Here is a 57,259-nt window from a genome sequence, read left to right as displayed (position 1 = left end):
TCCGGCCTCTACTCGACCGGCCGCATCCTGCGCTCGATGTCGATGGCCGGCTCGGCGCCGAAGTTCGCCGCCCTGATGAACCGCAACCAGGTGCCGTACGGCGGCATCATGCTCACCTCCGCGGTGTGCGTCCTGGGCGTCGGCCTCAACTACCTGGTGCCGGGCAAGGCGTTCGAGATCGTGCTGAACATCGCGGCGCTCGGCATCATCAGCACCTGGTGCACCATCATGCTCTGCCACATGGTCTTCGTCCGGCGCTCCCGCGCGGGCCTGGTCGACCGGCCCCGCTTCCAGCTGCCGGGCACCCCGGTCACCGACATCGCGACCATCGTCTTCCTGCTCGGCGTCGTCGTCCTGATGGCCTTCGACAGCGAGGGCGTGGGGCAGCAGACCGTGATGCTGGTGCCGGTCATCGGCGCCGCGCTGTTCGGCGGCTGGTTCGTGGTCCGCGGCCGGGTGAGCCGGATCGCGGCCGAACGCGAGGCGGCGGCCGGCCGGGCGACGCTCGACAAGGGCTGACCCCGAGGCCGCGAGGGACGGCCCCGAGGTCGTAGGACACGGCGAAGGGCGGTCGTGCGCGCGCCGCGCGACCGCCCTTCGCCGTGCGGACGGCTCAGCCGTCCGTCACCTTCGTCTCCTTCGCCGCCTTCGCGGCCCGTTCGACTTCCGCCCGCGCCGTACGGTCCGCCGCGCGCCGGATGACCGTCGTCAGCACCGTGACCACACAGGTCAGGGCGACCGACACGACGGTCGTCCACATGGCGGCCCGGGCGTACCCGGAGGCGCTCGGCACGCCGCCGGCCAGGGCGAAGAACGCCGCGCCGATCACCGCCACACCGGCCGCGCCGCCGAACTGCTGCGCGGTGGTGAGCACTCCGGCGCCGATCCCGGCCCGCCGCGCCGGCACCCGTACCAGCGACGCGCCGATCAGCTGCGGGAAGGTGAGCCCGTTGCCCACCCCGGCCACCGCCATCGTGACGACGACCCAGGGCAGCGCCCCGCGGTCCGGCTGGAAGCGGAGCACCAGGACGAGCGCCGTCAGACCGGTCACCGTGACGACGCTGCCCAGTTGCAGGATGCGCAGGCCGAAGCGCTGCACCAGCGGGCGGCTGAGCAGCGAGCTGGCCGCGAAGCACACACCGGTCGGCGCGAAAGCCAGCCCCGCCTCGAACGGGCCCAGCCCGAAACCGCCCTGGAGCAGCAGCGTCAGGGTGAACATCACGCTCGCCCAGTACGCCATGAAGGCCGCCCCCGTCACCACACCGGCGAGGTAGGAACCCTCGCGGAACAGCGTGAGGTCGAGGACGGGATCGCCGCCCCGCGCGGCCAGGCGCCGCTGCCAGAACACCGTGGCCGCGCCCACCGGGACGGTGGCGCCCAGGCAGATCCAGGTCCAGGCGGGCCAGCCGGCGGTACGGCCCATGGCGAGCGGTACGAGCACCAGCCCCAGCGTCAGGGCCACGCCGCCCGCGCCGGCCAGGTCCAGCCGGGCCCGGCGCGCGGAGCGCACCGAGGGCAGGAAGCGCAGGGCCAGCAGGGCCGCGACCGCGCCGATCGGCACATTGATCAGGAACAGCATCCGCCAGCCGAGTCCGAGGATGTCGGCGTCCAGCATCAGCCCGCCGAGCACCTGCCCGGCGACCGAGGCCGTCCCGCCGGCGACGCCGTACCAGGCCATCGCCCGGCCCCGGGCGTGCACCGGGAACGTGGCGGTGATCGTGGCGAGCACCTGCGGCACCATCACGGCCCCGGCGAAACCCTGGAGCAGCCGGGCGCCGACCAGTTGGGCCGGGTTCACCGCGATGCCGCACAGCAGGGAGGTGACGGCGAAGGCGACCAGCCCGGCGACGAACGTCCGCCGGTGCCCGAAGAGGTCACCGAGCCGGCCGCCGGTGATCATGCCGCTGGCGTACGCGAAGGCGTAGCCGCCGACGATCAGTTCGAGGGCGGCGGGCCCGGCGTGCAGGTCCTTCTCGAACGAGGGGGCGGCGACGTTGACGACGAAGAAGTCGAACTGTGCCATGAACCACGCGGACAGCAGGACGGCGAGCAGCGGCCCCGGGCGCGGGGCGGCGGTGGCGGGGGAGGGGCGCGCGGACGTGGCCCGTGGATCGGCTGATAACTCGGTCACTCCTGCATCCTGGACTTACTGTGTCCAGGAAGGCAAGTGGCGCCAAGGTTCTTTGCCCCTTACATAAGGTCCGCACGCCGGCCCGCGAAGGGCCGCCCCGGCCGGGGCCCCGGCCTACCGCAAGCGCTGCCCGGCCACCACGGGGTAGTGGTCCGAGAAGTTGGTGTACGTGTAGTCCTTGCCCCAGCTCGACACCGTCCAAGGGGCGGACCGCTCCGCGACGACGTCGTTGGACCAGCCGGCGGGCCGGGCGTGGCCGCGGCGGTGCAGGACGTGGTCCAGGTCCTCGCGCGGGTCGTCCGGGTAGCGGTAGGCCGCGACGGAGTTCTGCCGGGTGTCGAAGGAGTACGGGTGTCCGGTGCGCGCGTCGGCCGCCACGAGTCCGGCATGGGTGAGCAGGGAGGCGAATTCGGGGCTGCGGGTGTCCACGTTCATGTCTCCGGCGACCATGACCTGTTCGTCCGCCGGAATGTTCTTCGCGTCCAGGAAGGCGTCGATCTCCTCGAACTGCTTCGCCCGGACCGCTGCGGCTTCTCCTGCCTTGCACCCGGGGTCGGTCGACTGGGCATGCGTACCGACCACGTGCACCGTGGTGCCGCGGACATTCAGCGCGGTATAGGCGAAGCCCTTGTTGGACCAGTAGTCGGCACCGCAGGCGTCCTTGAACACGTACTGCTCCTTGCGGAGCACCGGCCATTTGCTCAGGACGGTGACCCCGCCGTCCTCGGGAGTGGCCGCGGAATAGGCGCCGCCCGTGGCGTCCCAGCCGCCCTTTCCGCGGCCGACCACCGGCGTCTGGTACGGATACTGCGCCGCGGCGGCCGACTTGAGCGCGTCGGACGCTTCATTGTCGAATGCTTCCTGAAGTACGACGACGTCCTGGCCCTGGAAGAAGCCCGCCGCGGGAATGGCCTTGGCCCGGTGCTGCTGGCCCCAGTTGGGATACAGGTTCCGGCTCATGAGGAAGACGTTGTACGAGAGCACGTTCACCGCGGGCACGGCGGCGGGCGCCGCAGCGGCCGACGCCGCGGGAGCCGTGGCGAGCAGCGCCGACGCGGCCAGTACGGCGGCGGTCAGCGACGCGCCGGTCACGGCTGCGGAGGAGCGGCGGGGGCTGCGGTGCGGCATGAAATCTCCCGGTCGGGTGGGGCGGGGCTGGAGCCGCCGCACAGTCGAACCCGGCACGGTGGCTCGCGAGTGGCCGCCACGTGATGACGGGATGCACACGCCGTGACACCTGAGGCGCGAGGCGACCGCCGGGAATTTCAGACGTCTTCGGCAGCATTTTCGGACGCTTTGCGCCGGGGCGTTCCGGCCGTCGGAACCCTGCGGAAGCCACCGGGCAGCCGGTTGATTCCGCACGGCCCGGAAGAACCCGGGCCGAAAAAAGCCGCCCGGCGACAGCCGGTACCGACGGAGGCATGGACAGCGCTCCGTGACGGTCGTAAGCAGGAAAGCGTCGGCCGAACCAAGGGAGCTGCCGCGCCCGCCGCGGCAGGGAAAGGGGGCCGCCATGGCGGTCGACATCTCCCCCGAGAGCGGCTACCACTTGATCATCAACGATGGCAGCGGCCGGGGAATCAGCCGGGAACCCTACATGAACTGGGACTACTGCTTGCTGGCGAACGATTACGGCAACAAGGGCTACCCGGTGGTCTTCCACACCAAGGGCTCGGGTTTCAGCATCGAGATGACGTCGAGCAACTGGGGTGGATACCGCTATCTGCAGGCCGTCACGACCGGCGTGAAGCTGGTTCAGGAAGGCGACGCGCACGTCTGGGAGGCGGAATCCCGCGACAAGGGAGCCGTGTTCAAGACCTTCGGTGCCTACATGGTGTACGGCTCGGAGACCGGAAAGTCGTGGATCGCGGTCGCCGCCAGTATTCTCCCCAACCTGGGCAGGGATTTCGCCTTCTGGAAGCTGGAGAAGGCGTGACCGTCGCGTACGGAAAGCGGGGCCCGGTGCAGCCGCACCGGGCCCCGCTTCATGGCACCGCCCTACGGATCAGTGGCCGTGGCCGTGGTCGTGCACGGTGTTCGTGGCCTGGATCGACTTCCAGGACTTCGGCTGTGCCGGTGCCTTGGCCGGGGCGGCCGACCGGGCGCCGAACGCCTTCTTCAGCGCCGGGGCCGACGGCTTGGACGGCTGGAACAGCCAGGTGTCGAACAGTGCCGCGAGCGGCTTGCCGGTCTTGCGCTCGGCGTACGTCACGAAGTCCTGCACCGAGGCGTTGCCGTACTTCTTGTCGGTGGGCCAGGACTTCAGGAGCCCGAAGAACGCCCGGTCGCCGACCTCGTTGCGCAGGGCCTGCAGCGTGAGCGCGCCCCGGTCGTACACGGCGCCGCTGAACTGGTTGTCCGGGCCCGGGTCGCCCGGCTTGACCTTCCAGAACGGGTCGTCGGCCGGGTGCTGGGCGTAGACGTAGTCGGCCAGCTCCTGACCGGTGCCCTCACCCTCCTTCTCGGACCACAGCCACTGGCTGTAGCGGGCGAAGCCCTCGTTGACCCAGATGTCCTTCCAGTCCTTGACCGAGACGCTGTCGCCGTACCACTGGTGCGCGATCTCGTGGACCACCACGGAGACGTTGGTGCCGTTGGCGAACGCCTCCTTGCCGTAGAACGGGCGGGTCTGCGTCTCCAGCGCGTACCCGGCCTTCACGTTGGGGACGTAGCCGCCGACCGAGTTGAACGGGTACGGGCCGAAGACCGACTCCAGCCACTCCGTGACCTCGGTGGTGCGCTCGATGCTCGCGCGCGCCGAGCCCTCGTAGGAGCCGAGGTCCTTGCTGACGGCGTTGATCACCGGCAGGCCGCTGGCCGTGGTGTCCTTGGTGACGTCGAACTTGCCGACCGCGAGTGTGGTCAGGTACGGCGCCTGCGGCTTGTCCGAACGCCAGTTGAAGCGCGTCCAGCCGAGCTTGGAGGTCTGGGACAGCAGGACGCCGTTGCTGAGCGCCTGGTTGCCGTCCGGCACCGAGACCGAGATGTCGTACGTCGCCTTGTCGGTCGGGTGGTCGTTGCTCGGGAACCACCACACGGCGGAGTCCGGCTCCTGCGCGATCACCCCGCCGTCGGGCGTGCGGTGCCAGGCGGAGTAGCCGTCGATCTTCAGCTCGGACGGCTTGCCCGCGTAGCGCACGACGACGCTGATGTCCTTGCCCTTGGGCAGCGGCGTGGCCGGCGTGATCTCCAGCTCGTGCTTGCCGGAGGTGGCGAAGGTCGCCTTCTTGCCGTTGACGCGTATCTCGCTGACCTTCAGGCCGAAGTCGAGGTTGAAGCGGTTCAGGTCCTGCGTGGTCTTGGCGAGCAGTGTCGCCGTGCCCTCCAGCAGGTCCGTCTTCGGCTGGTACTTCAGCCGCAGGTCGTAATGGGAGACGTCATACCCGCCGTTGCCGCTCTCGGGGTAGTAGGAGTCGCCCGCGCCCGGAGCGCCGGGTGCGTAACTGGCCGCGGAAGCCGGGATCGCCAGCAGCAGGCTGAGGGCGGCCGCACCCGGAACGATGAGTCTGTGACGCACGAAATCCTCCAGCATGTAGGGGAGGTGAGCCCGGTAGGCCCATCAGATCCTCAGTTGTTCAGACCTTATGTACCCGGGGCCCTCCCGTCATGTCCATGGCCGCATCTGACACATGACCGACATCAGGACGTCACAGGTCACCCCCGCACCCCGTGCGTCACGGCACCCCGCGGGCCCGCTCCGCTCGCGTCCGCCACCCCGCGCACTCTTACGCACAGGAGTTCCCCCGCGCTACCGTCCGCCCGTGACTCCTAGCGCGCGGTTGCCCCGCATCCCCTGGAAAGCGCTCGTGGCGGCGGTGGCCGTCGCCCTGTTGACCACGCTCACCGGACCGGCGTCCGCCGCCCAGGCATCCTCCGGCGAGTCCAGACCCGTGTACTCCTACGACCGCGCGATACGCGAATCGGTCTGGGTGGACACCAGGATCGACGGTGACTCGGACGGACGCACCGACCGGGTCGCCGTCGACATCGTGCGGCCGCGCGAACCCGCGCAGCAGGGCCGACGGGTACCCGTGATCATGGACGCCAGTCCCTACTACTCCTGCTGCGGACGCGGCAACGAGAGCCAGAAGAAGACCTACGACAGCGCCGGACGGCCCGTGCAGTTCCCGCTGTTCTACGACAACTTCTTCGTGCCACGCGGCTACGCGACGGTCCTGGTCGACCTGGCGGGCACCAACCGCTCGGACGGCTGCGTGGACGTCGGCGGACGCTCCGACATCCAGTCCGCGCGGGCCGTCGTCGACTGGCTCAACGGCCGCGGCCGCGCCTACGACTCCCGTACGGGCGGCAAACGCGTCACCGCCGGCTGGTCGAACGGCAACACCGGCATGATCGGCAAGAGCTGGGACGGCACCATCGCCAACGGCGTCGCCGCCACCGGCGTCGAGGGCCTGAAGACCATCGTGCCCATCGCCGCCATCTCCTCCTGGTACGACTACTACTTCGCCAAGGGCGCCCCGCTGTACGGCTCCGGCCCGGACCGGCTGGCCGACTACGTCGACAGCCCCGAAGCACGCCTGCGCTGCGCCGCCGTGCAGAAGAAGCTCGCCGAGGGCGCCCCGCGCACCGGCGACTGGACCCGGCTGTGGACCGAACGCGACTACGTCAAGGACGCGGAGAACGTCACCGCCAGCGTCTTCGCCATCCACGGGATGCAGGACCTCAACGTCCGTACCAAGCACTTCGGCCAGTGGTGGGACGCGCTCGCCGACAACGGCGTCGAGCGCAAGGTCTGGCTCTCCCAGACCGGCCACGTCGACCCGTTCGACTTCCGCCGGTCCGCCTGGGTGCCCACCCTGCACCGCTGGTTCGACCACTACCTGATGGGCTACGACAACGGCATCGACGACGAGCCGATGGCCGACGTCGAACGCGCCCCCGACCGGTGGACCACCGACCGCGTCTGGCCCGCCGCCGGCACCTCGGCCACCACCGTACGGCCGCGCAACGGCAGCGCCCCCGGCGTCGGCGAACTCGGTACCCGGCGCGCGCCGCACGGCGCCACCGAGTCCTTCACCGACGACCCGCGCCTGAACGAGGAGGACTGGGCCGCGCAGATCGACACGTCCACCCCCGCCAAGGCCGGGTTCACCACCAAGCCCCTCGCCAAGCCGCTGCGCCTGTCCGGCTCCGGCAAGGTGACCGTCACCGCCACCCCCGGCACCGCCACCGCCCACCTCTCCGCCGTCCTGGTGGACCTCGGGCCCGACACCATCCGCAACTACGGCGCGGCGGGGGAGGGCATCACCACCCTCGCCGACCGCACCTGCTGGGGCGCGAGCACCACCGGTGACAGCGCCTGCTACAAGGAGACGAAGGCCGACACGCTGAACGTCGGCCACACCGTCTTCAGCCGCGGCTGGGCCGACCTGGGCAACTGGGCCGACCCGGGCAAGGGCCGCCCGCTGACCCCCGGCAGGCCCTACACGATCACCCTCGACCTGGCCGCGAGCGACCACGTCGTCCCCGCCGGGCACCGGCTCGCGCTCATCATCGCCGGGACGGACGCCGGCCTGATCGACCCGCCGTCCACCACCCCGCGCCTGACCCTCGACCTCGCCCGCACCGCCGCCCGCCTGCCCGTGGTCGGCGGCGGCAAGGCGCTGGCCGCGGCCACGGCGGGGACCGGCGGGGCGCGGATCGCACCGGCGCCGACGACCGGCGTGGAGCCCTCGGTTCCGAGCCGCGTACCGCAAGCGCGCTGACCGTACGGAGGGGCCGGACCGCCGCGGCCCGGCCCCTCCGTACCCGTACCTCCCGTATCCGCGTCCCCCGCGCCCGTACCCGGCAGTCCCCCTCCACCGTTCGCCCCACCGTCCGACACCGGAGGCACCCCCTCGTGACATCCCTCTCCCGCGGCCTCGCCTTCGGGGCGCTGGCCGCCGCGCTCACCGCGACCCTGCTGGCCGCGCCGCCCGCCGGGGCGTCCGGCCCGGACCTGCCCCGTACCGGCTTCGAGACCAGCAACGGCGCCCGCTGGACCAGCCGGCCGGAGGAGCGGGACTTCCTCGCCGCCGTGGACCGGGCGAGCGACCGGGTCCGTACGGACCGGATCGGCACCACCGCACAGGGCCGCCCGCTCCAGCTCGTACGCATCGGCGCGCCGGCCCCGAAGAGCGCGGCCGAGGTACGGCGCGGCAACGCGGTGCTGCTGATCTGCTCGCAGCACGGCGACGAGCCGTCCGGGCGCGAGGCGTGCCTGTCCACCGTCCGGGACCTCGCCTTCGCCGGGGACCGGGCCACCCGGCGCTTCCTGGAACGCACGAGTGTGCTGGTCGTGCCGACCGCCAACCCGGACGGCCGGGCCGCCGGCACCCGGGGCAACTCCGACGGCGTGGACATCAACCGCGACCACCTCGCCCTGAAGACCGCCGAGGCGCGGGCGCTGGCCGCCGTACAGCGCGACTACCGTCCGGACATCGTCTACGACCTGCACGAATACGGGCCCACCGTGCCCTACTACATGAAGGACCTGCTCTCCCTGTGGCCCCGCAACCTCAACACCGCCCGCGCGGTGCACCGGGAGTCCACCGCCCTGTCCGAGAAGTACGTCCGCCCCGCAGCCGCCGACGCCGGTTTCAGCACCGGCATCTACGGTATCTGGACCGACCCGGTGACCGGCGACCCGGTCAAGCAGGTGGCCGGTGACGGGCAGGAGCGCATCCTGCGCAACACCGCCGGGGTGAAGAACTCCGTCGGGCTGCTCGTGGAAACCCGGGTCGACGCGCTGACCGACGCCGAGAAGGCCGACCCGGCGCTGAACAACCGCCGCCGGGTCACCTCCCAACACGCCGCGCTGAACGGACTGTTCGATTTCGTGGGTGAACGACGGGCCCGGATCGAGGCCGCCACGGCCCGCGCCCGGCTGGCCGGTTACGCCGACCTGGGGCCGGTCTATCTCGGCGGCGCGGACAACGAACCGCCGGCTGCCGGGAGAGTCCTGGCCGACCCGCCGTGCGCGTACCGCCTCGACGCGTGGCAGTACGCCCAGGTCAAGGACGAACTCGCCCTGCACGGCGTGTCGTCGCACCGGGCCGGCAAGGGCGGCGCCGTGGTGCCGCTCCGCCAGTCGATGCGCGCCCTCGTCCCGCTGCTGCTGGACGGCCGGGCCGATTATCACCTTACGGCCGCGACTCCGCTCAAGGGCTGCTGAACGGGTTCCACCGCGTGGTAGGGGGTAACGGGTAGGGAAAAACTGGCCAATTGAAAGGTCGACACGTGTCGGAATCAGACAAGGACACGGGCGGCGGGGGAGGTGCGCCGGCCATGGCGGACCTCCCCGGCGAGCCGCAGCGCACCGGCCCTCCGCAGACCGACCGCGTGGTCTTCGGCGTCACGGCGCTGCTCACCCTCGCCTTCATCGTCTGGGGCGCCACCTCCACCGAGTCGCTCAAGAGCGCCTCGTCGACGATGCTGGACTGGGTCATCGCGAACGGCGGCTGGGCCTTCGTGCTCTCCGCCTCCGGCTTCGTGGTCTTCGCGATCTGGCTGGCGGTGAGCAAGTACGGCCGGATCACGCTCGGGAAGGAGGGCGAGGAGCCCGAGTTCCGCACGGTGTCCTGGGTCGCGATGATGTTCAGCGCGGGCATGGGCATCGGCCTGATGTTCTACGGAGTCAGCGAGCCGCTGGGGCACTTCGCCACCCCGCCCCCGGGCACCGACCCGAAGGACGCCGCCCAGGCCATGGACACCGCGCTGGCCACCACGCTCTTCCACTGGACGCTGCACCCCTGGGCCATCTACGCGGTCGTGGGGCTGGCCATCGCGTACAGCTGCTTCCGGCGGGGGAGGCGGCAGACCATGAGCGCGGTGTTCACCCCGCTGATCGGCAAGCGGCGGGCCAACGGCTGGGGCGGGCAGGTCATCGACATCCTGGCCATCTTCGCCACGCTCTTCGGCTCCGCCGCCTCGCTGGGGCTCGGCGCGCTCCAGATCGGCAGCGGCATCAAGGTGCTCGGCTGGATGGACAAGGTCAGCACCACCCTGCTCGTCGCCGTCATCGCCGTACTGACCGTCGCCTTCATCCTGTCGGCGGTCTCCGGCATCGCCCGGGGCGTCCAGATGCTGTCCAACATCAACATGGTGCTGGCACTGATCCTGGCCGTCTTCGTCTTCGTCGTCGGACCGACCGTCCTCATCCTGAACATGCTGCCGACCTCCATCGGCACCTTCATCGGCGAACTGCCGCAGCTGGCCGGCCGGACGGAGGCCAGCAGCGGGGACAAGGTCGGTGACTGGCTGCGCGGCTGGACGGTCTTCTACTGGGCGTGGTGGATCTCCTGGACGCCGTTCGTCGGCATGTTCATCGCCCGGATCAGCCGCGGGCGCACGATCCGGCAGTTCATCGGCGGGGTGATCCTGGTGCCGAGTGTGGTGAGCCTGCTGTGGTTCGCGGTGTTCGGCAGCTCCGCGATGCACCTCCAGGACACGAAGCGGCTCTCCGGCGAGACCACGCCCGAGGGACAGCTCTTCGACGTGCTGCACCAGTACCCGGCGGCCACCCTCACCAGCATCCTGGTCATGATCCTCGTCGGGATCTTCTTCGTCTCCGGCGCGGACGCCGCGTCCATCGTGATGGGCACCCTCTCGCAGAAGGGCTCCTTCGAACCGACCCGGCTCGTGGTCGTCTTCTGGGGCGTGGTCACCGGCGCGGTCGCCGCGATCATGCTGCTGATCGGCGGCGGTTCGGGCGACGCCCTCACCGGACTGCAGAATCTGACGATCCTGGTCGCGGTGCCCTTCACCCTGGTGATGATCGCGATGTGCTGGGCGCTGATGAAGGACCTGCGCCACGACCCGCTGATCGTCCGCGGGCAGAAGGGCGAAGAGGTCGTCGAACTGGCCGTCATCGCGGGCCACGAGCGCTACGACGGCGACTTCGAGATCCGTATCGGACCGGGCAACGGCGCGGGCGACACCGGCGCAGGGACGGCCGGTGCGTCCGCCCCGGCCGCCGAGGAGGGCAAGCCGTAGCACCGGCCCCGCGGAAGTGACCACCAGGGGAGGGCCGGCGGGAGACCGGCCCTCCCCTCACCCCGTCCCGTCGCCCGTCAGCCGCACCACCTCGTCCGCACATCCCCACGCCACCGTCACACCCGCCCCGCCGTGCCCGTAGTTGTGCACGCACAGCGCGCCGTCCGGCAGCCGTTCCGCCTCCAGCCGTACGGCGGTACGCCCCGGGCGCAGACCGACCCGGTGTGCCAGGACACGGGCGTGCGCGAGCTTCGGGTGCACCCGCGCGCAGCGCTCCACGATCGCGCGGGCGGTCGCCGGGTCCGGCTCCCGCGACCAGGCGCCCTCGCGCGCCGTGCCGCCGAGGACCACCCCGTACGGCTGCGGCAGGATGTACGTCGTGCTCTCGGCGTGCGCGTCGGCCGACCCGAACCACTCCTCGACACCGGGGTTCTCCACGATCACCAGCTGTCCCTGCACGGGCTGCACCGCCACGTCCGGCACCAGCTCGCGGGCGCCCAGCCCGGAGCAGTTGACGACCGTGCCGGCCTCCCGCCCCGCCTCCGCGAGCGAGGTGAACGGCCGCCGCTGCACCGTGCCGCCCGCCTGCGCCAACCGCCGCTCCAGGTACCGCAGGTGGGACGGCATGTCCACCAGCGGCATCGCGGCGCGCCAGCCCGCGCCGCAGCCCGGCGGCAGCTCGTCCGGCGTGGCCCGCCGCAGCCCCGGCACCGCCGCGTGCCAGCCGTCCGGCTCCGCGTCCCCGGCGTCGGCCATCGTGCCGGTCACCAGCCGTACGCCGGTCTCCGCCGGCCGCGCCGCCAGTTCGGTGAGCAGGTGGAGGGAGCGCAGCGACCAGGCGACCGCGCGTTCCTCCGGCCGCACCCGGTAGGGCCAGCACAGGCCGCCGGCGACCGCGGAAGTGGTGTCCCGGGCCGGGTCGCGGCTGACGACCCGCACCTCGCGCCCGCGCTCCGCCAGCCTGACGGCGGCCGTCAGGCCGGTCACCCCGCCGCCGATCACGATCACATCGCTCGTCGTCATGCCTGGACGCTATCCGCTGCGCCCGCCGCGGGCGACGGGTGTGACGGGGGCGGCCGCGCGGCGGCACCGGACCGCCGCCCGGCCGCCCGGCGGGACACGGCACGCGGCCGCGGTATCCGGAACGTCCCCCTCCCCGCGAATTGCCCGGCGCCGGGCTCATATCGGCGGTTCCGTGGGGATACTCAGGACATGGCTGCGCACTACGCGACCTTCGGACTGGCGCCCGCGACGCGCGCCGGAGCGGTACTGTCCAACGGCGCGTACGAGGCCCACCGCGACTTCTGGGACTTCATCGTCGACGGCAGACCGCTCCTGCTGCGCCTGGCCGACCTCGACGCGGTCTCCCCGCTCGCCGCGGACCTCGGCCCGTCCCTGTTCACCGCGCACGTGCGGCGGCTGCTCCTGGAGGAGGACGCCCCGCTCGCCGACGGGCGCTACGTCCTCTACGGCTGCCCGGAGTGCGAGGGGCTGGAGTGCGGCGCGGTCACCGCCGTCATCGAGCGGGACGGCCCGGACGTCGTCTGGCGCGACTTCGCCTGGCAGACCGGGCAGGCCGCGGACCTGCGGCGCGACGGTTATCCGGGCATCGGCCCGTTCCGCTTCCACGGCGCGCAGTACCGGGCCGCGCTGGAGAACCTGCTGTCCGAGGCCGGCCCGGAGCGGGGCGCGGCGGCCTCCCGGCGGGTCCTGCTGGTCGGCCAGCGGGTCGCGCTGCCGGCCCGGCTGGCCGCCGCCCTGCGCGGCATCGGCATCGGCGCGGAGATCACCCGGGACGCGGCGGGTGCCTCGCCGGACGAGTTGCGTTCGTACGGAGCGGTGGCCTTCGGCAGCGCGGTGGGGGAGGCGGAGCGGACCGCGGTGCGCGCCGCGTTCGCGGCGGCGGGCTCCTCGGCGGTCTTCGTGGACCTGCCGGTGCCGGTCGTCCCGCTGCTCGTCGCCCGTGTCGAGCAGGCGCTGGACCGGTGCCCGCAGGACCAGCGGCGCCTGCTGCGGCTGGCCGCGGTCCGCGGCGAGGTCACGGTCGAGACCGCGGCGCCGTGCCGGATCGGCATCACCGCGTACCGCGTGGACCGGCTGTCGCGGACGCGGACCGCGGAGCTGTTCGCCGGGCAGATCGAGGCGGGCACGCACCGGCTGGCGGTGGACGCGCGGGCGACGCGGGGGACGGCGTACGTGGTCGCCCGGACGAGCGGGAGCGTGCTGGTCGCGCCGGTGGCGGGGGAGTAGGCGGGGCGGACGGCGGGGCCGGTGCGGACCCGCGTCCGGTACGGCTGAATGTGATCTTGACATTCCGGTAACCCGCACGTCCCGGTGCGTACGAACAGGACCTTAAGCTGGATGTCAGCACCGTCGGCCGATGACGCCCCTCGGACACCCCGCCCACCCCGCACCCGTCCTGGGTACTCCGGGTGCCCTCCCTGTGTCAGGCAGTACGTCCAGCTTGGTACGGGTACGTACCCCTATGTCCGTCGCTTCCATCCTCGTCATCCGCCGTACAAGGAGGCCCATGCCCCGCGCCCCGCGCGCCGTGCCCACCTGGCTCGCCCACCCTCTGCGCTGGCAGCGGCTGCCCGTGCCCTGGGCCGCCGTGGTCCGCGGAGCCCTGTGCGCGGGCCCGCTGCTCGCGGCGGGCGTGGCCACCGGCCACCCGGCCGCCGGAGTGCTGGCCGGCCTCGGCTCCATGCTCGCGGGCGTCAACGACCGCCCCGGCACCCGCCGCCGCGGCGTCGTGCACATCGGCCTGCCCGCCCTCGCGTCGTCCCTCGGCATGCTGATGGGCGCCACGCTCCAGACCGTCGGCGCGGGCTGGTGGGTGGTCCCCGCACTGTTCGCCGTGGGCTTCGTCTCGGGCGCGGGCAGCGTCGCCGGACCGGTCCGCTCCAACGCGGGCATGCAGATGCTGGCCAGCACCATCCTCGGCGCGGGCATGCCGCTGTCCGGCGCGCCGTGGCTCAAGGCCCTCTACCTCCTCGCCGGCTGCCTGTGGCTGCTCCTGCTGCGCCTGGTCTTCCACCCGCCCCGCCCGGTCGGCGGGCCGCTCAGCGGTGAGCGGGCGGCCGTCGCCACCGTCTTCGACGCGCTCGCGGACGCGCTGGAAGCCGTCGGCAGGCCGGGCGCCGAGGCGGCCCGCCGCCGTCTCACCGCCGCCCTCGACCGGGCCGACGAGGCGCTGCGGCTGCGCCGCCTGCTGCGCCGCCGCCCCCGCGCGGACGAACGGCTGCTCGCCGAGCGGCTGGCCGCCGGTACCGCGCTGTGCGAGGCCAGCGTCGCGCTGCTGTGGGAGGCCCAGCCGCTGCCGGACCGGGTCGCCGAGGGCCCGCGCCGCTTCGCCGAAGCGCTGCGCACCGGCCGGCCGCCGGGCCGGCTCGCCGCGCCGGAGACCAGCTCCCCGGCGCGCGGCGCCTTCGACCGCGCCCTCCTGGACGCCGCGGTGGTCTTCGCCCGTACGGAACCGCTGGACGCCGCCGGGGCCGACGGCGGGCCCGCGGCGATCTCCGGGGCCGTACCCGTGCGTACGGAGACGTCGGCGGAGACGGCGACGGTAACGGGGACGGCGACGGATGGGCAGCAGGCCGGGACGCGGCCGGGGGACGGGGAGCGCGGGACGCCCGCCGCGGAACGGTCCGCGCCCGGCCGCCGCCCCACCCTGCGCAACCGGGCGATCGCGCTGGTCGCCCCCCGCACCCGGCGCGGCCGGAGTCTCCTCGGGCCGGCCGGCCGCGACTACGGCCTGCGGGTCGGCCTGTGCATCGCCGTGAGCGCCGCGGTGGCCCTCGCGCTGCGCGCCGAGCACTGGTACTGGCTGCCCGCCACCGTCACCTTCCTGGTCAAGCCCGACCTGGGCCCGCTCTTCTCCCGTACGGTCAACCGTTTCGCCGGAACCGTCGCCGGCGTGCTGGTCTTCGCGGCGGCCGGGGCGCTGCTGGACGGCTGGTGGTGGCCCGCGCTCATCGCCGGAGCGGGCGGCGCGCTGCTGCCGTTCGCCACCCGCCACTTCGCGCTGCAGACCGTCGCGATCACCTTGATGGTGCTGTCGTTCGTGCACGTCAGCGGCGACCCGCAGGCCGCGCTGGAGCGGATCGTGGACACCTCGGCCGCCTGCGGCATCGTGCTCGTCGTCGGCCACCTGCCACGGCTCGCCGACCCGCGCCGCCGCGTCGGCCACCGGGTCACCGCCGCGCTGCGTGCCACCGGCGCGTACCTGGGCGAGGTGCTCAGGACCGAACCGGGGCACGACCGGGGCGAGCGGCTGGTCCTGCGCCGGGAGGCCTACCGGGCGCTGGGCGAGGCCCGCGCGGCGGCCGAGACCGCGGCCGCCGAACTGGTCGCGGCGCGCGGCCGCAACCCCGACTGGCTCACGGTCGTCACCGCCGCCGAACGCATCGTCGACGCGGCGACCGCCTGCGCCGTACGCCTCGACCACGGCGCCCGCCGCCCGACCCGGCAGGAGGCCCACCGGCTGTCCGAGGCGCTCACCGCGATGGCGGACGCGCTGGAGGACCCGGGCCGCCCCGGCCCGCCCGCGCTCGCGGCGCAGATCCCGCCCGTACCGGGCTGCGCGACGCTCACGGACGTGGCCGCCGAGCTGGAGCGGATGCGCGGCTTCGCGGGCGCGGCCTGAAGCGGTTCGCAGGTTCGCGCGCGTCCGGTCTGAACCCACCTGCATCGGGTAGGCGTGCCGCCGACGGGCGCCGGTACGGCTTCCGCCACCCGCTTGGCACGCCGGGCATGCCGACGCCGCCGGGCCGGTGCGCTACTGGAGGAGCCGGTCGGCACCGTCGCGGCGCCACCGAACCGTCGATTCCAGCGTGAAGCCGGGAGCCAGCATGGGTGACATGTCGAAGAACCGCCCCGAACGGGAACGCAGGGCACAGCGCGCGGCACAGGAGAACGCCCCCGCCGCCCCGGACCGCAGCGCCGGGGAGGCCGCCGGCGTCGGGGAGAGCTACGTGTCGCAGGAGGACGGCCGCTGGGTCAGTCACGTGGGGAAGCCGGAGGCCGGGAAGCACCGCAAGGGTCCCGGTCCGGTACCGCGTACGGACACGCCCGAGTGATCTGAACGGGCGGCCGGGACCGGCTCGAACCGGTCCCGGCCGCACCGTGCTCAGCGTCCGCCGCGCTCCTTGCCCAGGAGGCCCGCCCGGCGCAGGGCGTCGGCCATGGCACCGTTCGCCGGGGCCGCGTCCCGCGAGCCGCCGCGGCGCTCGTTGTTGCCCTGGCGCTGTCGCGGGGTGCTGCCGCGCCGCTGCTGGCCCTCCCGGTCACCGCGCCGGCCCTCGCGCGGGGCGCCCTGGCGCTGCCCGCCACCGTCCGCGCCGCCGCCCTTGCCGGGCTCGTCGTCCAGGCGCAGCGTCAGCGAGATCCGCTTGCGCGGGATGTCCACGTCCAGCACCTTGACGCGCACGATGTCACCCGGCTTGACCACGTCGCGCGGGTCCTTGACGAACGTCTTGGACATCGCGGAGACGTGCACCAGACCGTCCTGGTGGACACCGATGTCCACGAACGCCCCGAAGGCGGCGACATTGGTCACCACACCCTCCAGGAGCATCCCGGCCGCCAGGTCGCCGATCTTCTCCACGCCCTCCTTGAAGGTGGCCGTCTTGAAGACCGGGCGCGGGTCGCGACCCGGCTTCTCCAGCTCCTGGAGGATGTCGGTGACGGTCGGCAGCCCGAAGGAGTCGTCCACGAAGTCGGCGGGCTTCAGCGAGCGCAGCACCGCCGTGTTGCCGATCAGCGAGGACACCTCGCCGCCCGCCGTCTTCACCATCCGGCGCACCACCGGGTACGCCTCCGGGTGCACGCTGGACGCGTCGAGCGGGTCCTCGCCGTCGCGGATGCGCAGGAAGCCCGCGCACTGCTCGTACGCCTTCGGGCCGAGCCGCGCCACGTCCTTGAGGGTCTTGCGGGCGCGGAACGGGCCGTTGGCGTCGCGGTGCGCGACGATGTTCTCGGCCAGCCCGGAGCTGATGCCGGACACCCGCGACAGCAGCGGCGCCGACGCGGTGTTGACGTCCACACCGACACCGTTCACACAGTCCTCGACCACCGCGTCCAGCGAACGCGACAGCTTCACCTCGGACAGGTCGTGCTGGTACTGACCTACACCGATCGACTTCGGGTCGATCTTGACCAGTTCGGCCAGCGGGTCCTGGAGGCGGCGCGCGATCGAGACGGCGCCGCGCAGCGACACGTCCAGCTCCGGCAGCTCCTGCGAGGCGAAGGCGGAGGCGGAGTACACCGAGGCGCCCGCCTCGGAGACCATCACCTTGGTCAGCTTCAGCTCGGGCTGCGCCGCGATCAGGTCGGCGGCCAGCTTGTCCGTCTCGCGGGACGCGGTGCCGTTGCCGATGGCGATCAGCTCGACGTCGTGCTCCCGGGCCAGCCGCGCCAGCGTGGCCAGCGACTGGTCCCACTTCTGCTGCGGGACGTGCGGGTAGACCGTCTCCGTCGCCGCCACCTTGCCGGTCGCGTCCACGACGGCGACCTTCACGCCCGTACGGAAGCCGGGGTCCAGGCCCATCGTGGCGCGGGTCCCGGCGGGCGCCGCCAGCAGCAGGTCGCGCAGGTTGGACGCGAAGACCCGTACCGCCTCGTCCTCGGCGGCCTGCCGCAGCCGCAGCCGCAGGTCGATGCCGAGGTGGACCAGGACGCGGGTGCGCCAGGCCCAGCGCACGGTGTCCTTGAGCCACTTGTCGGCCGGGCGGCCGCGGTCGGTGATGCCGAACTTGTGGGCGATGGCCTGCTCGTACGACGTGATGCCCTCGACCGGCTCGGTCTCCGGCTCCAGCGCCAGGTCGAGGATCTCCTCCTTCTCGCCGCGCAGCATCGCCAGCACGCGGTGCGACGGCAGCGCGGTGAACGGCTCGGCGAAGTCGAAGTAGTCGGCGAACTTCGCGCCCGCCTCCTCCTTGCCCTCGCGGACCTTCGCGGCCACCTGACCCCGCGACCACATGCGTTCCCGCAGCTCGCCGATCAGGTCGGCGTCCTCGCTGAACCGCTCGGTGAGGATGGCCCGCGCGCCCTCCAGGGCCGCGCCCGGGTCGGCGACGCCCTTGTCCGCGTCCACGAACGCGGCAGCGGCGGCCGTGGGTTCCACCGACGGGTCGCTCAGCAGGCCGTCCGCCAGCGGCTCCAGGCCCGCCTCGCGCGCGATCTGCGCCTTGGTGCGCCGCTTGGGCTTGTACGGCAGGTAGATGTCCTCCAGCCGGGCCTTGGACTCCGCGCCACGGATCCGCGCCTCCAGCGCGGCGTCCAGCTTGCCCTGCGACCGGACGGACTCCAGGACCGCGGTACGCCGCTCCTCCAGCTCCCGCAGGTAGCGCAGCCGTTCCTCCAACGCGCGCAGCTGCGCGTCGTCGAGCATCTCGGTCGCTTCCTTGCGGTACCGGGCGATGAAGGGCACGGTCGAGCCGCCGTCGAGCAGTTCGACCGCGGCCTTCACCTGCCGCTCCCTGACGCCGAGCTCGTCGGCGATCCTCGCTTCGATGGATCCGATGGTCCCGGACGCCCCGTTGGCCTCGGTGGATGCCGTCACGTTGTTTCCTGCCCCGCCTTCCAGCGTTTGCTTGAGCCTGCATTGTGCAGGTTGGCGGGCTTCACTGTCGCGCGACCCGGGCCGCCGCGGCGAGGTGTGAGAAGCCGCACGCACGGGGGAGCGGTCCGTACGGGACGTGGGGATACGCACGGGTCGGGAGGGGCGGGACATACCGCGCACCGGGGGCCGGCGGGCGGCCGGGACGGGCTCGGTGTCCGGGCGTGTCAGCGCGTGCGCCGGCGGCCCCCGGCCGTCGGTCAGCCGGCGGTGCGGCGCAGCACCGGACCGACGAAGCGTCGTCGTCGAGCGGCGCCGCGATCGGATGGCCGGTGTGGGCGATCCGGGAGATCCGCTGACGGCCCATCGGCGCAGCCTGGCAGCGGCCGCCCGTCCCGCGCACCTGAATTTGCGTGCGCGGGACGCCGTACGGGCCCATGGCCGGGCGGGCCGGCTGCCGTACGGTTCCCGCGCGTCGGGCCGGGCGGCTCCGGACAGGGCTCGGGCTCTCAGCGCTTGCCGAGGAGCTCCTTCGGGAACGCGCCCGCCGCCACCGCGGCCTGCGTGAAGCCGCCGGCCAGCTCGGTGAGCCGGGCCACGTCCGCCGCGCCCAGGTGCTCGTACGGTGCCAGGTCCAGCCGGTCCGTGGTGTCCTCCAGGTCCGCGCGCAGCTTGGTGCCCGCCTCGGTCAGCGCGCCCGCCGCGTCCAGGATGCCGCGCTCGCGCAGCCCTTCCTCGGCGGCCTGCCACTGCTCCAGTGACCAGCCGCGGGTCGCCAGGAGCCACGAGCGGTCCGCGCCGCGGTCGGTGGCGGTGTGGGTGACCAGTGCCTCCAGGCCGTTCAGCCCGGCGTCCAGCAGCGCCACCAGGTGGCCGTCGCCGCGGTGCTCGCGCAGCAGCGTCGCCGCGTGCCAGTAGGCGAGGTGCGGGGCCTCGGGGACCGGAAGGTCGGCGTGCGCGGCGTACAGCGGCCGGGCGTGCCGGGTGCAGGCCTCGGTGGCACGCAGCGCCAGCCGGGCCGCCTCGGCCATCTCCGGCGACTCCACCACGGCGTCGCCGAGCAGCCGCCGCAGCGTGCTGTCGACCGCCCGCAGCCGCGCGGCCAGCACCTCGGCGGGCGGCACGACCGCCCACACCTGCGGTATGTGCCGGGCGACCAGGTCGTACGCGAAGTTGTAGAAGGTCGCGGTGACGGTGCCGGGGCCCACCGCGCCCATGGCCGCGGCCCGGCTCGCGAAGTAGGCGGTGGCGCGGTCCTCGACGCCGACGGCCGCGAGTTCGGCCGGCAGGTCCGGCGAGAAGTAGACGGTCGAGTGCAGCGGGTTGACGACGTGGTGACAGCGCCGGCCGGCGCGCTCGGGGAGCGAGGTCGTGGAGGTCATGCCCGCAGGTTACCGACCCGTTGGTATGGAGGGGAGGGCAGGCCCGAGGCACGCCGGTCCGGGGCCGCGCCCGGTGGCCGCCGACGGCTGTGCGGCGGGCCGGGCGTGATGGCCGTAAAGGTGGGTTGTTCGTCATTGCCGCCACCACCGCATCCGCCCAGGATGGACGCCATGGAGCAGCGCGACGTGCTGGTCGTCCTCTTCGAGGGCGTACAGAGCCTCGATGTCACCGGCCCCCTGGAGGTCTTCACGGGAGCCGCTTCGCGGGCGCCCGGCGCGTACCCGGTCCGTACCGCCTCGCTCGACGGCAGCCCGGTCCGTACGTCCAGCGGACTGACCGTGACCTCCGACCTCCGGCTGTCCGACGCCGCACCGCCGCACACCCTCCTCGTGCCCGGCGGCCGGGGCACCCGGGCGCCCGACCCCCGGCTCGTCGACTGGCTGCGCGCGAACGCCCCGCAGGCGCGGCGCAAGGTGGCGGTGTGCACCGGGGCGTTCCTGCTCGCCGCGGCCGGGCTGCTCGACGGGCGCCGGGCGACCACCCACTGGACCCGCTGCGACGCGCTCGCCGCGGGCTTCCCGGCCGTACGGGTCGACCCGGAGCCGATCTACGTACGGGACGGCGACGTGGCCACCTCGGCGGGCGTCACGGCCGGCATCGACCTCGCGCTGGCGCTGGTGGAGGAGGACCACGGCCGCGACCTCGCCCTGGATGTGGCCCGCCACCTGGTCGTCTTCCTGCGCAGGCCCGGCAACCAGACCCAGTTCAGCGCCCAGCTCGCCGCCCAGACGGCGGACCGGCGCCCGCTGCGCGACGTGCAGCAGTGGATCACCGAGAACCCGGCGGCCGACCTGTCCGTCGACACGCTCGCCGACCGCGCGGGCCTGTCGCCCCGGCACTTCGCCCGCGCCTTCCGCGCCGAGGTCGGCATGACGCCCGGCCGCTACGTCGACCGGGTACGGCTGGAGGCCGCCCGGCGCCTCCTGGAGGACACCGCCGACGGCGTCGAGGGCATCTCCCGCCGCTGCGGCTACGGCACTCCGGAGGCGATGCGCCGCGCGTTCACCCGCACGCTGGGCGCCGCTCCCGCCGAATACCGCCGCCGCTTCCGGCCCGCCTCGCCGCCGCCGTTCGGCTGACCGGCCCGGTCGCTGCCCGCCGCGGCCCGCGCCCCGCACCGGAGGGCTCTCCTCCCCGCACCGAAAGGCCCCTCCCGCACCGAAAGGCCCCGCATGCAGATCGCCATCCTCCTCTACGACCGCTTCACCGCCCTGGACGCCGTCGGCCCGTACGACACCCTCAGCCGCATCCCGGGCGCCGAGACCGTCCTCGTCGCCGAGCGCACCGGAGAGCACCGCAACGACACCGGCACCCTCGCCCTGACCGCCGACGCGGCCCTGTCCGACGTCACCGCCCCGGACGTGCTCGTCGTGCCCGGCGGCCCCGGCCAGGCAGCGCTGATGGACGACGGTCCGCTGCACGACTGGATCCGCGCCGTGGACACCCGCACCACCTGGACCACCTCCGTCTGCACCGGATCGCTGATCCTCGCCGCCACCGGGCTCCTCAAGGGCCGCCGCGCCACCTCCCACTGGCTCGCGCTGGACCGACTGCCGTCCCACGGCGCCGAACCGACCGGCGAGCGCGTCGTCTTCGACGGCAAGTACGTGACCGCCGCCGGTGTGTCCTCGGGCATCGACATGGGCCTCGCACTGGCGGGCCGGATCGCCGGCGACACCCTCGCCCAGACCGTCCAGCTCGGCATCGAGTACGACCCGCGGCCGCCGTACGACGCGGGCTCGCCGGAGAAGGCCCCGGCCGGGATCACGGCGGCGATGCGGGCCCGGAGCCGGTTCGTCCTGGAGGGCTGACGGCCGGGCCGTACCCCTCAGGGAGTCTCCGGCCCGCCGCCCTCCAGCTCCTCCTGCCACAGCAGTTCCGTCAGCCGGCCGATCCCCGCCGCCAGATGACGCCGGTACGTCGTCATCGGCAGCCGCAGCAGCTCCGCGGCGCGCGCCTGGGTACCGGCCGGGCGCAGATACGTGTGGTGCAGCGCCCGGAACGCCCGGCGGTCCGGGGGCGACTCCTCCAGCGCTGCCGCCGCCGCGCGGATCGCTTCCCGCAGGGCCGCCACCCGCTCCCGCGCGCCCGTCCCGTCCACCGTGTCCGCCGCGCACCGCCCGGCCACCAGCCGTGTCTCCAGCAGCGGTGAGTCCCGCAGCCCGTCCGCCCGCGCGAACTCACGCAGCGCGTCCCGTACGGCCGCCGCGAACACCTCCCGGTCCAGCACCCGCAAGGGGCCGGACGGTACGGGCGGGGCCACCGCGAACGGGTCCTCGGCCCGCTCCCGCTCGGTCAGCATCGCCAGCCACGCCAGCCCCGGCACCCGCCGCCAGTCGTGCACGAACATCCCGAACCGGTGCCCGCCGGACGTGAAGTCCGCCGCGGGCAGCCGGGCGAAGTCCACGTACGCGCAGCCCGGCTCCCAGAACTCCGGGTCGGCGAACGGCAGCAGCGTCACGGCGGGCTGGCGGCCGGTGAGGTAGTGGTGGGTCAGCCGCAGCGTGATCAGGGTCTGCACGGGGGAGACGGCCTGGTACTCGTCGCGGCTCATCCAGAACCGGACCAGCAACGCCGTCTCGTCGCCACGCAGTTCACCGTACGCGTCCAGCCAGCCGCAGGCGGCCCGTACCGCCGGGTCGTCCGGCCCGCCCGGAGGGGGCGCGCCGCCCAGCTCGATCAGCGTGTAGAAACCCGCCGCGACCCCGTCCGGACCGCGCACGGTGTACGTCTCGGCCTCCGGACGCCGCGACCACTCGTGCACCAGCCGCGCCGCCTCGATCCCCTCGTGGATCGCCGCGACCGTGCACGCCTCCACCAGCTCACCCCCGGTGACCGGCCCCGGCGAGACGGTCAGCCGGTCCAGCCGGGCCGCGCCCGCCGCCCCGCGCGCCACCGGCTCCAGCAGCGGCCCGACGACCGGGCTGTCCCGGTGCAGGTACGCGAAGTCCGCGAGCACCGCCCGCTGCCGCCCCCGGTCGTCCTCCCGCGTGAACAGCCGCTGGTAGTACGCGCTGGCCCGGCGGTGCAGCGTCGCCCTGCGCTCCGGGTCGCGCCAGCGCAGCTCCGCGTCCAGCGCGTCCCGCACGAGGTCGTGCGGATGCACCCCGCGGGCCCCGCTCTCCACGGCGGACAGCCCGCACAGCCAGTCGAAGTACGGCCGGGCGTCGGGCACGTCCAGCAGCGCGGCCAGCAACGGCTCGGTCGTCGAGAGCACCTGCGAGGACGCCTCCAGCGCCGTCCGGTGCAGCGGCGTGGGCACCGCTTCCAGCAGGCTGGCCAGCAGCGCCCGGACGACCTGCGGCGACGGCTCGGGCCCGGCCGCCTCGCCGCCGAGCGCGGCGACGTCCGCCACCAGCGCGAGCGCCAGCGGGTGCCCGCGGGTGAAGGCCAGCCCCTGCTCCTGCACGGCGGGCGGCACGCCGCGCCGGGTGAGCAGCTCCCGGCTGTCCGCCTCGTCCAGCGGACCGAGCGGCAGCAGCCGCAGCAGCCCCTGCCAGGCCGGGTCCAGACGCCACGACAGCGGCGGCGCCGTCCGGCAGGCCAGCGCGACCAGCGCGTCGGCGGGCAGCCGGGGCAGCAGCTCACGGTGCACGGTCTCGCCCGCGGCCCGCGCGTCGTCCAGGCCGTCGATCAGCAGCACCAGGTCAGGCCGGTCCGGGATGCGCTCCGCCAGCTCCTCCTCGTAGGAGCGCACCCCGGACGCCTCCAGTTGGACGACGGCCCGCCCGGCGCGCCGGGCGGTCTGCGCGAAGTGGTGCAGCAGCGTGGTCTTCCCGATGCCGCCGGGGCCGTGCACGTACACCACCGCGCCGCGTCCGGCGGCCAGCAGCTCGCGGAAGGCCGTGGTCTCACCACGGCGGCCGACGAAGCCCTCTTCGCGCGCCGTCGCGAGCCGGTCGCCCAACCGGTCGGTCACCCGACAAGTATGTCGCCGAGGTGGCCGGAACGGACCCGTATCGGACAGGAAACGGACAGCCGCCGGGCTGCCATCCGGTCGGTTCCCGCCCGTAGCTTCCTGGTGTCGGTCCATCCGGCGACTCAGGGGGGCGAAGGCAGATGAACCGCAGGATCACCGCTGTCATCGGAACGGTGTTCGCCGGCGGCGCGGCCGCGGGGCTGGCCCTGTCGGCCGCCGGTCCGGCCGTCGCCGCGCAGTTCTACGGCGGCACGCTGCACCCGGGGGAGCAGCGTTGCGTCCAGCAGTCCGCCCAGCACACGGTACGGGCGGACGGCAAGGCCACCGGCCAGGGCGCGAAGTTCAAGCTCCAGTACCAGGGCGCGACCGTACCGGGCACCGGCTCGCCCGGCCTGGTCACCGCCTACGGCGCGGAACTGCGCGACACCTGGGCCGGCTGGCCGGGCGCGGGCGACTACACCGCCTGCGTCACCAACCACGGCACGGCCGACACGAACGTGCGTCTGACGCTCACGACGGACGGCGAGGTGGGATGACCCGTCTCCCCGTGGCCCGTATCACCGCGCCGTCCAGGTGAAACGCGGCGTCCGGCGTTCGAGGAAAGCGGCGACACCCTCCGCGGTGTCGCCGCTTTCACCTGCCTGCGCCTCCCAGTGGGCCACCCGCTCCGCGTCGGCGGGGCCGTCCGCGAACTCCTTCGCCGCGGCCTGCGTCAGCTGCGACCGGCTCGCCAGTACGGCGGTGAAGTCCGCCACCCGCTTGTCCAGCTCGCCCTCGGGCAGCACCTCGTCCAGCAGCCCGGTCCGCAGCGCCCGCGCACAGTCGATCAACTCGCCCGAGAACAGCAGGTACTTGGCGGCCGACGGGCCCACCAGGCGCACCAGCCGCCGGGTCGCGGACGCCGGGTAGACGATCCCCAGCTTCGCGGGCGTCACCCCGAACAGGGCGCCCTCCTCCGCGAACCGCAGGTCGCACGCGGCCGCCAGCTGACAGCCGCCGCCCACGCAGTACCCGCGTATCGCCGCCAGTGTCGGCTTCGGGAACGCCGCGAGCGCCTCCTCGGCGGCCGTCGCCAGTCCCTTCTCCGCCCCCGCCGACCCGCGCAGCGACCCGATGTCCGCACCGGCGCAGAACGTGCCGCCCGCCCCGGTCAGCACCAGCACCCGTACGGCACGGTCCGCCGCCAGCCGCTCCAGCAGCGGCGGCAGCTCCCGCCACATCGCCGTCGTCATGGCATTGCGCTTGGCGGGATGGCTGAGGGTGACGGTCGCTGTGCCACCGCTGACGTTCGTGACGATGCCCGGTTCCATGCCCCGGATATTAGAGCGACGGCCTGCTGACGGGCCCGATACGATCAGCGGTCTGATGTCTGCCACCGCCGCCACCCTCATCGCCAAGTCCCTCGCCGCCGGCCACGGCGAGCGCGTCCTGTTCTCCGGTCTCGACCTGGTGGTCGCGCCCGGGGACGTGATCGGCCTGGTCGGCGCCAACGGCGCCGGCAAGTCCACCCTGCTGCGCCTGCTGGCCGGGCTGGACACCCCGGAGGAGGGCGGGCTGAGCCTCAGCCCGCCCAGCGCCACCGTCGGCCACCTCCCGCAGGAGCCGGACCGCCGCCCGGGGGAGTCCGTGCGCGCCTTCCTCGGCCGCCGCACCGGCGTCACGGCCGCCCAGGCCGCCCTGGACGCCGCCACCGAGGCACTGGTCGAGGAACGGCCGGGCGCCGACGACGCGTACGCCACCGCCCTGGAGCGCTGGCTCTCGCTCGGCGCCGCCGACCTCGACGAACGCGCCGCCGAGACGGCCGGACAGCTCGGTCTCGCCGTCGGCCTCGACCAGCCGATGACCTCCCTGTCCGGCGGCCAGGCCGCCCGCGCCTCCCTCGCCTCGCTGCTGCTCTCCCGCTACGACGTCTTCCTGCTGGACGAGCCCACCAACGATCTCGACCTGGACGGCCTGGCCCGGCTGGAGGAGTTCGTCACCGGCCTGCGCGCGGGCACGGTCCTGGTCAGCCACGACCGCGAGTTCCTGACCCGCACGGTCAGCCGCGTCGTCGAACTGGACCTCGCACAGCAGCAGGTCAACACCTACGGCGGTGGCTACGCCGCGTACCTGGAGGAGCGCGAACGGGCCCGGCGCCACGCCCGCGAGGAGTACGAGGAGTACGCGGACACCAGGGCGTCCCTCGAAGCGCGCGCCCACACCCAGCGCAGCTGGATGGAGAAGGGCGTCAAGAACGCCCGGCGCAAGGCCACCGACAACGACAAGATCGGCCGCAAGTTCCGCACCGAGTCCACCGAGAAGCAGGCCGCCAAGGCCAAGCAGACCCAGCGCATGATCGAGCGCCTGGAGGTGGTCGAGGAGCCGCGCAAGGAGTGGGAACTGCGCATGGAGATCGCCGCCGCGCCCCGCGCGGGCGCGGTCGTGGCCACCCTGCGCGGCGCCGAGGTGCGGCGCGGGGACTTCCGCTTCGGCCCGGTCGACCTCCAGATCGACTGGGCCGACCGGGTCGCCGTCACCGGCCCCAACGGCTCCGGCAAGTCCACCCTGCTCGCCGCCCTGCTGGGCCGGCTGCCGCTGGACGCCGGGCACGCCGCCCTCGGCCCCGGCGTCGTCGTCGGCGAGGTCGACCAGGCCCGCGGCGCCTTCCTCGGCGACGAGCCGCTGGCGGAGGCGTTCCGTACGGCCGTACCGGACCTGTCCCCGGCCGACGTACGGACCCTGCTCGCCAAGTTCGGGCTCAAGGCGGCCCACGTACTGCGCCCCGCCTCGACGCTCTCCCCGGGCGAGCGGACCCGCGCCGCCCTCGCCCTCCTCCAGGGCCGCGGCGTCAACCTGCTGGTCCTGGACGAGCCGACCAACCACCTCGACCTGCCGGCGATCGAACAGCTGGAGTCCGCGCTCGCCTCCTACCGGGGCACGCTGCTGCTGGTCACCCACGACCGCCGGATGCTGGAGGCGGTGGACACCGGCCGGCGCATCGAGGTCGCGGCCGGGCGGATCACGGAGCGCGTACGCTGAGCGGCCTCGCCGGGCAGGGCCGCCCCGCCCGGCGATTTGGCGTACGGCCCCGGGGCCCCGTAGGGTGGTGTTCACCGACGCGGGGTGGAGCAGCTCGGTAGCTCGCTGGGCTCATAACCCAGAGGTCGCAGGTTCAAATCCTGTCCCCGCTACTTCCGCAGCAGGCCCGGTGCTTTCCGTAAGCACCGGGCCTGCTGTCGTGCGTGCGCTGTGCCCGGGCCTGCTGTCGCGTGTGCGCTGTGCCCGGGCCTCGTGTCGCGTGTGCGCTGCCATCCGGTCCCGAAAGAGGTATACCGGGACAAAGGTGTCCGTGAGGAGGGCCGTGATGCTCGGCAGAAGCAGATCCTCGAAGACCTCGAAGACCTCGAAGACCTCGGCGGCCACGGCGCCGCCGGGGACGCAGGCGGCGGGCGAGCTGAAGCGCAGCTTCGGCCTGCTGGCGGTGCTCGGGGCGATCCTGGTGGTCGCCGGCCTGGTGGGCCTCGCGTACGTCGGTTTCGCGACGCTCACCTCGATGCTGCTCTTCGGGTGGCTGCTGCTGATCGGCGGCGTGGTCGGGCTGCTGCACGCGATCCAGTCGCGCGGCACCAGCTTCTTCTGGCTCGCGGTGATCGTGGCGGCCCTGAACATCGCCGCGGGGGTGGTCGTCGTCCGGCAGCCGGAGGTGGCCGCGGCGGGGCTGACGATGTTCGCGGCGCTGCTGTTCCTCACCGGTGGCGTCTTCCGGCTGGCCGGCGGCGTGGTCGTACGGGGGCCGCAGTTCGGCTGGACGCTGGTGCAGGGGGCCTTCGGCATCCTGCTGGGCGTGCTGGTGCTCGGCGACTGGCCGCACAGCAGCCGGTACGTGATCGGCTGTTTCTTCTCCCTCGCGCTGCTCTTCGACGGGCTGGGGCTGATCGCGATGGGCGTCGGGGGGCGGCGGATCGTCGGTATGGTGGCGGGCGGCCGCGGCCCGCGGACGGGGTCACCGGACGCCACCGGGCGCCCACCGGCCTCGTCCGGCAATCCTTGAACAGGAAACAAAGAGGGCAGGATCAGTCACAGGTCTGATCACCGAGCACGGATTCGGTCAGAAGGCGTCGATAGAAGCTGACTTGTGTTCAGCGGGCCGGTCCTGACCTGCTCACAACCAACACTCGGAGGGTGAGGACGCCTTCCGGCCCCCCGGCCGAACCCCCCGAGGAGCTGACCGCCGCGCGCGCGTACGAAGGAGTCTGGCGCTTCACCGCACCGGCACTGGAGCCGTCGGTGCCCCAGGCGCGCCACGCGGTCCGGGACCTGCTCGCCCGGCAGTGCGTGCCCGCGGCCGGGGAGATCATGGACGCCCTGCTGCTGATCGTCTCCGAACTGGTCACCAACGCCGTGCAGCACGCCGCGCTGCTCTCTCCCGAGATCACCGTCGAGATCACGGTCGGCGCCGACTGGATCCGGGCCGCCGTGGAGGACGACCACCCGTACCGCCCCAAGGCCCTGGAGGCGGACGAGGGCGACGTCGGCGGGCGCGGCCTGTGGCTCGTCAAGATGCTCACCGCCGAGGCGGGCGGCAAGTGCGACGTCGAGCACACGGCGAGCGGCGGCAAGGCGGTCTGGGCCGAACTGCCGCTCGCCCCGCAGGCAGGCGGGCCTACCAGCCCGCCGCCGGCCCGGTGAGCTCCCGCACGGCGGGCCTGGCCGCGTCCAGCACGGTCATGAACCACGCCGAGAACGGCGCCTGCCGGTGCCGCTCGGCCAGCTCCTGAGCCGTCACGAACGCGATCTCGCCGACCTCCTCGGGGTCCGGCTCCGGCGCGGCCTGCACCAGTCCCACGAACAGGTGGTTGTACTCCTGCTCCACCAGCCCGGACTCCGGGTCCGGATGGTTGTAGCGGACCGTACCGGCCTCGCCGAGCAGCGCCGGGGCGACCCCCAGCTCCTCGGCGGTGCGCCGGGCCGCCGCGGCGAACGGCGTCTCACCGGGATACGGGTGGCCGCAGCAGGTGTTGGACCAGACACCGGGGGAGTGGTACTTGCCCAGGGCCCGGCGCTGGAGCAGCAGCCGCCCCCGGTCGTCGAAGAGGAAGACCGAGAACGCCCGGTGCAGCAGGCCGGGCGGCTGGTGGGCGGCGAGCTTCTCCTCGGTGCCGATCGTCGTGCCGTCCTCGTCGACCAGTTCCAGCAAGATCGGTTCGGCGGTGCCGTCCGGCGGGTTCACCGCCGTGGTCCCGGCGGTCTGTCCGTTGGCAGGTGTGATCGGCATGCCCATCCTTGTCGTCGGTCTCCTCGCCGCTCAAGTCTGCCCTAGCCGCGCCCGCATCATGGGCACAGTTGCGCCTCGTGCGCCGCCAGGCCGCCCGGCTCCAGCTGGAACGTGCAGTGCCCGACGTCGAAGTGCCCGCCCAGGCAGCCGCGCAGTGCGTGCAGCATCTTCTCCTGACCCGCGGTGTCCAGCACGTCCGGGGCGACGACCACGTGCGCCGAGAGCACCGGCATCCCGGACGTGATCGTCCAGGCGTGCAGATCGTGGACGTCCTCGACGCCCGGCAGCGCCAGCAGATGTGCCCGCACCTCGGTCATGTCCACTCCCCTGGGCGCGGACTCCAGCAGCACGTCCAGGGACTCGCGGAAGAGCTTCCAGGTACGCGGCACGATCATCAGCCCGATCACGATGGACGCGATCGGGTCGGCCGCCGCCCAGCCCGTCAGGGTGACCAGCAGGGCCGCCACGACGACCGCCACCGACCCCAGCGCGTCCGCCGCCACCTCCAGGAAGGCGCCGCGCACATTGAGGCTGTCGCGCTGCCCGCGCATCAGCAGGGCCAGCGACACCAGGTTCGCCACCAGGCCGACGGCGCCGAAGACCATGGTCGTACCGCCCTCGATCCCGACCGGCTCGAAGAACCGCGGCACCGCCGTGACCAGCACGTACCCGCCCACGCCGAACAGCAGCAGGGCATTGGCCACCGCCGCGAGGATTTCGGCGCGGGCCAGGCCGAAGGTGCGCTGCGGGGACGGCGGCCGGTTCGCGAAGCGGATCGCGATCAGTGCCATCGTCAGGCCGACCACGTCCGTGGCCATGTGCCCCGCGTCGGCGAGCAGCGCCAGCGAGCCGGTGACCACACTGCCGATGATCTCCGCGACCATGACGGCGGAGGTCAGTGCCAGCGCTCCGCGCAGCCGGCCGCGATACGCCGCGGCCGCCGTACCGGCCCCGGCGCCGCCCGTCGCCGGCCCGCCGAACCCGTGGTCATGTCCTGCGCCCATCCGTACGCCTCCGTCCGAGCTGCCGCCACACCGCCCGGCCCAAGCCGTCGGCTCTAGCAGTGAACTACGGGTGGGGGGTATGTGGCAACGCGACGCTGAACACCGTTGTCATGCGCTGACCTGCGGGTATGCGGGGGAGGCTGGCGGGGAGGCTGGCGGGGGAGGCGGGGCACGGACGCCCCACCCGTCCGGCGCGCGCTTCCCGGCGTCCTCCGCTGGGTAAGCCCCCGGTGGGGGTACGTGGTGCTCCGCCTGTAGGCGCTTCGCCCGGCGCCGAAACCTGTCCCGCCGGGACGCGCCGCGCCTCGCCCAAACCCGTCCCGCCGGAACGCGCCTCGCCTCGCCCGGGCCCGTCCCGCTGCGCCTCGCCCGGGCCCGCCGGGACGCGCCCGGACCCACCCCACCCCACCCGCCCAGCATTCCCCCCACATATGGCCAGACGTGTCATAACCGGCACGATGTCCGGGGCGCGGCCGGGCGTCAGTTGTTCCTGGGTGCGTTGATCCACCATGATGATCGCGGCAGGCGCAGCCTGCGGTCACTCGATCGTGCGGTGAATGCGCGGTGAACGGCCGCATCCGGCGATCCGATAGCCTCTGCCGACGTGCCCACCCACCCCTTCGGGGCCCAGGTGTGCCACGCCCGCTGCCCGGGTAGCCCGTATCGAATGCGGACCGACCGGCGCGGCCTCGCCAGCTTCCAAGGAGTGAGTTCGTCTGTCGACCGCCATCCTCACCGGTCCGCCGGTCGCCGGGTCGCCGCTCGAAGCCGCCCTGCGCTCGCTGGGTTTCGACGTCCGTACGGCGGACGGTGCCGCGGCCGTGGCCGACGCGCTCGCCGCGGTTCCGGCCGATGAACGCGTCGCCGTGGTCGACCCCCGGTTCGTGGGCCACCTGCACAGTCTCCGGCTGGCGCTGACCGACCCGCGTTTCCCGGCCGCCGCGGTGCCGGGTGCCGTCACCGCGCAGCCCGAGGCGCGCGCCGCGCTCCAGCAGGCCGCCGCCGCGGTGCCCGCCGGACCCGGCACCCGTTACCGCGTGGACGTCCTGCCGGACGCGCTCGCCGAGACCATGGAGGCCGGGGACGCCGCGTTGCAGCGCGTCGAGCTGGGCAGCCTGGTGGCCGCCGTCCCGCTGACGCCCGCGGAGCGCGCCACGGCCGAGGAGGCCGTCGCCGCCGTCGACGACGAGGCCGTACGGCTGCGTACCGCCGTCAAGGCCCGTGACGGGTTCTTCACCACCTTCTGCATCAGCCCGTACTCCCGCTACATCGCCCGCTGGTGCGCGCGCCGCGGTCTGACCCCCAACCAGGTCACCACGGCGTCGCTGCTCACCGCGGTGATCGCGGCGGGCTGCGCGGCCACCGGCAGCCGCGGCGGGTTCATCGCCGCCGGTCTGCTCCTGATCTTCTCCTTCGTCCTGGACTGCACCGACGGGCAGCTCGCCCGCTACTCGCTGCAGTACTCGACGATGGGCGCCTGGCTCGACGCGACCTTCGACCGGGCGAAGGAGTACGCGTACTACGCGGGTCTCGCGCTCGGGGCGGCGCGTGGCGGCGACGACGTGTGGGCGCTGGCTCTGGGAGCCATGGTTCTGCAGACCTGCCGGCACGTCGTCGACTTCTCCTTCAACGAGGCGAACCACGACGCCACCGGCAACACCAGTCCCACCGCGGCCCTGTCCGACCGGCTCGACAGCGTCGGCTGGACGGTCTGGGTACGCCGGATGATCGTGCTGCCCATCGGCGAACGCTGGGCCATGATCGCCGTACTGACCGCCTGCACCACCCCGCGCATCGTCTTCTACGCGCTGCTCATCGGCTGCGCCCTGGCCGCCTGCTACACCACGGCGGGCCGGGTGCTGCGCTCGCTGACGCGGCGCGCCCGCCGCACCGACCGGGCAGCGGCCGCACTCGCCGACCTCGCGGACTCCGGTCCGCTCGCCGAGCTGGTGGCCAAGGGCCCGGCGGCGGGCGGCTCGGTGACCGCTCCGGTCATGGCGTTCGCGGGCGTGGCCTTTCTCATGGCGCAGCTGACGTGGAGCGACGCCGGCAGCTGGTGGGCGGTGCTCGGCGCCGCCGTGTACGCGGCCTTCGCCGGTGCCGCCGTCGCCCGCCCCCTCAAGGGCCCGCTCGACTGGCTCGTACCGCCGCTGTTCCGGGCGGGCGAGTACGTCGCCATCCTGGTCGTGGCGGCCCGCTCGGACGCCGACCAGGCGCTGCCCGCGGCGTTCGGCCTGGTCGCGGCGGTCGCCTACCATCACTACGACACCGTCTACCGCATCCGCGTCGGCACGGGGGCCCCGCCGCGACGGCTGGTGCGGGCGGCCGGCGGGCACGAGGGGCGCACGTTGCTCGTTGTCCTCCTGGCGGCCCTGCTGCACGGCTCAGGTTTCACAATCGCGCTGACGGTCCTGGCACTGGTCCTGGCGCTGCTGGTGCTCGTGGAGAGCATCCGCTTCTGGGTGTCCTCCGGAGCACCCGCCGTACACGATGAAGGAGAACCCGCATGATCGGCCTCGTGCTGGCCGCCGGCGCCGGACGGCGTCTGCGTCCCTACACCGACACCCTGCCCAAGGCTCTGGTGCCGGTCGATGGCGACACGACCATCCTGGACCTGACCCTCGGCAACTTCGCCGAGATCGGCCTGACCGAGGTCGCGATCATCGTCGGCTACCGCAAGGAGGCCGTGTACGAGCGCAAGGCGGCGCTGGAGGCCAAGTACGGCCTCAAGCTCACCCTCATCGACAACGACAAGGCCGAGGAGTGGAACAACGCCTACTCCCTGTGGTGCGGCCGGGACGCGGTCAAGCACGACGTGATCCTCGCCAACGGTGACACCGTGCACCCGGTCTCCGTCGAGCGCACCCTGCTCGCCGCCCGCGGCGACGGCAAGAAGATCATCCTGGCGCTGGACACGGTCAAGCAGCTCGCCGACGAGGAGATGAAGGTCGTCGTCGACCCCGACCAGGGCGTCCAGAAGATCACGAAGCTGATGGACCCCGCCGAGGCCACCGGTGAGTACATCGGTGTCACCCTCATCGAGGGCTCGGCCGCCGAGGAACTCGCGGACGCGCTGAAGACCACCTTCGAGCGCGACCCCGACCTGTACTACGAGGACGGTTACCAGGAGCTGGTCAACCGCGGCTTCAAGGTCGACGTGGCACCGATCGGCGAGGTCAAGTGGGTCGAGATCGACAACCACGACGACCTCGCGAAGGGCCGTGAGATCGCATGCCGGTACTGACCCGCCTGATTCCGTCCCCGGTCGTCGTCGACATCAGCGCCGGCGCACTGGACGACCTGGCGGGCCTGCTGGCCGATCAGCGCATCTCCGCGTCCGGGAAGCTGGCCGTCGCGATCAGCGGCGGCTCCGGGGCCAGGCTGCGGGAGCGGCTGGCCCCGGCGCTGCCCGGCGCCGACTGGTACGAGGTCGGCGGCGGCACGCTGGACGAGGCGATCAAGCTCGGCGACGCCATGAAGAAGGGCCACTACGACGCGGTCGTGGGCCTCGGCGGTGGCAAGATCATCGACTGTGCGAAGTACGCGGCGGCCCGCATCGGCCTGCCGCTGGTCGCCGTAGCGACGAACCTGTCGCACGACGGCCTGTGCTCGCCGGTGGCCACCCTCGACAACGACGCGGGCCGCGGCTCGTACGGCGTGCCCAACCCGATCGCCGTGGTGATCGACCTCGACGTCATCCGGGAGGCCCCGGTCCGCTTCGTCCGGTCCGGTATCGGCGACGCCATCTCCAACATCTCCGCCGTCGCGGACTGGGAGCTGTCGCACCGCGAGACCGGCGAGGACATCGACGGGCTGGCCGCCGCCATGGCGCGCCAGGCCGGCGAGGCCGTGCTGCGCCACCCCGGCGGCGTCGGCGACGACGGCTTCCTCCAGGTGCTGGCCGAGGGCCTGGTCCTCACCGGCATCTCGATGTCGGTGGCCGGCGACAGCCGCCCGGCCTCCGGCGCCTGCCACGAGATCAACCACGCCTTCGACCTCCTCCACCCCAAGCGGGCGGCGAGCCACGGCGAGCAGTGCGGCCTCGGCGCCGCCTTCGCCACGCACCTGCGCGGGGACAAGGAGACCTGCGGGCTGATGATCGAGGTGCTGCGGCGGCACGGCCTGCCGGTGACGCCCGGCGAGATCGGCTTCAGCGACGAAGAGTTCGTCGAGGCCGTCGCCTACGCGCCGCGGACCCGCCCCGGCCGCTACACGATCCTCGAACACCTCGACCTGTCCACCGACCAGATCAGGGACGCATACGCCGACTATGCACAAGCCGTCCGTAGCTGAACTCCGCCCGGTCGTGCACCCCGCGGGTGTCAAGGACCGGCGCAGCGGTGAGCACTGGGCCGGTCGCCTGTACATGCGGGAGATCTCGCTGCGCTGCGACCGGTACCTGGTGAACACCAGGATCACGCCGAACCAGCTGACCTATGTGATGACCCTCTGCGGTGTCCTCGCCGCCCCGGCCCTGCTGGTGCCGGGCATCTGGGGGGCCGTGCTCGGGGTGGTGATGGTCCAGCTCTACCTGCTGCTCGACTGTGTCGACGGCGAGGTGGCCCGCTGGAAGAAGCAGTTCTCGCTCGGCGGGGTCTACCTGGACCGGGTCGGCGCCTACCTCACCGACGCCGCCGTACTGGTCGGCTTCGGGCTGCGCGCCGCCGACCTGTGGGGCTCCGGGCGGATCGACTGGCTGTGGGCCTTCCTGGGCACCCTGGCCGCCCTCGGCGCGATCCTGATCAAGGCCGAGACCGACCTGGTCGGCGTCGCCCGCCACCAGGGCGGACTGCCGCCGGTCAAGGAGGCGGCGTCCGAGCCGCGCTCCTCCGGCATGGCACTGGCCCGCAAGGCCGCCGCCGCGCTCAAGTTCCACCGGCTGATCCTCGGCATCGAGGCGTCGCTGGTGATCCTGCTGCTGGCGATCGTGGACGCGGTCCGGGACGACCTGTTCTTCTCGCGGCTCGGCGTCGCGGTGATGGCCGGTATCGCGCTCCTCCAGACGCTGCTCCACCTGGTGTCCATCCTCGCCTCCAGCAGGCTCAAGTGACGGGGGCGCGCGAGATGAAGGTCGGCGCCGTCGTCCTGACCATGGGCAACCGCCCCGAGGAGCTGCGCGCCCTGCTCGACTCGGTCGCCAAGCAGCACGGCGACCCGGTCGAGGTCGTGGTCGTCGGCAACGGCTCGCCGCTGCCGGCGCTGCCCGAGGGCGTACGGACCGTGGAACTGCCGGAGAACGTCGGCATCCCCGCCGGGCGCAACGTCGGCATCGAGGCGTTCGGACCGGGCGGCAGCGAGGTGGACGTGCTGCTGTTCCTGGACGACGACGGGCTGCTGGAGCGGGCGGACACGGCCGAACAGTGCCGCGAGGCGTTCGCCCGCGACAAGAAGCTGGGCATCATCAGCTTCCGTATCGCGGACCCGGAGACGGGGGAGACCCAGCGTCGGCACGTGCCGCGGCTGCGGGCCTCCGACCCGCTGCGGTCCTCCCGGGTCACCACCTTCCTGGGCGGCGCCAACGCGGTCCGTACGAAGGTCTTCGAGGAGGTCGGCGGGCTGCCCGACGACTTCTTCTACGCCCATGAGGAGACCGACCTGGCCTGGCGGGCCCTGGACGCGGGCTGGATGATCGACTACCGCGCCGACATGGTGCTGCTGCACCCCACCCACGCCCCCAGCCGGCACGCGGTCTACCACCGTATGGTGGCCCGCAACCGGGTCTGGCTGGCCCGCCGTAACCTTCCGGCTCCGCTGGTTCCGGTCTATCTCGGTGTCTGGTTCCTGCTCACCCTGGCCCGGCGGCCCTCGCGGCCCGCGCTGCGTGCCTGGCTGGGCGGCTTCAAGGAGGGCTGGGCCACGTCCGGTGGTCCCCGGCGCCCCATGAAGTGGCGTACCGTGTGGCGACTGACCCGGCTGGGCCGCCCTCCCGTCATCTGACAAGCTCGGATCTGAGAGCATCAGGCGCGAACCCGGGGCACGGCCCCGGCAGCGCACCTTGAGGACGAAAGTGTCAACAGTGAGCGAGACTACGCACGACAGTGCGGTCGCCATGAGTGCCCCGCCATCATCCGACGACGGGCTGTCCCGTGCCGAGCTGGCCCGCAAGTACGGGCTCACGCAGAGCGGGGCGCGGCCCAGCCTGCCGGAGTACGTGCGGCAGCTGTGGGACCGGCGGCACTTCATCCGCGCCTTCTCCAGCGCGAAGCTGACCGCGCAGTACAGCCAGGCGAAGCTGGGCCAGGTGTGGCAGGTGGTGACGCCCCTGCTGAACGCGCTCGTCTACTACCTCATCTTCGGCCTGCTGATCGGCACCAGCCGCGGTGTCGAGGACTATGTGCCCTTCCTGGTCACCGGCGTCTTCATCTTCACCTTCACGCAGAGCTCGGTGATGGCCGGCACCCGCGCGGTCTCCGGCAACCTGGGCCTGGTGCGCGCCCTGCACTTCCCGCGCGCCTGCCTGCCCATCTCGTTCTGCCTGATGCAGCTCCAGCAGCTGCTGTTCTCGATGGGCGTGCTGGTCCTCATCCTGCTGGGCTACGGGCAGGTGCCCACCTGGTCCTGGCTGCTGGCGGTCCCGGCGCTGGTGCTCCAGTTCGTCTTCAACACCGGGCTGTCCATGGTCATGGCCCGGCTGGGCAGCAAGACGCCGGACCTGGCGCAGCTGATGCCGTTCATCATGCGGACGTGGATGTACGCGTCCGGCGTGATGTTCAGCATCGACCAGATCCTCAAGGAGAAGGCGGTCCCGGCCTTCGTGCACGTCCTGCTGGACTGCAACCCGGCCGTGATCTTCATCGACCTGATGCGTTTCGCGCTGATCGACAGCTTCACGTCGGACAAGCTGCCCCCGCACGTGTGGCCGCTGGCCGTCGGCTGGGCGCTGGTGATGGGCGTCGTCGGCTTCGTGTACTTCTGGAAGGCTGAGGAGCGGTACGGCCGTGGCTGAGCAAGAGGACGCCGTACAGACGGCGGACGGGAACCGCGTCCCCACCGTGATCGCGGACGACCTGCACATCGTGTACCGGGTGTACGGCACCGGAGCGGGCAAGGGCAGCGCCACCGCGGCCCTGAACCGCATCATCCGCCGCAAGCCCTCCGGCGGGGTGCGCGAGGTGCACGCGGTCAAGGGTGTCAGCTTCACCGCCTACCGCGGCGAGTCGATCGGCCTGATCGGCTCGAACGGCTCCGGCAAGTCGACGCTGCTCAAGGCCGTCGCCGGCCTGCTGCCCGCGGAGCGCGGCCGGGTCTACTCGCACGGCCAGCCGTCGCTGCTGGGCGTGAACGCGGCCCTGATGAACGACCTGACCGGCGAGAAGAACGTGGTGCTCGGCGGCCTGGCGATGGGCATGTCCCGCGAGCAGGTGCGCGAGCGCTACCAGGGGATCGTCGACTTCTCCGGCATCAACGAGAAGGGCGACTTCATCTCGCTGCCGATGCGGACGTACTCGTCCGGCATGGCGGCCCGGCTGCGCTTCTCCATCGCGGCGGCCAAGGACCACGACGTCCTGATGATCGACGAGGCGCTGGCGACGGGTGACCGGGCGTTCCAGAAGCGCTCCGAGGCCCGCATCCGCGAGCTGCGCAAGGAGGCCGGTACGGTCTTCCTGGTCAGCCACAACAACAAGTCGATCAGGGACACCTGCGACCGGGTGCTGTGGCTGGAGCGGGGCGAGCTGTTGATGGACGGCCCGACCGACGAGGTGATCAAGGCGTACGAGAAGGAGTCGGGCAAGTAGCCCGCCCGGCGTCGTACGGCCCCCGCGAGTCCGGCTCGCGGGGGCCGTTGATCGTCGCGGGCCGGCCGCGGAAGGTCGTGCGCCGGTCTTGAGATCATCAACAGCTGGTCAACTCGGCCGGATACAGGAACAGTTCATGGCCTATGGATGTTGACCGGATCGTTGCTTCGAGGTTCGGTACCCCCTCGGACGCCAAGGAGATGTACGGCGTAAGCTGTACGGGTACTGAACAGCACAAGTGGCACAAGTCGGGCAATGCGTACCCGTCCTGGCGACCGGGAGTCCGATCGGGCGGGTCGCGTCATGCGGCGTGTCCGAAATGGGATGTTTTGGCTTGGCGGTGTAGAACGGGAGGCGTGACGGCAATGGCTACTGGAACTCTCCGGCTCCGAAACGCGCCGGGCAGCCTCCGGTGAGCCGAGGGATGGCACGGGCACGCGACGTCCTGGTCCGGCCCCGGACGCCGGGCGGCGGCCGGGACGACGCGCAGTCGCGCACCGTCACGGACCAGGCCGCGCACGAGAACTTCCCGGTGGCGCCGTTCTTCCTGCCGCGCGCCTGGCGCCGGGACCTGATGGCCGTCTACGGCTTCGCCCGCCTCGTGGACGACATCGGCGACGGCGACCTGGCCCCCGGCGGCGGTGACGCCGCCCGGCTCGGACTGGACCCCGAGCGGGACGGCGCGGACACGCTCGCCCTGCTCGACGCGCTGGAAGCGGACCTCCACCGCGTCTTCAGCGACCGCGCCCCCGGACCGCTGCACCCCCTGATGCGCCGCCTCGGCCCCACCGTGCGCCGCTGCGGCCTGACCCCCGAGCCCTTCCTCGGCCTGATCGAGGCCAACCGGCAGGACCAGCGGGTCGGCCGCTACGCGACCTACGGCGACCTGCTCGCCTACTGCGAGCTGTCCGCCAACCCCGTCGGCAGGCTCGTCCTGGGCATCACCGGCACCGCCAGTCCGGAGCGGGTCCGGCGCTCGGACGCGGTCTGCACCGCGCTGCAGATCGTCGAGCACCTCCAGGACGTCACCGAGGACCTGGGCCGGGACCGCGTCTACCTCCCCGGCGAGGACATGAAACACTTCGGCGTCACCGAGGCGGACCTGGCCGCCCCGACAGGGGGCGCGCCGGTGCGCGCGCTGATCGCGTACGAGGCGGAACGCGCCCGTGAACTGCTGAATGAAGGCACCCCGCTGGTGGGTAGCGTCCACGGCAGGCTCAAGCTGCTGCTCGCCGGCTTCGTCGGCGGCGGACGCGCCGCACTCCGGGCGGTCGCGGCCGCCGACCACGACGTACTCCCTGGACCGCCCAAGCCGACCAAGCTCAGCCTGCTGCGCGAGGTGGGGGCGACATTGCGAAGAGAGGGGTGAGTCGGACCGTGGAGGACATCGCACACGCGTCCGCGCCGGTGCTCGCTGCATACCGTTACTGCGAGGCCGTGACCGGGCAGCAGGCACGTAACTTCGCCTACGGCATCCGGCTGTTGCCGGCCGACAAGCGGCAGGCCATGTCGGCGCTCTACGCCTTCTCGCGCCGGGTCGACGACATCGGCGACGGCCCGCTGGAGGACGGGGCCAAGCAGCAGCGGCTGGCGGAGACCCGGGCCCTGCTCGCCCGCATCAAGGACGGCGCGGTCGACGAGGACGACACCGACCCGGTGGCGGTCGCGCTGTCCGACGCCGCCCGGCGCTTCCCGATCCCGCTCGACGGGCTCGACGAGCTGATCGACGGCGTCCTGATGGACGTGCGCGGCGAGACGTACGAGACCTGGGACGACCTGAAGGTCTACTGCCGCTGTGTCGCCGGGGCCATCGGCCGGCTCTCCCTGGGAGTGTTCGGCACCGTACCCGGCGCGCCGGACACCGCACGCGCCGCCGAGTACGCCGATACGCTCGGGCTGGCACTGCAACTGACCAATATCCTGAGAGACGTTCGCGAGGACGCCGGAAACGGCCGTACGTATCTCCCCTCCGACGACCTCGCCAAGTTCGGCTGCGCGGTGGGCTTCCACAGTCCGGTACCTCCGCCCGGCGCGGACTTCACCGGACTGGTCCACTTCGAAGTCAGGCGTGCCCGCGCCCTGTTCGACCAGGGCTTCCGGCTGCTGCCGATGCTCGACCGGCGCAGCGGGGCCTGCGTCGCCGCCATGGCCGGCATCTACCACCGTCTCCTGTCGCGGATCGCGGCGGACCCGGAGGCCGTGCTGCGCGGCCGGGTCTCGCTGCCCGGCCGGGAGAAGGCGTTCGTGGCGGTGCGCGGCCTGTCGGGATTCGACGCGCGGGCGATCGGCCGCCGGCAGGCGGCCCGGGCGGCGGGCCGGCCGCCCGTGAGGAGGCGCGGATGACGGTCCGGGAGCCAGGTGAGGGCGACGAGTCCTGCTCAGGGCCACTGCGGCGGTCCGAGCGGCGGGCAACCCTCCGCCGGGCCGCTGCGTCCCTGACGGCAGTAATCAGGGAGGGCGAATGACATCGGAACCGATGGGGCCCGACCGGCACGATGCACAGCAGGCAGGCCGCCCCGACGGGGCGGCTGCGGTGGTCATTGGGGGCGGTCTGGCCGGCATCACGGCGGCGCTGGCGCTGGCCGACGCCGGACTGCCGGTCACCCTCGTCGAGGGCCGGCCCCGGCTGGGCGGCCTGGTCTTCTCCTTCCGCCGCGAGTCCGCGGCGGGGGAGCTGACCGTCGACAACGGGCAGCACGTCTATCTGCGCTGCTGCACCGCGTACGACTGGTTCCTCGACCGGGTGGGGGGACGCGCGCTGGTACCCCTCCAGGACCGGATGGACGTCCCGGTGCTGGACGCCGACGGCCTGCGACTGGGGCGGCTGCGGCGTACGGCCCTGCCCGTACCGCTGCACCTGGCGAAGAGCCTGGCCATGTACCCGCACCTGTCGCTCGCCGAGCGGGCGAACGTCGGGCGGGCGGCGCTGGCCCTGAAGAAGCTCGACCCGGAGGACCCCGCGCTGGACGGCGTCGACTTCGCCTCCTGGCTGGCCCGGCACGGCCAGTCGCCGCGCGCGGTCGAGGCGCTGTGGGACCTGGTCGGCGTCGCGACGCTCAACGCGCGGGCCGGTGACGCGTCGCTCGGCCTGGCCGCCAAGGTCTTCAAGACCGGGCTGCTCTCCGACAACGGCGCCGCCGACATCGGCTGGTCCCGGGTGCCGCTCGGCGAGGTGCACGACACGCTCGCGCGCGAGGCCCTGGAGAAGGCGGGCGTCCGCATCGAGCTGCGCACCCGCGCGAGCGCCCTGGCCCGCGCCGAGGACGGCACCTGGCAGGTGACGGTGGAGAACGGGCCGCACGGCCGCGAGCAGCTGACTGCCAAAACGGTCGTGCTGGCGCTGCCGCAGCGCGAGACGCACGGCTTGCTGCCCGAAGGCAGCCTCGACGGCCAGGACCGGCTGCTGGACATCGGCACGGCGCCGATCCTGAATCTGCATGTCATCTATGACCGGCCGGTGCTGAAGCAGGCATTTTTCGCTGCGCTCGGCTCGCCGGTGCAGTGGGTCTTCGACCGTACGGAAGCCTCCGGTCTCGCCGCGCTGCCCGGCGGCGCCCGCAGTCAGTACCTGGCCGTGTCGCAGTCCGCCGCGCAGGACGACATCGACCGGCCGGTGGCCGAGCTGCGCGCACGCTATCTGCCGGAACTGGAGCGGCTGTTGCCCGCCGCGCGCGGCGCCGGCGTCCGCGACTTCTTCGTCACCCGCGAACGTACCGCGACGTTCGCCCCGGCCCCGGGCGTCGGCGGGCTGCGGCCCGGCGCCCGTACCCAGACCCCCGGCCTGTACCTGGCCGGCGCGTGGACCGCCACCGGGTGGCCCGCGACCATGGAAAGCGCTGTTCGCAGCGGCCTCGGCGCCGTTCGCGAGGCACTCACCGAACTCGGCTTCCCCCAGGGCCAGTTGCCCCAGGAGGCGGCATGACCACGAGTACGAGCGCTCGCACGAGCACGAGCACCGGAAACAGAGGAGAAACCGTGAATCCGGCTTCCCCAGCTATCGACACCGAGAGCGTCACCGCGCTGCTGGAGCGCGGGCGGCAGCTCGCCACTCCCGTGCTGCGTGCCGCCGTGGACCGGCTCGCGCCTCCCATGGACACCGTCGCCGCGTACCACTTCGGCTGGATCGACGCCGCCGGCCGGCCCGCGTCGGGGGACGGCGGCAAGGCCGTACGCCCCGCGCTCGCGCTGCTGTCGGCGCAGGCCGCCGGACAGCCGCCGGAGGTCGGCGTGCCCGGCGCCGTCGCCGTCGAACTGGTCCACAACTTCTCGCTGCTGCACGACGACCTGATGGACGGCGACGAGCAGCGCCGCCACCGCGACACGGTGTGGAAGGTGCACGGCCCGGCGCAGGCGATCCTCGTCGGCGACGCGCTGTTCGCTCTCGCCAACGAAATACTGCTGGAACTGGGCACGGTCGAGGCCGGCCGCGCCACCCGCCGCCTCACGGTCGCCACCCGCAAGCTCATCGACGGCCAGGCCCAGGACATCTCCTACGAGCACCGCGAGCGGGTCACCGTCGAGGAGTGCCTGGAGATGGAGGGCAACAAGACGGGCGCGCTGCTCGCCTGCGCCGTCTCCATCGGTGCCGTCCTCGGCGGCGCCGACGACCGGACCGCCGACATCCTGGAGCGGTACGGCTACCACCTCGGCCTCGCCTTCCAGGCCGTCGACGACCTGCTCGGCATCTGGGGCGACCCGGATGCCACCGGCAAGCAGACCTGGAGCGACCTGCGGCAGCGCAAGAAGTCGCTGCCGGTCGTCGCGGCCCTGGCGGCCGACAACCCGGCCGCCGAGCGGCTCGCCGGCATCCTCGCCGCGGACGCGAAGAAGAGCGAGGACGAGATCGCCGACTTCACCGAGGAGGAGTTCGCCTCCCGCGCGGCCCTCATCGAGGAGGCCGGCGGCCGCGAGTGGACCTCCCAGGAGGCCCGCCGCCAGCACGCCACCGCCATCGCCGCACTGGACGAGGTGGACATGCCCGCACCGGTCCGCGCGCAGCTCGTCGCGCTCGCGGACTTCGTCGTCGTACGAGAGAGATGATCACTATCGAACCGATCTAGATCGCAGTCGCCGGCCGGTGCCTTCCCCGCTGTCGAGGCGGGGTCCGGGCACCGGCTGACGGAATCCCTGAGCACGCTTCACAGAGTTCACTGCAGAAGGGGAAACCATGACAGCGACGACCGACGGAAGCACCGGGGCGCTGCCGCCCCGTGCCCCCTCGGCCGGCGACGCCACCGCCGAGAACACCGAGACCGGCCCGTCCGCCACGGACGCGGCCGGCGCCGCCCGCCGCGCCACGGCCCGCGCCACCGCCTACCTGCTGTCCGTGCAGGACGACGCGGGCTGGTGGAAGGGCGACCTGGAAACCAATGTGACCATGGACGCCGAGGACCTGCTGCTGCGGCAGTTCCTGGGTATCGGCGACCGGGACACCACCGAGGCCGCCGCCCGCCACCTCCGCGCCGAGCAGCGCGCCGACGGCACCTGGGCCACCTTCTACGACGGGCCCGGCGAACTGTCGGCCACCATCGAGGCGTACGTCGCCCTGCGGCTGGCCGGCGACGCGCCGGACGCCGCCCACATGGCCCGCGCCGCCACCTGGATCCGCGAGCACGGCGGCATCGCCGCCTCCCGCGTCTTCACCCGGATCTGGCTGGCGCTGTTCGGCTGGTGGAAGTGGTCGGACCTGCCCGAGCTGCCGCCGGAGCTGATCTACTTCCCGAAGTGGTTCCCGCTCAACATCTACGACTTCGCGTGCTGGGCGCGGCAGACGATCGTGGCACTGACGATCGTCTCGGCCGTGCGCCCGGTACGGCCCGCACCGTTCGCCCTGGACGAGCTGCACACCGACCCGGCCCGCCCGAACCCGCCGCGGCCGCTCGCCCCCGCCACGAGCTGGGACGGCATCTTCCAGCGGCTGGACAAGGCGCTGCACGGCTACCGCAAGGTGGCCGTCCGCGGGCTGCGCCGCTCGGCGATGAGGGCCGCGGCGAGCTGGATCGTCGAGCGCCAGGAGAACGACGGCTGCTGGGGCGGCATCCAGCCGCCGGCCGTCTACTCGGTCATCGCGCTGCACCTGCTGGGGTACGACCTCAAGCACCCGGTGCTGCGCGAGGGCCTGAAGTCGCTGGACCGGTTCGCGGTGTGGCGCAAGGACGCGGACGGCGCGCCCGTCCGCATGATCGAGGCGTGCCAGTCCCCGGTCTGGGACACCTGCCTCGCCGCCATCGCGCTCGCCGACGCAGGCCTGCCCGCCGACCATCCGCAACTGGTCAAGGCGGCCGAATGGATGCTCGCCGAGCAGATCCGCCGGCCGGGTGACTGGAGCGTCCGCAAGCCGCAACTCCCGTCCGGAGGGTGGGCGTTCGAGTTCGAGAACGACAACTACCCGGACATCGACGACACCGCCGAAGTCGTCCTCGCGCTGCGCCGCATCCAGTACCCGGACCCGGAGCAGGTCGATACCGCCGTCCGGCGCGCCGTGCGCTGGACCCTGGGCATGCAGTCCAAGAACGGGGCCTGGGGTGCCTTCGACGCCGACAACACCAGCCTGTTCCCCAACCGGCTGCCGTTCTGCGACTTCGGCGAGGTCATCGACCCGCCGTCGTCCGACGTCACCGCGCACGTCGTGGAGATGGCCGCAGACCTCGGCATGACGCACGACGCGCGGGTCCGGCGCGGTATCCGCTGGCTGCTGGCCGAACAGGAGCCGGACGGCTCGTGGTTCGGGCGCTGGGGCACCAACTACGTCTACGGCACCGGTTCGGTGCTCCCCGCGCTGGCCGCCGCCGGCATCCCCGCCTCGCACCCCGCGGTCCGCCGCGCCGTGCGCTGGCTGGAACGCGTCCAGAACGAGGACGGCGGCTGGGGCGAGGACCAGCGTTCCTATCGGGACAAGGCGTGGGCGGGTCGCGGTGAGTCGACCGCCTCGCAGACCGCGTGGGCGCTGATGGCGCTGCTCGCGGCGGGCGAGCGGGAGAGCGCGGCGGTCACGCGCGGGGTGCACTGGCTGGCCGGCACCCAGCGCGCCGACGGGTCCTGGGACGAGCCGTACTTCACCGGTACGGGCTTCCCCTGGGACTTCTCGATCAACTACCACCTGTACCGGCAGGTCTTCCCGCTGACGGCCCTCGGCCGTTATCTCGACGGCGGACCGGCCGACGCGTCCCAGGGGGCCTGATGCGCACGTCGCGCAGCGCGGCCGCCGCCCGCGGCGGCCTGGAGGCCCGGCCGCAGGGGCCGCCGCCGCTGCTGGTCGCCTGTGCGCTCGGCATCGAGCGGCTCGCGCTGCGCGGCGGCGACCGCAGTGGCGCGAGCGCGCCCGCCGTCGTACTCCGTACGGGTATGGGCCCGCGGGCGGCGTCGGACGCCGTCACCCACGCGCTGCGCGACGGCTCCGTCACGGCCCGGGCGCCGGTCGTCGCCACCGGCTTCTGCGCCGGCCTGGTCCCCGGGATGCTGCCGGGGGACGTGGTCGTCGCGGAGTCGGCCCGCGGCCATCTGCCCGGCGCGCCGGACGTGGCCTGCTCCGACAACGGTCCGCTGCTGCGGGCCCTGAAGGAGCGTGGCGTGACGGTGCACACCGGCCTGCTGCGCGGCTCCGACCACGTCGTACGCGGCGCGGAGCGGGCCGGGCTGCGGGCCGCGGGCGCCGTCGCGGTGGACATGGAGTCCGCCGCGACGCTGGCGGCCGCGACACGGGACGGCGGACGTCCGGTTGCGGCCGTCCGGGTGATCGTGGACGCTCCAGAACATGAACTTGTCCGAATCGGCACTTTACGCGGTGGAATGTCGGCCTTTCGTGTGCTGCGCTCCATCCTTCCTGTGTTCTTCGAATGGCACCGTTCTTTGCAGCTCCCCAGGAGGTGAGCCAGATGGCCATGCCGCTCCGTCAGTCCATCCGGGTCGGTACGTATCTCTTTGAACAGAAAGTCCGCAAGCGGGAGAAATTCCCGCTCATCGTGGAACTGGAGCCCCTCTTCGCCTGCAACCTCAAGTGCGAGGGCTGCGGCAAGATCCAGCACCCGGCCGGTGTGCTCAAACAGCGGATGCCGGTCGCGCAGGCGGTCGGCGCGGTGCTGGAGTCCGGCGCGCCGATGGTCTCCATCGCGGGCGGCGAGCCCCTGATGCACCCGCAGATCGACGAGATCGTGCGGCAGTTGGTGGCCAAGCGGAAGTACGTCTTCCTGTGCACCAACGCCATGCTGCTGCGCAAGAAGATGGACCAGTTCACCCCCTCCCGGTACTTCGCCTTCGCGGTGCACATCGACGGGATGCGCGAGCGGCACGACGAGTCGGTGGCCAAGGAGGGCGTCTTCGACGAGGCGGTGGAGGCGATCAAGGAAGCCAAGCGGCGCGGCTTCCGGGTCACCACCAACTCCACCTTCTTCAACACCGACACCCCGCAGACCATCATCGAGGTGCTCGACTTCCTCAACGACGACCTCCAGGTCGACGAGATGATGCTCTCGCCCGCCTACGCCTACGAGAAGGCCCCCGACCAGGAGCACTTCCTCGGCGTCGAGCAGACCAGGGAACTGTTCAAGAAGGCCTTCGCGGGCGGCAACCGGCGCCGCTGGCGGCTCAACCACAGCCCGCTGTTCCTGGACTTCCTGGAAGGCAAGGCGGACTTCCCCTGCACGGCCTGGGCGATCCCCAACTACTCGCTCTTCGGCTGGCAGCGGCCCTGCTACCTGATGAGCGACGGGTACGTCCCCACGTACCGGCAGCTGATCGAGGAGACCGACTGGGACAAGTACGGCCGCGGCAAGGACCCGCGCTGCGCCAACTGCATGGCGCACTGCGGCTACGAGCCCACCGCCGTCCTCGCGACGATGGGCTCCCTCAAGGAGTCCCTGCGCGCCGCCCGTGAGACCGTCGCGGGAAACCGCGGGTGACGTGATGGGCACCGGAGAGCCTCCCGGAGGCAGCGCTTCCGGGACCGCCGTCGCCCTGGGCCTGCCCGAGGTGCCGGCCCGGCCGCTCGCGGAGCGGCGCGTCTCGCGCCGTATCCAGGTCGGGCCGGTGCCGGTGGGCGGCGGCGCCCCCGTATCGGTGCAGTCGATGACCACGACGAACACGGCTGACATCGGCGCGACGCTCCAGCAGATCGCCGAGCTGACCGCGTCCGGCTGCCAGATCGTCCGGGTCGCCTGCCCCTCGCAGGACGACGCCGACGCGCTGCCGGTCATCGCGAAGAAGTCGCAGATTCCGGTGATCGCGGACATCCACTTCCAGCCGAAGTACGTGTTCGCCGCGATCGACGCGGGCTGCGCCGCGGTCCGGGTCAATCCGGGCAACATCCGGCAGTTCGACAACCGGGTGAAGGAGATCGCCAAGGCGGCGGCCGACGCCGGGGTGCCGATCCGGATCGGGGTCAACGCCGGTTCGCTGGACAAGCGGCTGCTGGAGAAGTACGGCAAGGCGACGCCCGAGGCGCTGGTGGAGTCGGCGCTGTGGGAGTGCTCGCTGTTCGAGGAGCACGGTTTCCGGGACATCAAGATCTCGGTGAAGCACAACGACCCGGTGGTGATGGTCAACGCGTACCGGCAGCTGGCCGCGCAGTGCGACTACCCGCTGCACCTGGGGGTGACCGAGGCCGGCCCGGCGTTCCAGGGCACCATCAAGTCCGCCGTCGCCTTCGGCGCGCTGCTGTCCGAGGGCATCGGCGACACGATCCGGGTCTCGCTGTCGGCGCCGCCGGCCGAGGAGGTCAAGGTCGGGCTGCAGATCCTGGAGTCGCTGAACCTGCGTCCGCGCCGTCTGGAGATCGTCTCCTGCCCGTCGTGCGGCCGGGCCCAGGTGGACGTCTACAAGCTGGCCGACGAGGTGACCGCGGGCCTGGAGGGCATGGAGGTGCCGCTGCGCGTCGCGGTCATGGGCTGCGTCGTCAACGGCCCCGGCGAGGCCCGTGAGGCCGACCTGGGAGTGGCCTCCGGCAACGGCAAGGGCCAGATCTTCGTCAAGGGCGAAGTGATCGCCACCGTACCCGAGTCGAAGATCGTCGAGACCCTGATCGAAGAGGCCATGAAGATCGCCGCAGCCATGGCGGCCGAAGGAGTGGTGCCCGGCACCCCCGACGTCACCGTCAGCTGAACCCGCAGAGCTGTACCCATGGAGGGGGACCGAGCATGTCGATGCTGGAACAGATCCGCGACCCGCACGACCTCAAGGAGATTCCCGGGGAAGCCCTCGGCGCACTCGCCGAGGAGATCAGGCAGTTCCTCGTGCACGCGGTGGCGCGGACCGGCGGCCACCTCGGGCCCAACCTGGGCGTGGTGGAACTGACCATCGCCCTGCACCGGGTCTTCGACTCGCCCGCCGACCGCATCCTGTGGGACACCGGACACCAGTCGTACGTGCACAAGCTCCTGACCGGCCGCCAGGACTTCTCCAAGCTGCGCGGCAAGGGCGGACTGTCCGGCTACCCGTCCCGCGAGGAGTCCGAGCACGACGTCATCGAGAACAGCCACGCCTCCACCGTGCTGGGCTGGGCCGACGGCCTGGCCAAGGCCAACGAGGTGCTGCGCAAAAACGATCACGTCGTGGCCGTCATCGGCGACGGCGCGCTGACCGGCGGCATGGCCTGGGAGGCGCTCAACAACATCGCCGCCGCCAGGGACCGCCCCCTCATCATCGTCGTCAACGACAACGAGCGCTCCTACGCGCCCACCATCGGCGGCCTCGCCAACCACCTCGCCACCCTGCGCACCACCGACGGCTACGAGCGCTTCCTCGCCTGGGGCAAGGAGGTCGTACAACGCGCCCCCGTCGTGGGGCGCCCGCTGTACGAATCGCTGCACGGCGCCAAGAAGGGTTTCAAGGACGCCTTCGCGCCGCAGGGCATGTTCGAGGACCTGGGCCTGAAGTACGTCGGCCCGATCGACGGCCACGACATCGCCGCCGTCGAGTCCGCGCTGCGCCGCGCCGCCCGCTTCCACGGGCCCGTCCTGGTGCACTGCCGCACCGAGAAGGGCCGCGGCTACCGGCCCGCGCTGGAGGACGAGGCGGACCGGTTCCACACCGTCGGCGCGATGGACCCGCTGACCTGCGCCCCCGTCGCGCCGCCCGGCCCGCCGTCGTGGACCTCCGTCTTCGGCGACGAGCTGGTCAAGATCGGCGAGGAGCGCCCGGACGTCGTCGCGATCACCGCGGCGATGCTGCAGCCCGTCGGGCTCGGCAAGTTCGCGGCCGCCTTCCCCGACCGTACGTGGGACGTGGGCATCGCCGAACAGCACGCGGCGACCTCGGCGGCGGGCCTGGCCACCGGCGGCCTGCACCCGGTCTTCGCGGTGTACGCGACCTTTCTCAACCGGGCCTTCGACCAGGTCCTGATGGACGTCGCCCTGCACAAGTGCGGCGTCACCTTCGTCCTGGACCGGGCCGGGGTGACCGGTACCGACGGGCCGAGCCACAACGGCATGTGGGACATGTCCGTCCTCGGCGTCGTCCCGGGCCTGCGGATCGCCGCGCCGCGCGACGCCGACCAGCTCCGCGCCGAGCTGCGGGAAGCCGTCGACGTGGACGACGCGCCGACCGTACTGCGCTTTCCGAAGGAGTCGGTGGGCGCGCCGGTGCCGGCGCTGGAGCGGATCGGCGGGGTGGACGTCCTCAGCCGTGGCGAACGGGAGGACGTGCTGCTGGTCTCGGTGGGCGTGCTGGCCCCGGTCTGCCTGGAGGCGGCGGGCCTGCTGGCGGAGCGCGGCATCGGCATCACCGTCGTCGACCCGCGCTGGGTCAAGCCCGTGGACCCCGCACTCGTCCGGCTCGCCGCGACGCACGCCTCGGTGGCCGTCGTGGAGGACAACAGCCGCAACGGGGGAGTGGGGGCGGCGGTCGGCCAGGCGCTGCGCGACGCGGACGTGGACGTACCGCTGCGGACCTTCGGCATCCCGGAGCAGTTCCTGGCGCACGCCAAGCGCGGCGAGGTGCTCGCCGACATCGGGCTCACCCCGGCCGAGATCGCCGGCCGGATCAGCGCCTCCCTGGCCCGTAAGGAGAACGACGCGTGACGGAGAACGGATCGTGACCGGATTCGACCTGACCAAGCTGCTCGCCGAACGCGGTGCCGAGCGCTACGACCTGCACTCCAGGTACGTCAACCACCAACTGCCGCGGATGCTGCACACCATCGGCTTCGACAAGGTCTACGAGCGGGCCGAGGGCGCCTACTTCTGGGACGCGGACGGCCGGGACTACCTCGACATGCTGGCCGGCTTCGGCGTGATGGGCCTCGGCCGGCACCACCCGGTCGTCCGGCAGGCCCTGCACGACGTCCTCGACGCCCAGCTCGCCGACCTCACCCGCTTCGACTGCCAGCCGCTGCCCGGCCTGCTCGCCGAGAAACTGCTGTCCCACACACCCCACCTGGACCGCGTCTTCTTCGGCAACAGCGGCACGGAAGCCGTCGAGACGGCCCTGAAGTTCGCCCGCTACGCCACCGGGAAACCCCGCGTCCTGTACTGCGCCCACGCCTTCCACGGCCTGACCACCGGCTCCCTCTCGGTCAACGGCGAGGACGGCTTCCGCGACGGCTTCGCACCGCTGCTGCCGGACACCGGCATCGAGATGGGCGACCTGGACGCGCTCGAACGGGAGCTGCGGCGCGGCGACGTGGCGGCCTTCATCGTCGAACCGGTCCAGGGCAAGGGCGTCCACCCCACGCCCCCCGGCTTCCTGCGGGCCGCCCAGGAACTGCTGCGCCGCCACAAGGCGCTGCTCATCGCCGACGAGGTGCAGACCGGCCTGGGCCGCACCGGCGACTTCTTCGCCTACCAGCACGAGGACGGCGTGGAGCCGGATCTGGTGTGCGTGGCCAAGGCACTCTCCGGCGGCTACGTCCCGGTCGGCGCGACCCTCGGCAAGGACTGGATCTTCAAGAAGGTCTACTCCTCCATGGACCGCGTCCTCGTCCACTCCGCCAGCTTCGGTGCCAACGCCCAGGCGATGGCCGCCGGCCTGGCGGTCCTGACGGTCATGGAGGACGAACAGACCGTCGCCAACGCCCGCCACACCGGCGACCTGCTCCGTACGCGGCTGGCCGCGCTCGTCGACCGGTACGAGCTGCTGCACGACGTCCGCGGCCGGGGCCTGATGATCGGTATCGAGTTCGGCCGCCCCAAGTCCCTGAAACTGCGCGGCCACTGGACCATGCTCCAGGCAGCCCGCAAAGGCCTGTTCGCCCAGATGGTCGTGGTCCCCCTCCTCCAGCGCCACCGCATCCTCACCCAGGTCTCCGGCGACCACCTGGAGGTCATCAAGCTCATCCCGCCCCTGACGATCGGGGAGCGGGAGGTCGACCGCTTCGTGACGGCGTTCACGGAGGTGATGGACGACGCGCACCAAGGCGGGGGCCTGATGTGGGACTTCGGCCGGACCCTGATGAAGCAGGCGCTCCAGACACGCTGACGCCGGCGCCGGGGGTCCGTCCGGTGGTACGCGTCGCCCCCGGCCCCACGTAGGGTGATCGGCCGACAGTGTGCGAGACGCGGCCGTGGTCCTCAAAGCCGGGCGCGTCCTGGGCGGAAGGACTTCACGGGGTGATATCGGCGCGTACTCTCCGCGCGGTGGGCGGCACGGTGCTGGCGGGAGCCTTGCTCTACGGGGCGGCCCCCGCCGCGTCGGCGGATGCGACCAGGGACGCGCAGTGGCCGCTGCAGTCCTTCGAGGCGGAGAGGGTCTGGCAGCAGTCGACGGGGAAGGGGGTGACGGTCGCGGTCATCGACAGCCCGGTCAAGGCGGACCACCCCGATCTGGTGGGCAATGTGCTGCCGGGCAAGAGCTTCTTCGACGGTGACGACGACAAGGACGACGGCGATCACGGCACGAGCATGGCCGCCCTGATCGCCGGGCACGGGCACGGCCCGGGGCACGCGGACGGGGTGAAGGGGCTGGCGCCCGATGCCAAGATCCTCCCGGTGAACGTGCCGGAGCAGGGCGGCCCGCCCATCGGCAAGGCGATCCGCTACGCCGTCGACCACGGCGCCGAGGTCGTCAACATCTCGCTCGGCGTCGACTGGCTGACGGTCATCGACGAGCAGGACATCGCATACGCCTACCAGAAAGACGTGGTGGTCGTCGCGGGCACCGGCAACGAGAGTTCGAAGGCGACCAAGCTGTCCACGTACCCCGGCGTCGTCGGGGTGGGGGCCGTGGGGCAGGACGGCAAGGTGTGGCAGTACTCCAACTCCGGGCCCGGCGTCCTGCTGACCGCCCCCGGCGTGCACATCCGGTCCGCCGGCGCGACCGAGCCGTACCAGCAGGCCTCCGGCACCTCGGACGCCACGGCGTACGTCTCAGCGGCCGCCGCTCTCCTGCGCGCCAAGTTCCCCGACCTGACCGCGGGTCAGATCGTCAACCGGCTGGTGAAGACCGCGGGCATGGCACCGGCCAACCAGAACCTGTCGCTGCCCGACCCGCACTACGGCCACGGCTTCATCCGGCCGCTGCGGGCCCTGACCGCCGACCTTCCGGCCGGACCGCCGAACGGCCCGCTGAAGGTCCCCGAGGACCCGTACGCGGACGTACGGGCCGACGCGGCGAAGAAGGCCGCCGAGCCGAAGGCCAAGGGAACCGACCCCCTGCTGGTCATCGGTATCGCGACGGTCGGCGGGCTGGGCGTCATGGGGGTACTGGGCGCCGTACTCGCCGCCAGGAAGCGCAAGCGCCGACAGCAGGCGGCGCAGTCCGCGGTGCCGGGCGGGTTCGGCGGGCCGGGCGGGCCGGGTGGCTGGACGCCGCAGCAGGGTGTGCCGCAGCAGTACGGAGCGCCACAGCCACCACCCGGCGCCCCGGGACCGTACCCGCCGCAGCAGCCACCGGTCCCGCACCAGCCGCAGACCCAGCACCCGTATCCGCCGCAAGCGATGTATCCGCCGCAGCAGCCGCCCGCCGGGCCTCCTGGGACGTGAAAACTCAGTCCGCCGGCGGACCGACCTCCCGATGTCGTGTCGCGTTCCCGGGCAGAACGTCCTCGGGCGGCAGCGGAGTCAGCCTGGTGACCGCGGCGACGGGCACCGTGCCCGCCGGGCGTGCACCGGGCCGCCGCTCCCGTTCGGCGTAGGGGGTCAGCAGCGCGCGGATGGCGGCGGCGAGTCCGGCCAGCTCCGCCGGGGTCACATGGACCACGGTGCGGTGGGACACGTCGCCCTCCGCCGGTGCGTACGGGCCGGATGGTGCGTCCGGCCCGGACGGTGCGTCCGGGCGGACGGACACGGAGCCCCAGCGCAGCCGCCACGGCCGGGCCCGCCCGCCGGTGTGCGGCACCTCCTCGATGAGGCCGTGCCGGGCGAGCTGGCGCAGGTGGAAGGAGCAGAGGCCGGAGCTGTGGCCGAGGCGGGCGGCGGCCTGCGTGGACGTGACGGTGCCGGCCTCGGCGAGCAGGTCCAGCAGGGCGATGCGTACGGGGTGGTCCGGGAGCGGCCGCCGGGCGCGGTGCGACGGCGGGCCGGTGGACGCTGCTGGGGATTCTTCGTCGCTCACTTTGCAAAGGGTGCTACTTTGCAAAGCATTCGGTCAAGCTGACCTGCCGCCGGCCGGGGATTTCGCCCGGCCGTCCCAGGCATGCGCGGAAGGCGTTGATACTCCATGGCGGTCGGTTTCGGTGACACCCCGCAGGACCGCCGGGTCCGGGTGCAGGGCGAGCCCGTGGACACGTACCCGCGGCTCGCGCCGGAAGTGGAGCGCGGGGCGGTGCGCCGTATCACCGTGGTCGGGGAGGAGGTGCTGCACCGCCCGTGCCGGGAGGTCACGCGGTTCGGCACGCCGGAACTCTCCCGGCTGATCGACGACATGCTCGCCACCAACCAGGTGGCGGAGGGGGCGGGGCTCGCCGCCAACCAGGTCGACGTGGACCTGCAGGTGTTCGTGTGGGACATGACGGACGACTGGGGCGTGCGGCACGTCGGGCACATCGTCAACCCGGTCCTGGACGAGGTGCCGGCCGCGGACCGCAGGCTGGTCGAGGAGTCCGAAGGATGTCTGTCCGTCCCCGGCCCCTACCGGGTGGTGCCCCGTCCGGACCGGGCCGTCGTACGCGGCCGGGACAAGGACGGCAACCCCGTGGTGATCGAGGGCCGGGGCTACTTCGCCCGGTGCCTCCAGCACGAGACGGATCACCTGCGCGGCCACCTCTACCTGGACCGGCTCGCCGCCCGGGAGCGCAAGACGGCGCTGCGGGAGATGGCGGCGGCCAAGGAGGAGAAGTTCGCCCGGCGCGCCGAACTGGCGGCGAAGCTGGGCAAGTGACCAAGGGAGACGGCCGTACGGACGCGACGAGCCGCCCCCCCCGGGCTGCCGGCTCAGTCCTCCAGGAGCTGGGCGCGCAGCCGCTCGCGGGTCTCGGGGGACAGTCCCAGACCCTCGCTGAAGTAGGCCTCCGTCGAGCCCCAGGTCGTCTCGATGGCGTCGAGAGCCGCGGACAGGTACTCGGCGCGGGCGTCGAAGAGCGGCGCGAGCAGCTCCATGACCTCGGGGGACATGCCGACCGCCGAGGTGTCGGAGCGGCGCACCTTGTACCGGCGGTGCGCGGCGTTGGACTCCAGGTAGTCGGCCTCGACGGCTTCCGGCTCGACGCCGACCGCGAGCAGGGTGACGGCGACGGACAGGCCCGCCCGGTCCTTGCCGGCCGCGCAGTGCATGAGCGCGGGAACGCTGTCCTCGGCGAGCGCGTGCAGGACACGGCTGTGGTCGGCGGTGCGGGTGGTGATGATGTGGCGGTACGTCTGTGCCATCCGGCCCGCCGCCTTGCCGTCGCCCAGCGTCGTCCGCAGGAGGCCCAGCTCGCCGTCGCGCACCATCTCCCAGAACTCGGCGCCGTCGGCCGGGTCGGTCAGCGGGATGTTGACGTTCCGTACGCCGGGCAGCGTGACGTCGGGGCCCTCCAGCTTGATGTCGGCGGCGTTGCGGAAGTCGAAGACCGTGTGCAGCCCGAGACCCGCGAGGAAGGCCGCGTCCGCCTCGGTGGCCGCCGCCAGATGACCGCTGCGGAACAGCCGGCCCTTGCGCACCCGGCGCCCGTCCACGGTCGGCAGCCCGCCCACGTCACGGAAGTTGCGCACCTCCGCGAGCTCGGAGTCGGTCGACGGGACCTCCGGGATCTGCTGGGGCACGGGCGCTCCTCGGGACAGGTCGCCGACGCTGCTCGTCGACGAGGCGGGCCGCTTTGACGATACGACATCGGTGCAGCCCGCAATCAGGCCGGTGACGGCCGGTTCCGCGGCGGCACGGGAGCGGCGCGCGCGACGCGGTCGCGGGGCGGGTACCCGCCTTCCGTACCTCGTCGCCCAGCCACTCCCACACCCCGACAAACGACCGAAAAGAGCCGTTTATCGGCCTCGTTTTCTATTCCGACTTGATCAGAATTTGACCGGGTGGCATTAATCACCCCACGTCAACCCCTGGTTACGGTGGCGTAAGTCACTTCCCGGGGTGAAGTATGTCCTGACGTGGCAGACGATTCGAAGAAGATGAGCAGTGGCGCGGACGGCGCCATCGGGTCGTACGCAGCCGTCGGGGACAGCTTCACCGAGGGAGTCGGGGATCCCGGTCGTGACGGGGCGTACATCGGCTGGGCGGACCGGCTGGCGGTCCTGCTGTCGGACCGGCGCGCGGAGGGCGAGTTCCGCTACGCCAACCTCGCGGTCCGCGGACGCCTGCTGGACCAGATCGTGGAGGAACAGGTGCCGCGGGCCAAGGAGCTGGCCCCCGACCTGGTGACGTTCTGTGCCGGCGGCAACGACATCCTGCGGCCGGGCTCGGACCCGGACGCGGTGGCCGAGCGGTACGAGGCGGCCGTCGCCGACCTGCGGGAGAAGGTCGGGACGGTGCTGCTGTGCACGGGGTTCGACACCCGGGGCATGCCGGTGCTGCGGCATCTGCGCGGCAAGATCGCGACGTACACCGCACACGTCCGGGCGATCGCCGACCGGCACGACTGCCCGGTCCTGGACCTGTGGTCGCTGAAGTCCGTGCAGGACCGGCGGGCCTGGGGCGACGACCGGCTGCACCTGTCGCCCGACGGGCACACCCGGGTGGCGCTGCGCGCCGCACAGGTGCTGGGACTCGACGTCCCGGCCGACCCGGACCAGGCGTGGCCGCCGGAGGCCGGGCGCACCGCGGCCGAGGCGCGCCGCGACAACATCCACTGGGCGCGGGAGCACTTGGTGCCGTGGATCGGCCGCCGGCTGCGCGGCGAGTCCTCCGGTGATCACGTGGAGCCGAAGCGGCCGGATCTGCTCCCGCTGTAGCGGCGGCGGGAGCCGCGGAACGAGAAGCGGCGATGCCGCACCGCCGCCCGCCGTTCAGGCGCGGGCGGCGGTTTCAGTGTGCGGCGGGCGGCCCGTAGGGCAGGTCGGCCCAGACGGTGCGGCCGCGGCCGGACGGGTCGGGGCGCACCCCCCAGCTCTCGGAGAGGGCGCCCACCAGGAACAGGCCCCGGCCGCACTCCTTGTCCACGCTGCCGGGCTGGACGTGCGGTGCCGAGTCGCCCCGGCCCTGATCGGTGATCTCCAGGCGCAGGAAGGCGCCGACGACCGTCAGTTCGCAGTCGACCTTTTCGCTGTCGGTGTGCCGTACGGCGTTGGTGAACAACTCCGACACCACCAACTCGGCGTCGTCACAGACCTGTTCTGCCGCGCCCCACTCGTGCAGCACGGCGATCACGCGTCTGCGCGCCTCCGGTACGGAGGTGCGGCGGGCCGGCAAGTGGAACGCGTCCCGGAGACGCTCGGCGACGAAGCCGCCACAGCGCCCTAACGAAGGAGCGTTGTTGGAGGAAGCCACTCCGCAACTATGTGCGATGTTGGTCACCGATGGCAAGGATCAATGTGTAATTTGCAGAATCGCAAGCGCAGTCTGTTCGCTCTGCTGACGGCATGACACACTGCGATCACTCAGGTCGGTGGGAGGGGATCAGAAGTGGCGGAAGCACGGTCGGGTGGCGCTCCGACCGTCCTGCGGGTGGTGCTCGGCAAGAGGCTGCAGGACCTGCGCGAGAAGGCGGGGCTGTCCTACGAGCAGGCGGCCGCCGCCCTCGATGTCACGCACGCCACCGTACGGCGTATGGAGAAGGCCGAGGTCGGCCTCAAGATCCCGTACGTGGAGAAGCTGCTGGCGACCTACGGCGTGACCGACAGGGAAGAGATCGACGGCTTCCTCAAGCTCGCGCGCGAGGCCAACCGGCCCGGCTGGTGGCACAACTACCGCGACGTGCTGCCCGAGTG

At 72.6% G+C, this 57,259-nt stretch carries 48 protein-coding genes and 1 tRNA gene (2 of these 49 cut by a window edge); 36 read left to right on the top strand and 13 right to left on the bottom strand.

The features are described 5' to 3' along the window. A protein-coding gene (locus OEIGOIKO_RS05460) for an amino acid permease (protein ID WP_125052357.1) crosses the window boundary here: on the top strand, positions 1-519 show its 3' end. It extends 972 nt beyond the left edge of the window; only the last 519 of its 1,491 coding nucleotides appear in the window; the start codon falls outside the window, past its left edge; its stop codon occupies positions 517-519. Positions 520-613: 94 nt separating this feature from the next. On the opposite strand, the gene OEIGOIKO_RS05455 is transcribed toward OEIGOIKO_RS05460, so the two are convergent. Together OEIGOIKO_RS05455 and sph are read right to left on the bottom strand one after the other, a co-directional pair. Next, a complete protein-coding gene (locus OEIGOIKO_RS05455) occupies positions 614-2,131 on the bottom strand; it encodes an MFS transporter (RefSeq protein WP_246177216.1) in 1,518 nt (505 codons plus the stop codon). Between the two features lie 114 nt (positions 2,132-2,245). Next, complete coding sequence (sph, locus tag OEIGOIKO_RS05450; RefSeq protein WP_125052355.1) at positions 2,246-3,259, bottom strand: sphingomyelin phosphodiesterase; 1,014 nt, start codon at positions 3,257-3,259, stop codon at positions 2,246-2,248. A 385-nt stretch (positions 3,260-3,644) separates the two neighbouring features. Here sph and OEIGOIKO_RS05445 point away from each other — a divergent pair, with 385 nt between their 5' ends. Then, positions 3,645-4,067: a hypothetical protein gene (locus tag OEIGOIKO_RS05445; protein WP_125052353.1), complete on the top strand. Its 423-nt coding sequence runs from the start codon at positions 3,645-3,647 to the stop codon at positions 4,065-4,067. 69 nt (positions 4,068-4,136) lie between these two features. Here the strand turns inward: OEIGOIKO_RS05445 and OEIGOIKO_RS05440 are convergent, their stop codons facing one another. Next, positions 4,137-5,648 (bottom strand): M1 family metallopeptidase, encoded by a 1,512-nt coding sequence (locus OEIGOIKO_RS05440; protein ID WP_125052351.1) that lies wholly within the window; start codon positions 5,646-5,648, stop codon positions 4,137-4,139. Between the two features lie 244 nt (positions 5,649-5,892). Here OEIGOIKO_RS05440 and OEIGOIKO_RS05435 point away from each other — a divergent pair, with 244 nt between their 5' ends. The 3 genes from OEIGOIKO_RS05435 (at position 5,893) to OEIGOIKO_RS05425 (ending at position 11,125) form a co-directional block, all read left to right on the top strand. After that, positions 5,893-7,857 (top strand): Xaa-Pro dipeptidyl-peptidase, encoded by a 1,965-nt coding sequence (locus tag OEIGOIKO_RS05435; RefSeq protein WP_371858888.1) that lies wholly within the window; start codon positions 5,893-5,895, stop codon positions 7,855-7,857. A 134-nt stretch (positions 7,858-7,991) separates the two neighbouring features. Then, positions 7,992-9,305, top strand: a complete 1,314-nt coding sequence (locus OEIGOIKO_RS05430; RefSeq protein WP_125052349.1) for a M14 family metallopeptidase — start codon at positions 7,992-7,994, stop codon at positions 9,303-9,305. Positions 9,306-9,418: 113 nt separating this feature from the next. After that, complete coding sequence (locus tag OEIGOIKO_RS05425; RefSeq protein WP_125052347.1) at positions 9,419-11,125, top strand: BCCT family transporter; 1,707 nt, start codon at positions 9,419-9,421, stop codon at positions 11,123-11,125. Positions 11,126-11,182: 57 nt separating this feature from the next. Here the strand turns inward: OEIGOIKO_RS05425 and OEIGOIKO_RS05420 are convergent, their stop codons facing one another. Further along, positions 11,183-12,148 (bottom strand): FAD-dependent oxidoreductase, encoded by a 966-nt coding sequence (locus OEIGOIKO_RS05420; RefSeq protein ID WP_170251567.1) that lies wholly within the window; start codon positions 12,146-12,148, stop codon positions 11,183-11,185. 189 nt (positions 12,149-12,337) lie between these two features. Between OEIGOIKO_RS05420 and OEIGOIKO_RS05415 the strand changes: the two genes are divergently transcribed. The 3 genes from OEIGOIKO_RS05415 to OEIGOIKO_RS05405 all read left to right on the top strand — a co-directional run bounded on the left by OEIGOIKO_RS05415 (position 12,338) and on the right by OEIGOIKO_RS05405 (position 16,203). Continuing rightward, positions 12,338-13,375, top strand: coding sequence for an oxidoreductase (locus tag OEIGOIKO_RS05415; protein WP_125052345.1), 1,038 nt, complete (start codon positions 12,338-12,340; stop codon positions 13,373-13,375). Positions 13,376-13,655: 280 nt separating this feature from the next. Further along, positions 13,656-15,770: an FUSC family protein gene (locus OEIGOIKO_RS05410; protein ID WP_125052343.1), complete on the top strand. Its 2,115-nt coding sequence runs from the start codon at positions 13,656-13,658 to the stop codon at positions 15,768-15,770. A gap of 214 nt (positions 15,771-15,984) precedes the next feature. Then, positions 15,985-16,203 (top strand): hypothetical protein, encoded by a 219-nt coding sequence (locus OEIGOIKO_RS05405; protein ID WP_125052341.1) that lies wholly within the window; start codon positions 15,985-15,987, stop codon positions 16,201-16,203. A 50-nt stretch (positions 16,204-16,253) separates the two neighbouring features. Here the strand turns inward: OEIGOIKO_RS05405 and OEIGOIKO_RS05400 are convergent, their stop codons facing one another. Further along, positions 16,254-18,686, bottom strand: a complete 2,433-nt coding sequence (locus tag OEIGOIKO_RS05400; RefSeq protein ID WP_125052339.1) for a Tex family protein — start codon at positions 18,684-18,686, stop codon at positions 16,254-16,256. A gap of 506 nt (positions 18,687-19,192) precedes the next feature. Next, positions 19,193-20,065: an SCO6745 family protein gene (locus tag OEIGOIKO_RS05395; protein WP_125052337.1), complete on the bottom strand. Its 873-nt coding sequence runs from the start codon at positions 20,063-20,065 to the stop codon at positions 19,193-19,195. 171 nt (positions 20,066-20,236) lie between these two features. Here OEIGOIKO_RS05395 and OEIGOIKO_RS05390 point away from each other — a divergent pair, with 171 nt between their 5' ends. Then, entirely contained in the window at positions 20,237-21,205 is a 969-nt protein-coding gene (locus OEIGOIKO_RS05390; RefSeq protein ID WP_125052335.1) for a GlxA family transcriptional regulator, read from the top strand. A gap of 93 nt (positions 21,206-21,298) precedes the next feature. Then, entirely contained in the window at positions 21,299-21,937 is a 639-nt protein-coding gene (locus OEIGOIKO_RS05385; protein WP_125052333.1) for a DJ-1/PfpI family protein, read from the top strand. A gap of 17 nt (positions 21,938-21,954) precedes the next feature. Here the strand turns inward: OEIGOIKO_RS05385 and OEIGOIKO_RS43440 are convergent, their stop codons facing one another. Next, on the bottom strand, positions 21,955-24,045 hold the full coding sequence (locus tag OEIGOIKO_RS43440; protein ID WP_170251565.1) for an ATP-binding protein: 2,091 nt from the start codon (positions 24,043-24,045) through the stop codon (positions 21,955-21,957). A gap of 140 nt (positions 24,046-24,185) precedes the next feature. Here OEIGOIKO_RS43440 and OEIGOIKO_RS05375 point away from each other — a divergent pair, with 140 nt between their 5' ends. Next, on the top strand, positions 24,186-24,581 hold the full coding sequence (locus tag OEIGOIKO_RS05375) for a hypothetical protein (protein ID WP_125052329.1): 396 nt from the start codon (positions 24,186-24,188) through the stop codon (positions 24,579-24,581). A gap of 21 nt (positions 24,582-24,602) precedes the next feature. On the opposite strand, the gene OEIGOIKO_RS05370 is transcribed toward OEIGOIKO_RS05375, so the two are convergent. Beyond that, positions 24,603-25,355: an enoyl-CoA hydratase/isomerase family protein gene (locus OEIGOIKO_RS05370; protein WP_125052327.1), complete on the bottom strand. Its 753-nt coding sequence runs from the start codon at positions 25,353-25,355 to the stop codon at positions 24,603-24,605. Positions 25,356-25,410: 55 nt separating this feature from the next. Here OEIGOIKO_RS05370 and OEIGOIKO_RS05365 point away from each other — a divergent pair, with 55 nt between their 5' ends. From OEIGOIKO_RS05365 to OEIGOIKO_RS05350, 4 genes are all read left to right on the top strand, one after another. Then, the gene (locus OEIGOIKO_RS05365; RefSeq protein ID WP_125052325.1) at positions 25,411-27,063 is read left to right on the top strand and encodes an ABC-F family ATP-binding cassette domain-containing protein; all 1,653 of its coding nucleotides are present in this window, start codon (positions 25,411-25,413) and stop codon (positions 27,061-27,063) included. A gap of 78 nt (positions 27,064-27,141) precedes the next feature. Further along, positions 27,142-27,215, top strand: a tRNA-Met gene (locus OEIGOIKO_RS05360). A 173-nt stretch (positions 27,216-27,388) separates the two neighbouring features. Then, positions 27,389-28,075 (top strand): HdeD family acid-resistance protein, encoded by a 687-nt coding sequence (locus tag OEIGOIKO_RS05355; protein ID WP_125052323.1) that lies wholly within the window; start codon positions 27,389-27,391, stop codon positions 28,073-28,075. Positions 28,076-28,206: 131 nt separating this feature from the next. Continuing rightward, positions 28,207-28,713, top strand: coding sequence for an ATP-binding protein (locus OEIGOIKO_RS05350; protein WP_174857126.1), 507 nt, complete (start codon positions 28,207-28,209; stop codon positions 28,711-28,713). Here OEIGOIKO_RS05350 and idi read toward each other — a convergent pair. After that, positions 28,688-29,299 carry an isopentenyl-diphosphate Delta-isomerase gene (idi, locus tag OEIGOIKO_RS05345; protein ID WP_125052321.1) on the bottom strand — a complete coding sequence of 204 codons (612 nt, stop codon included), beginning with the start codon at positions 29,297-29,299 and terminating at the stop codon, positions 28,688-28,690. The genes OEIGOIKO_RS05350 and idi overlap by 26 nt on opposite strands. 56 nt (positions 29,300-29,355) lie before the next feature. Then, complete coding sequence (locus OEIGOIKO_RS05340; protein ID WP_125052319.1) at positions 29,356-30,303, bottom strand: cation diffusion facilitator family transporter; 948 nt, start codon at positions 30,301-30,303, stop codon at positions 29,356-29,358. Between the two features lie 716 nt (positions 30,304-31,019). On the opposite strand from OEIGOIKO_RS05340, the gene OEIGOIKO_RS05335 reads away from it, so the two are divergent. From OEIGOIKO_RS05335 to OEIGOIKO_RS05250, 18 genes are all read left to right on the top strand, one after another. Further along, complete coding sequence (locus OEIGOIKO_RS05335) at positions 31,020-32,813, top strand: DUF5941 domain-containing protein (RefSeq protein ID WP_125052317.1); 1,794 nt, start codon at positions 31,020-31,022, stop codon at positions 32,811-32,813. Continuing rightward, on the top strand, positions 32,810-33,547 hold the full coding sequence (locus OEIGOIKO_RS05330; protein WP_125052315.1) for a phosphocholine cytidylyltransferase family protein: 738 nt from the start codon (positions 32,810-32,812) through the stop codon (positions 33,545-33,547). The genes OEIGOIKO_RS05335 and OEIGOIKO_RS05330 overlap by 4 nt, the downstream gene beginning before the upstream one ends. Then, on the top strand, positions 33,535-34,596 hold the full coding sequence (locus OEIGOIKO_RS05325; protein ID WP_125052313.1) for an iron-containing alcohol dehydrogenase family protein: 1,062 nt from the start codon (positions 33,535-33,537) through the stop codon (positions 34,594-34,596). Before OEIGOIKO_RS05330 ends, OEIGOIKO_RS05325 begins: the two co-directional genes overlap by 13 nt. After that, positions 34,574-35,353: a CDP-alcohol phosphatidyltransferase family protein gene (locus OEIGOIKO_RS05320; RefSeq protein WP_125052311.1), complete on the top strand. Its 780-nt coding sequence runs from the start codon at positions 34,574-34,576 to the stop codon at positions 35,351-35,353. Before OEIGOIKO_RS05325 ends, OEIGOIKO_RS05320 begins: the two co-directional genes overlap by 23 nt. 14 nt (positions 35,354-35,367) lie before the next feature. Continuing rightward, positions 35,368-36,240 carry a glycosyltransferase family 2 protein gene (locus tag OEIGOIKO_RS05315; protein ID WP_125058459.1) on the top strand — a complete coding sequence of 291 codons (873 nt, stop codon included), beginning with the start codon at positions 35,368-35,370 and terminating at the stop codon, positions 36,238-36,240. Between the two features lie 79 nt (positions 36,241-36,319). Then, positions 36,320-37,249 carry an ABC transporter permease gene (locus OEIGOIKO_RS05310; protein WP_125052309.1) on the top strand — a complete coding sequence of 310 codons (930 nt, stop codon included), beginning with the start codon at positions 36,320-36,322 and terminating at the stop codon, positions 37,247-37,249. Continuing rightward, positions 37,242-38,039, top strand: coding sequence for an ABC transporter ATP-binding protein (locus tag OEIGOIKO_RS05305; protein WP_030023851.1), 798 nt, complete (start codon positions 37,242-37,244; stop codon positions 38,037-38,039). The genes OEIGOIKO_RS05310 and OEIGOIKO_RS05305 overlap by 8 nt, the downstream gene beginning before the upstream one ends. Positions 38,040-38,463: 424 nt before the next feature. Then, on the top strand, positions 38,464-39,408 hold the full coding sequence (hpnC, locus tag OEIGOIKO_RS05300; protein WP_246177215.1) for a squalene synthase HpnC: 945 nt from the start codon (positions 38,464-38,466) through the stop codon (positions 39,406-39,408). A gap of 8 nt (positions 39,409-39,416) precedes the next feature. Next, positions 39,417-40,382 (top strand): presqualene diphosphate synthase HpnD, encoded by a 966-nt coding sequence (hpnD, locus tag OEIGOIKO_RS05295; protein WP_125052307.1) that lies wholly within the window; start codon positions 39,417-39,419, stop codon positions 40,380-40,382. A gap of 133 nt (positions 40,383-40,515) precedes the next feature. Next, positions 40,516-41,961, top strand: a complete 1,446-nt coding sequence (gene hpnE / locus OEIGOIKO_RS05290; protein WP_125058457.1) for a hydroxysqualene dehydroxylase HpnE — start codon at positions 40,516-40,518, stop codon at positions 41,959-41,961. Then, a complete protein-coding gene (locus OEIGOIKO_RS05285; RefSeq protein ID WP_125043935.1) occupies positions 41,958-43,079 on the top strand; it encodes a polyprenyl synthetase family protein in 1,122 nt (373 codons plus the stop codon). Before hpnE ends, OEIGOIKO_RS05285 begins: the two co-directional genes overlap by 4 nt. A gap of 127 nt (positions 43,080-43,206) precedes the next feature. Then, the gene (shc, locus tag OEIGOIKO_RS05280; RefSeq protein WP_125052305.1) at positions 43,207-45,219 is read left to right on the top strand and encodes a squalene--hopene cyclase; all 2,013 of its coding nucleotides are present in this window, start codon (positions 43,207-43,209) and stop codon (positions 45,217-45,219) included. Then, positions 45,219-45,908, top strand: coding sequence for a 5'-methylthioadenosine/S-adenosylhomocysteine nucleosidase family protein (locus tag OEIGOIKO_RS05275; RefSeq protein ID WP_125052303.1), 690 nt, complete (start codon positions 45,219-45,221; stop codon positions 45,906-45,908). Before shc ends, OEIGOIKO_RS05275 begins: the two co-directional genes overlap by 1 nt. A 5-nt stretch (positions 45,909-45,913) precedes the next feature. Continuing rightward, positions 45,914-46,936, top strand: a complete 1,023-nt coding sequence (gene hpnH, locus OEIGOIKO_RS05270) for an adenosyl-hopene transferase HpnH (RefSeq protein WP_030023864.1) — start codon at positions 45,914-45,916, stop codon at positions 46,934-46,936. A gap of 4 nt (positions 46,937-46,940) precedes the next feature. Further along, the gene (ispG, locus tag OEIGOIKO_RS05265; RefSeq protein ID WP_125052301.1) at positions 46,941-48,134 is read left to right on the top strand and encodes a flavodoxin-dependent (E)-4-hydroxy-3-methylbut-2-enyl-diphosphate synthase; all 1,194 of its coding nucleotides are present in this window, start codon (positions 46,941-46,943) and stop codon (positions 48,132-48,134) included. Between the two features lie 35 nt (positions 48,135-48,169). Beyond that, positions 48,170-50,050 carry a 1-deoxy-D-xylulose-5-phosphate synthase gene (dxs, locus tag OEIGOIKO_RS05260; protein WP_125052299.1) on the top strand — a complete coding sequence of 627 codons (1,881 nt, stop codon included), beginning with the start codon at positions 48,170-48,172 and terminating at the stop codon, positions 50,048-50,050. Positions 50,051-50,063: 13 nt separating this feature from the next. Next, on the top strand, positions 50,064-51,446 hold the full coding sequence (locus OEIGOIKO_RS05255) for an aspartate aminotransferase family protein (protein WP_125052297.1): 1,383 nt from the start codon (positions 50,064-50,066) through the stop codon (positions 51,444-51,446). Positions 51,447-51,604: 158 nt separating this feature from the next. Then, positions 51,605-52,948: a S8 family serine peptidase gene (locus tag OEIGOIKO_RS05250; protein WP_246177214.1), complete on the top strand. Its 1,344-nt coding sequence runs from the start codon at positions 51,605-51,607 to the stop codon at positions 52,946-52,948. 4 nt (positions 52,949-52,952) lie between these two features. Here the strand turns inward: OEIGOIKO_RS05250 and OEIGOIKO_RS05245 are convergent, their stop codons facing one another. After that, on the bottom strand, positions 52,953-53,519 hold the full coding sequence (locus OEIGOIKO_RS05245) for a winged helix-turn-helix domain-containing protein (protein WP_246177213.1): 567 nt from the start codon (positions 53,517-53,519) through the stop codon (positions 52,953-52,955). Positions 53,520-53,624: 105 nt separating this feature from the next. Here OEIGOIKO_RS05245 and def point away from each other — a divergent pair, with 105 nt between their 5' ends. Continuing rightward, positions 53,625-54,284 carry a peptide deformylase gene (def, locus tag OEIGOIKO_RS05240; protein ID WP_125052291.1) on the top strand — a complete coding sequence of 220 codons (660 nt, stop codon included), beginning with the start codon at positions 53,625-53,627 and terminating at the stop codon, positions 54,282-54,284. Between the two features lie 53 nt (positions 54,285-54,337). On the opposite strand, the gene OEIGOIKO_RS05235 is transcribed toward def, so the two are convergent. Next, a complete protein-coding gene (locus tag OEIGOIKO_RS05235; protein ID WP_170251563.1) occupies positions 54,338-55,147 on the bottom strand; it encodes a tyrosine-protein phosphatase in 810 nt (269 codons plus the stop codon). 336 nt (positions 55,148-55,483) lie between these two features. On the opposite strand from OEIGOIKO_RS05235, the gene OEIGOIKO_RS05230 reads away from it, so the two are divergent. Beyond that, positions 55,484-56,284 carry an SGNH/GDSL hydrolase family protein gene (locus OEIGOIKO_RS05230; protein ID WP_125052289.1) on the top strand — a complete coding sequence of 267 codons (801 nt, stop codon included), beginning with the start codon at positions 55,484-55,486 and terminating at the stop codon, positions 56,282-56,284. 73 nt (positions 56,285-56,357) lie between these two features. Here the strand turns inward: OEIGOIKO_RS05230 and OEIGOIKO_RS05225 are convergent, their stop codons facing one another. Then, positions 56,358-56,819 carry an ATP-binding protein gene (locus tag OEIGOIKO_RS05225; RefSeq protein ID WP_246177212.1) on the bottom strand — a complete coding sequence of 154 codons (462 nt, stop codon included), beginning with the start codon at positions 56,817-56,819 and terminating at the stop codon, positions 56,358-56,360. Positions 56,820-56,954: 135 nt separating this feature from the next. On the opposite strand from OEIGOIKO_RS05225, the gene OEIGOIKO_RS05220 reads away from it, so the two are divergent. Then, on the top strand, positions 56,955-57,259 hold the 5' portion of the coding sequence (locus OEIGOIKO_RS05220) for a helix-turn-helix domain-containing protein (RefSeq protein WP_125052287.1). The gene runs 562 nt beyond the window's last position; only the first 305 of its 867 coding nucleotides appear in the window; the start codon lies at positions 56,955-56,957; its stop codon lies beyond the right edge, outside the window.

The organism is Streptomyces paromomycinus, assembly GCF_003865155.1.
GTDB classification, from domain to species: domain Bacteria; phylum Actinomycetota; class Actinomycetes; order Streptomycetales; family Streptomycetaceae; genus Streptomyces; species Streptomyces chrestomyceticus.
Note: the sequence above shows the minus strand (reverse complement) of the source record. Positions and strands in the feature narration are given on the sequence as shown.

Coding starts and splice junctions, on each gene's coding strand:
- sph (WP_125052355.1), bottom strand. CDS start 3,259: ATGCCGCACCGCAGCCCCCGCCGCTCCTCCGCAGCCGTGACCGGCGCG.
- OEIGOIKO_RS05445 (WP_125052353.1), top strand. CDS start 3,645: ATGGCGGTCGACATCTCCCCCGAGAGCGGCTACCACTTGATCATCAAC.
- OEIGOIKO_RS05425 (WP_125052347.1), top strand. CDS start 9,419: ATGGCGGACCTCCCCGGCGAGCCGCAGCGCACCGGCCCTCCGCAGACC.
- OEIGOIKO_RS05420 (WP_170251567.1), bottom strand. CDS start 12,148: ATGACGACGAGCGATGTGATCGTGATCGGCGGCGGGGTGACCGGCCTG.
- OEIGOIKO_RS05415 (WP_125052345.1), top strand. CDS start 12,338: ATGGCTGCGCACTACGCGACCTTCGGACTGGCGCCCGCGACGCGCGCC.
- OEIGOIKO_RS05410 (WP_125052343.1), top strand. CDS start 13,656: ATGCCCCGCGCCCCGCGCGCCGTGCCCACCTGGCTCGCCCACCCTCTG.
- OEIGOIKO_RS05405 (WP_125052341.1), top strand. CDS start 15,985: ATGTCGAAGAACCGCCCCGAACGGGAACGCAGGGCACAGCGCGCGGCA.
- OEIGOIKO_RS05395 (WP_125052337.1), bottom strand. CDS start 20,065: ATGACCTCCACGACCTCGCTCCCCGAGCGCGCCGGCCGGCGCTGTCAC.
- OEIGOIKO_RS05390 (WP_125052335.1), top strand. CDS start 20,237: ATGGAGCAGCGCGACGTGCTGGTCGTCCTCTTCGAGGGCGTACAGAGC.
- OEIGOIKO_RS05385 (WP_125052333.1), top strand. CDS start 21,299: ATGCAGATCGCCATCCTCCTCTACGACCGCTTCACCGCCCTGGACGCC.
- OEIGOIKO_RS05375 (WP_125052329.1), top strand. CDS start 24,186: ATGAACCGCAGGATCACCGCTGTCATCGGAACGGTGTTCGCCGGCGGC.
- OEIGOIKO_RS05370 (WP_125052327.1), bottom strand. CDS start 25,355: ATGGAACCGGGCATCGTCACGAACGTCAGCGGTGGCACAGCGACCGTC.
- OEIGOIKO_RS05365 (WP_125052325.1), top strand. CDS start 25,411: ATGTCTGCCACCGCCGCCACCCTCATCGCCAAGTCCCTCGCCGCCGGC.
- OEIGOIKO_RS05355 (WP_125052323.1), top strand. CDS start 27,389: ATGCTCGGCAGAAGCAGATCCTCGAAGACCTCGAAGACCTCGAAGACC.
- idi (WP_125052321.1), bottom strand. CDS start 29,299: ATGCCGATCACACCTGCCAACGGACAGACCGCCGGGACCACGGCGGTG.
- OEIGOIKO_RS05340 (WP_125052319.1), bottom strand. CDS start 30,303: ATGGGCGCAGGACATGACCACGGGTTCGGCGGGCCGGCGACGGGCGGC.
- OEIGOIKO_RS05330 (WP_125052315.1), top strand. CDS start 32,810: ATGATCGGCCTCGTGCTGGCCGCCGGCGCCGGACGGCGTCTGCGTCCC.
- OEIGOIKO_RS05325 (WP_125052313.1), top strand. CDS start 33,535: ATGCCGGTACTGACCCGCCTGATTCCGTCCCCGGTCGTCGTCGACATC.
- OEIGOIKO_RS05320 (WP_125052311.1), top strand. CDS start 34,574: ATGCACAAGCCGTCCGTAGCTGAACTCCGCCCGGTCGTGCACCCCGCG.
- OEIGOIKO_RS05315 (WP_125058459.1), top strand. CDS start 35,368: ATGAAGGTCGGCGCCGTCGTCCTGACCATGGGCAACCGCCCCGAGGAG.
- hpnC (WP_246177215.1), top strand. CDS start 38,464: ATGGCACGGGCACGCGACGTCCTGGTCCGGCCCCGGACGCCGGGCGGC.
- hpnE (WP_125058457.1), top strand. CDS start 40,516: ATGGGGCCCGACCGGCACGATGCACAGCAGGCAGGCCGCCCCGACGGG.
- OEIGOIKO_RS05285 (WP_125043935.1), top strand. CDS start 41,958: ATGACCACGAGTACGAGCGCTCGCACGAGCACGAGCACCGGAAACAGA.
- shc (WP_125052305.1), top strand. CDS start 43,207: ATGACAGCGACGACCGACGGAAGCACCGGGGCGCTGCCGCCCCGTGCC.
- OEIGOIKO_RS05275 (WP_125052303.1), top strand. CDS start 45,219: ATGCGCACGTCGCGCAGCGCGGCCGCCGCCCGCGGCGGCCTGGAGGCC.
- hpnH (WP_030023864.1), top strand. CDS start 45,914: ATGGCCATGCCGCTCCGTCAGTCCATCCGGGTCGGTACGTATCTCTTT.
- ispG (WP_125052301.1), top strand. CDS start 46,941: ATGGGCACCGGAGAGCCTCCCGGAGGCAGCGCTTCCGGGACCGCCGTC.
- dxs (WP_125052299.1), top strand. CDS start 48,170: ATGTCGATGCTGGAACAGATCCGCGACCCGCACGACCTCAAGGAGATT.
- def (WP_125052291.1), top strand. CDS start 53,625: ATGGCGGTCGGTTTCGGTGACACCCCGCAGGACCGCCGGGTCCGGGTG.